At 47.1% G+C, this 57,671-nt stretch carries 44 protein-coding genes, 2 pseudogenes and 1 riboswitch (2 of these 47 cut by a window edge); of the genes and pseudogenes, 19 read left to right on the top strand and 27 right to left on the bottom strand.

The genetic code is table 11. The features are described from left to right. The 7 genes from FW758_RS04415 to FW758_RS04385 form a co-directional block, all read right to left on the bottom strand. Window positions 1–1,944 carry the 5' portion of a TonB-dependent receptor plug domain-containing protein gene (locus FW758_RS04415; RefSeq protein ID WP_446444742.1) on the bottom strand. The gene continues 618 nt to the left of window position 1, outside the view, so 1,944 of the gene's 2,562 nt are visible here — the first part of the coding sequence; its start codon is at window positions 1,942–1,944; its stop codon lies beyond the left edge, outside the window. Between the two features lie 1,005 nt (window positions 1,945–2,949). Further along, the gene (ruvB, locus tag FW758_RS04410) at window positions 2,950–3,954 is read right to left on the bottom strand and encodes a Holliday junction branch migration DNA helicase RuvB (RefSeq protein ID WP_006081741.1); all 1,005 of its coding nucleotides are present in this window, start codon (window positions 3,952–3,954) and stop codon (window positions 2,950–2,952) included. A 47-nt stretch (window positions 3,955–4,001) separates the two neighbouring features. Continuing rightward, window positions 4,002–4,619: a Holliday junction branch migration protein RuvA gene (gene ruvA / locus FW758_RS04405; protein ID WP_446444741.1), complete on the bottom strand. Its 618-nt coding sequence runs from the start codon at window positions 4,617–4,619 to the stop codon at window positions 4,002–4,004. Continuing rightward, a complete protein-coding gene (ruvC, locus tag FW758_RS04400; RefSeq protein ID WP_006081743.1) occupies window positions 4,616–5,137 on the bottom strand; it encodes a crossover junction endodeoxyribonuclease RuvC in 522 nt (173 codons plus the stop codon). Before ruvC ends, ruvA begins: the two co-directional genes overlap by 4 nt. A gap of 120 nt (window positions 5,138–5,257) precedes the next feature. Next, a complete protein-coding gene (locus tag FW758_RS04395; protein ID WP_446444740.1) occupies window positions 5,258–6,004 on the bottom strand; it encodes a YebC/PmpR family DNA-binding transcriptional regulator in 747 nt (248 codons plus the stop codon). 309 nt (window positions 6,005–6,313) lie between these two features. Continuing rightward, window positions 6,314–8,092 (bottom strand): aspartate--tRNA ligase, encoded by a 1,779-nt coding sequence (gene aspS, locus FW758_RS04390; RefSeq protein WP_446444739.1) that lies wholly within the window; start codon window positions 8,090–8,092, stop codon window positions 6,314–6,316. 184 nt (window positions 8,093–8,276) lie between these two features. Further along, window positions 8,277–11,087 (bottom strand): transporter substrate-binding domain-containing protein, encoded by a 2,811-nt coding sequence (locus tag FW758_RS04385; RefSeq protein ID WP_446444738.1) that lies wholly within the window; start codon window positions 11,085–11,087, stop codon window positions 8,277–8,279. Between the two features lie 150 nt (window positions 11,088–11,237). On the opposite strand from FW758_RS04385, the gene cmoA reads away from it, so the two are divergent. The 7 genes from cmoA to FW758_RS04350 all read left to right on the top strand — a co-directional run bounded on the left by cmoA (window position 11,238) and on the right by FW758_RS04350 (window position 19,500). After that, a complete protein-coding gene (cmoA, locus tag FW758_RS04380) occupies window positions 11,238–11,969 on the top strand; it encodes a carboxy-S-adenosyl-L-methionine synthase CmoA (protein WP_006081747.1) in 732 nt (243 codons plus the stop codon). After that, entirely contained in the window at window positions 11,966–12,961 is a 996-nt protein-coding gene (cmoB, locus tag FW758_RS04375; protein ID WP_446444737.1) for a tRNA 5-methoxyuridine(34)/uridine 5-oxyacetic acid(34) synthase CmoB, read from the top strand. The genes cmoA and cmoB overlap by 4 nt, the downstream gene beginning before the upstream one ends. 34 nt (window positions 12,962–12,995) lie before the next feature. Further along, complete coding sequence (locus FW758_RS04370; protein ID WP_446444736.1) at window positions 12,996–13,754, top strand: putative ATP-dependent zinc protease; 759 nt, start codon at window positions 12,996–12,998, stop codon at window positions 13,752–13,754. A gap of 327 nt (window positions 13,755–14,081) precedes the next feature. Beyond that, on the top strand, window positions 14,082–15,584 hold the full coding sequence (locus FW758_RS04365) for an inactive transglutaminase family protein (RefSeq protein ID WP_446444735.1): 1,503 nt from the start codon (window positions 14,082–14,084) through the stop codon (window positions 15,582–15,584). Between the two features lie 2 nt (window positions 15,585–15,586). Further along, window positions 15,587–16,531, top strand: coding sequence for an alpha-L-glutamate ligase-like protein (locus FW758_RS04360; protein WP_446444734.1), 945 nt, complete (start codon window positions 15,587–15,589; stop codon window positions 16,529–16,531). After that, on the top strand, window positions 16,506–18,449 hold the full coding sequence (locus FW758_RS04355) for a M3 family metallopeptidase (RefSeq protein WP_446444733.1): 1,944 nt from the start codon (window positions 16,506–16,508) through the stop codon (window positions 18,447–18,449). The genes FW758_RS04360 and FW758_RS04355 overlap by 26 nt, the downstream gene beginning before the upstream one ends. A 142-nt stretch (window positions 18,450–18,591) precedes the next feature. After that, a complete protein-coding gene (locus tag FW758_RS04350) occupies window positions 18,592–19,500 on the top strand; it encodes a LysR family transcriptional regulator (RefSeq protein WP_446444732.1) in 909 nt (302 codons plus the stop codon). 396 nt (window positions 19,501–19,896) lie between these two features. On the opposite strand, the pseudogene FW758_RS04345 reads toward FW758_RS04350, so the two are convergent. The 10 genes and pseudogenes from FW758_RS04345 to FW758_RS04300 form a co-directional block, all read right to left on the bottom strand. Beyond that, window positions 19,897–20,101: pseudogene (locus FW758_RS04345) on the bottom strand (hypothetical protein). Window positions 20,102–20,199: 98 nt separating this feature from the next. Then, entirely contained in the window at window positions 20,200–22,401 is a 2,202-nt protein-coding gene (locus tag FW758_RS04340) for a putative metalloprotease CJM1_0395 family protein (RefSeq protein ID WP_446444731.1), read from the bottom strand. 5 nt (window positions 22,402–22,406) lie between these two features. After that, window positions 22,407–22,670 carry a chemotaxis protein gene (locus FW758_RS04335; protein ID WP_446444730.1) on the bottom strand — a complete coding sequence of 88 codons (264 nt, stop codon included), beginning with the start codon at window positions 22,668–22,670 and terminating at the stop codon, window positions 22,407–22,409. A 102-nt stretch (window positions 22,671–22,772) separates the two neighbouring features. Then, a complete protein-coding gene (thiH, locus tag FW758_RS04330; protein WP_259589841.1) occupies window positions 22,773–23,888 on the bottom strand; it encodes a 2-iminoacetate synthase ThiH in 1,116 nt (371 codons plus the stop codon). Further along, complete coding sequence (locus FW758_RS04325) at window positions 23,885–24,649, bottom strand: thiazole synthase (RefSeq protein ID WP_006081757.1); 765 nt, start codon at window positions 24,647–24,649, stop codon at window positions 23,885–23,887. Before FW758_RS04325 ends, thiH begins: the two co-directional genes overlap by 4 nt. A gap of 1 nt (window position 24,650) precedes the next feature. Next, window positions 24,651–24,854 carry a sulfur carrier protein ThiS gene (thiS, locus tag FW758_RS04320; protein ID WP_006081758.1) on the bottom strand — a complete coding sequence of 68 codons (204 nt, stop codon included), beginning with the start codon at window positions 24,852–24,854 and terminating at the stop codon, window positions 24,651–24,653. Window positions 24,855–24,870: 16 nt separating this feature from the next. Beyond that, window positions 24,871–25,782 (bottom strand): HesA/MoeB/ThiF family protein, encoded by a 912-nt coding sequence (locus FW758_RS04315; RefSeq protein ID WP_446444729.1) that lies wholly within the window; start codon window positions 25,780–25,782, stop codon window positions 24,871–24,873. Further along, window positions 25,775–27,727, bottom strand: a complete 1,953-nt coding sequence (locus FW758_RS04310) for a bifunctional hydroxymethylpyrimidine kinase/phosphomethylpyrimidine kinase (RefSeq protein WP_446444728.1) — start codon at window positions 27,725–27,727, stop codon at window positions 25,775–25,777. The genes FW758_RS04315 and FW758_RS04310 overlap by 8 nt, the downstream gene beginning before the upstream one ends. 2 nt (window positions 27,728–27,729) lie before the next feature. Beyond that, window positions 27,730–29,856 (bottom strand): phosphomethylpyrimidine synthase ThiC, encoded by a 2,127-nt coding sequence (thiC, locus tag FW758_RS04305; RefSeq protein WP_446444727.1) that lies wholly within the window; start codon window positions 29,854–29,856, stop codon window positions 27,730–27,732. Between the two features lie 201 nt (window positions 29,857–30,057). After that, a riboswitch (TPP riboswitch) is annotated at window positions 30,058–30,156 on the bottom strand. A gap of 167 nt (window positions 30,157–30,323) precedes the next feature. Continuing rightward, complete coding sequence (locus FW758_RS04300; RefSeq protein ID WP_446444726.1) at window positions 30,324–31,496, bottom strand: hypothetical protein; 1,173 nt, start codon at window positions 31,494–31,496, stop codon at window positions 30,324–30,326. A gap of 506 nt (window positions 31,497–32,002) precedes the next feature. Here FW758_RS04300 and trhA point away from each other — a divergent pair. After that, window positions 32,003–32,686, top strand: coding sequence for a PAQR family membrane homeostasis protein TrhA (gene trhA, locus FW758_RS04295; protein ID WP_259565337.1), 684 nt, complete (start codon window positions 32,003–32,005; stop codon window positions 32,684–32,686). Window positions 32,687–32,803: 117 nt separating this feature from the next. Here trhA and FW758_RS04290 read toward each other — a convergent pair whose 3' ends face one another. The 3 genes from FW758_RS04290 to FW758_RS04280 all read right to left on the bottom strand — a co-directional run bounded on the left by FW758_RS04290 (window position 32,804) and on the right by FW758_RS04280 (window position 35,176). Continuing rightward, on the bottom strand, window positions 32,804–33,367 hold the full coding sequence (locus FW758_RS04290) for a tRNA-uridine aminocarboxypropyltransferase (RefSeq protein WP_446444725.1): 564 nt from the start codon (window positions 33,365–33,367) through the stop codon (window positions 32,804–32,806). Between the two features lie 193 nt (window positions 33,368–33,560). Beyond that, on the bottom strand, window positions 33,561–34,091 hold the full coding sequence (locus FW758_RS04285; protein WP_446444724.1) for an NUDIX hydrolase: 531 nt from the start codon (window positions 34,089–34,091) through the stop codon (window positions 33,561–33,563). Between the two features lie 266 nt (window positions 34,092–34,357). Beyond that, a complete protein-coding gene (locus FW758_RS04280; RefSeq protein WP_446444723.1) occupies window positions 34,358–35,176 on the bottom strand; it encodes a tRNA (adenine(22)-N(1))-methyltransferase TrmK in 819 nt (272 codons plus the stop codon). A gap of 267 nt (window positions 35,177–35,443) precedes the next feature. Between FW758_RS04280 and FW758_RS04275 the strand changes: the two genes are divergently transcribed. The 3 genes from FW758_RS04275 to FW758_RS04265 all read left to right on the top strand — a co-directional run bounded on the left by FW758_RS04275 (window position 35,444) and on the right by FW758_RS04265 (window position 39,357). Then, a complete protein-coding gene (locus FW758_RS04275) occupies window positions 35,444–37,576 on the top strand; it encodes a glycoside hydrolase family 97 protein (protein ID WP_446444722.1) in 2,133 nt (710 codons plus the stop codon). A gap of 373 nt (window positions 37,577–37,949) precedes the next feature. Then, window positions 37,950–38,870, top strand: coding sequence for a helix-turn-helix domain-containing protein (locus FW758_RS04270; protein ID WP_259579442.1), 921 nt, complete (start codon window positions 37,950–37,952; stop codon window positions 38,868–38,870). Between the two features lie 37 nt (window positions 38,871–38,907). After that, window positions 38,908–39,357 carry a carboxymuconolactone decarboxylase family protein gene (locus FW758_RS04265; RefSeq protein WP_107947705.1) on the top strand — a complete coding sequence of 150 codons (450 nt, stop codon included), beginning with the start codon at window positions 38,908–38,910 and terminating at the stop codon, window positions 39,355–39,357. 85 nt (window positions 39,358–39,442) lie between these two features. Here FW758_RS04265 and FW758_RS04260 read toward each other — a convergent pair whose 3' ends face one another. From FW758_RS04260 to FW758_RS04250, 3 genes are all read right to left on the bottom strand, one after another. Further along, complete coding sequence (locus FW758_RS04260; protein WP_446444721.1) at window positions 39,443–40,450, bottom strand: class I SAM-dependent rRNA methyltransferase; 1,008 nt, start codon at window positions 40,448–40,450, stop codon at window positions 39,443–39,445. 213 nt (window positions 40,451–40,663) lie between these two features. Next, a complete protein-coding gene (locus FW758_RS04255; RefSeq protein ID WP_446444720.1) occupies window positions 40,664–41,533 on the bottom strand; it encodes an alpha/beta fold hydrolase in 870 nt (289 codons plus the stop codon). Between the two features lie 135 nt (window positions 41,534–41,668). After that, complete coding sequence (locus FW758_RS04250; RefSeq protein ID WP_106650621.1) at window positions 41,669–41,962, bottom strand: YciI family protein; 294 nt, start codon at window positions 41,960–41,962, stop codon at window positions 41,669–41,671. A 537-nt stretch (window positions 41,963–42,499) separates the two neighbouring features. Here FW758_RS04250 and FW758_RS04245 point away from each other — a divergent pair. From FW758_RS04245 to FW758_RS04235, 3 genes are all read left to right on the top strand, one after another. After that, window positions 42,500–44,155: an MFS transporter gene (locus tag FW758_RS04245; protein WP_446444719.1), complete on the top strand. Its 1,656-nt coding sequence runs from the start codon at window positions 42,500–42,502 to the stop codon at window positions 44,153–44,155. Between the two features lie 158 nt (window positions 44,156–44,313). Then, entirely contained in the window at window positions 44,314–46,890 is a 2,577-nt protein-coding gene (locus FW758_RS04240) for a glycoside hydrolase family 15 protein (RefSeq protein WP_446444718.1), read from the top strand. 446 nt (window positions 46,891–47,336) lie between these two features. Further along, window positions 47,337–48,521, top strand: a complete 1,185-nt coding sequence (locus tag FW758_RS04235; RefSeq protein WP_006086808.1) for a hypothetical protein — start codon at window positions 47,337–47,339, stop codon at window positions 48,519–48,521. 44 nt (window positions 48,522–48,565) lie between these two features. Here FW758_RS04235 and FW758_RS04230 read toward each other — a convergent pair. Continuing rightward, window positions 48,566–49,407, bottom strand: a pseudogene (locus tag FW758_RS04230) (AraC family transcriptional regulator). A gap of 80 nt (window positions 49,408–49,487) precedes the next feature. Here FW758_RS04230 and FW758_RS04225 point away from each other — a divergent pair. The 3 genes from FW758_RS04225 to umuC all read left to right on the top strand — a co-directional run bounded on the left by FW758_RS04225 (window position 49,488) and on the right by umuC (window position 52,848). Continuing rightward, window positions 49,488–50,879, top strand: coding sequence for an SLC13 family permease (locus FW758_RS04225; RefSeq protein WP_446444717.1), 1,392 nt, complete (start codon window positions 49,488–49,490; stop codon window positions 50,877–50,879). A 278-nt stretch (window positions 50,880–51,157) separates the two neighbouring features. After that, a complete protein-coding gene (umuD, locus tag FW758_RS04220) occupies window positions 51,158–51,577 on the top strand; it encodes a translesion error-prone DNA polymerase V autoproteolytic subunit (protein ID WP_006081811.1) in 420 nt (139 codons plus the stop codon). Next, on the top strand, window positions 51,574–52,848 hold the full coding sequence (umuC, locus tag FW758_RS04215) for a translesion error-prone DNA polymerase V subunit UmuC (RefSeq protein WP_259529774.1): 1,275 nt from the start codon (window positions 51,574–51,576) through the stop codon (window positions 52,846–52,848). The genes umuD and umuC overlap by 4 nt, the downstream gene beginning before the upstream one ends. Window positions 52,849–53,019: 171 nt before the next feature. Here the strand turns inward: umuC and FW758_RS04210 are convergent, their stop codons facing one another. Then, window positions 53,020–54,177, bottom strand: a complete 1,158-nt coding sequence (locus FW758_RS04210) for a ribosomal protein uL16 3-hydroxylase (protein WP_011846918.1) — start codon at window positions 54,175–54,177, stop codon at window positions 53,020–53,022. A gap of 219 nt (window positions 54,178–54,396) precedes the next feature. Between FW758_RS04210 and FW758_RS04205 the strand changes: the two genes are divergently transcribed. Continuing rightward, window positions 54,397–55,023, top strand: coding sequence for a 3'-5' exonuclease (locus tag FW758_RS04205; protein ID WP_259544184.1), 627 nt, complete (start codon window positions 54,397–54,399; stop codon window positions 55,021–55,023). A gap of 122 nt (window positions 55,024–55,145) precedes the next feature. On the opposite strand, the gene FW758_RS04200 is transcribed toward FW758_RS04205, so the two are convergent. Continuing rightward, on the bottom strand, window positions 55,146–56,201 hold the full coding sequence (locus FW758_RS04200; protein ID WP_006081815.1) for a LacI family DNA-binding transcriptional regulator: 1,056 nt from the start codon (window positions 56,199–56,201) through the stop codon (window positions 55,146–55,148). A 105-nt stretch (window positions 56,202–56,306) separates the two neighbouring features. Then, on the bottom strand, window positions 56,307–57,035 hold the full coding sequence (locus FW758_RS04195; protein WP_446444716.1) for a DUF3334 family protein: 729 nt from the start codon (window positions 57,033–57,035) through the stop codon (window positions 56,307–56,309). A gap of 357 nt (window positions 57,036–57,392) precedes the next feature. Here FW758_RS04195 and FW758_RS04190 point away from each other — a divergent pair, with 357 nt between their 5' ends. Beyond that, window positions 57,393–57,671: the beginning of a methyl-accepting chemotaxis protein gene (locus FW758_RS04190; RefSeq protein ID WP_006081817.1), read on the top strand. Its footprint extends 1,359 nt past the window's final position; only the first 279 of its 1,638 coding nucleotides appear in the window; it begins with the start codon at window positions 57,393–57,395; the stop codon falls past the right edge of the window.

Raw genomic sequence — 57,671 nt, 5'->3', positions numbered from 1 at the left:
AATAGCATCAGTTACTTTGAAACGCCAGTAGTCTAAAGTCAGAGACATGCCATCGATATAGCTTGGTGAGTAAACTAAACCAGCAGTATATGATTCAGATTCTTCAGGTTTTAGATCTTTATCTGATGTGCGGTTAACTAGAATCTGTCCTGTTTGTTCATTCAGAGGTAACCAAGGGTTAGTTAAATAATCAAAGGAACCTGAATTACCACCATATAATTCAGCAACACTTGGCGCACGGAAGCCTGTAGCAGCAACGGTACGCAACATAAGTTCATCAGATGCTACATAAGTCAAACCAATTTTCCACGTTGTAGCTTTACCAAATGTTGAGTAATCATCTAAACGCAGTGCAAATTCACCGGTTAATTTCTCGGTAAAAGGCACACTCACTTCTTGGAAGATAGAGATAACGTTATAGTTACCACTTGTTGGATCTTGCTGAGCAGCAGTACTATCACCAGCGACAACTACTGGATCAGGATTAAAAAAACCACTCTCACGGCGGTATTCAGCGCCGATTGCAAAACCCACTGCGCCTGCACTTAAATCGAAAAGTTCACCATTCAAACCTGCAGACAAAGTTTGTTGTTCATTGCCGCCAGTTGATTTCTCGTCATAAGAAACGTCCTTCATCTCATTCGTCAGTGGAGAACCTTCAAACCACGCATATGGGTCTGCATAAATAGAAGCAGCCATTAATGTTGCGTTAATTGAGTTATCAACACCAGTTTTAGCCTCGTTCTTACCAAATGTGTAGTCCACATTCCAGTTCATACCAGTATGAACATCCAAAGAACCCGCTAATCCACCAGATAAACGCCAAGTATCAGTATCTTGGCTGTAAACACGAGGTCCAACATCATTCATACGTCTGTTATATTGCACTTGTCCGCGAGCGTCAGCTTTAATCCCTGCATCAACCATGCTTTGGTCAAGATTAAGGCAACCAGCAGTTGGATCTGTCACTCTTGGGTCGCCACAAACATTTAATTTGATTTGCGCAGGCTGTGCCGCAAGCTGTTGGTTTGAACGACGATTGGTATAGATAGCATCCGCGGTTAGTACCACATCATTACCTAACTCTTGTGTCATATTTGCAAATAAGCTACGGCGTTCGCTTGGCGTTTGGAAGTAAACGTCATTCGAATAATCATAACCTGTGGCTCTGTTAACCCAATTACCATTTGCATCAATAACCTTCTGGTTTAATGCACCAGTTGGAATAATTGAACTCGTATTATCGAGTGGGTCATACCAATCTCGATCACCTTGGATAACACCACGACGGTCAGCATAAGCAGCACCAAAGGTGTAGTTACCACCCTCTGTGTTGAAACCATATAATGTACTTACATCACCACTCTCACCGTCACCTTTATCAGTGCCACTGCCGTTAAAATCGAGCTGAAAACCTTCAAAGTCTTTCTTAGTGATAATGTTCACAACACCGGCAATGGCATCTGAACCATAAACCGCTGAAGCGCCATCTTTCAGAATTTCAACACGTGCGATCATAGCCACAGGGATTGAGTTCAAATCCACTGCACTATCAGCACCAGAACCTGAGTTCACCATACGGCGACCGTTCAGTAATACAAGCGTGCGCTGTGACCCCATGCCACGTAAATCAACTTGCGCGACGCCATCTGCACCGTTGTTAGTGCTTGAACCCACGGCTGCACCCGCCATAGATGTTTGTACTTGTAGCATTTGGTCAACAGAAGTAAAACCTTCCGCTTTAATCGCAGCAGCATCAATAACGGTCACAGGAGAAGCTGTTTCCATATCTTGGCGCTGAATGCGTGAACCCGTGACTTCAATACGTTCAACTTTTGCTTTTTCTTCCGCTGCAAATGCGCTTGACGTTACAAATGCACCAGAAGTGATAGATGCAACGATAGCTAAGTTAATAGCCGACGCTACTTTGGTTCTTTTGATCATGTATGAATGCTCCCTAGATCTTACTATTATTTTTATGCTTACAGCTTGTACAACTATTGATGTACTAGTGTTGCACTCGATACTGAGGATTCACTTTAACTCCGTCAACACTCAAAATATTAACCAATTAAAAATTAGTGTTAATAAATATGAGTTAACTTGTTTTATTTGATGGTTTTTATTTTCGATAAAACTTAAGTGGTATAATTTATCAGAAGTTAAGTCTTAATGATGACAATTAATAAGTGATTAGCACTGTTAATGAGTTACTTTTATGAAACATTCTTAGCGTGCAAAAGTGTGATAGAGATCACACTTAACATGTGCAACGAGAGCTTTTGGTTGGAATGAAACACTGATTAACCACCACTTAAACTGCATAAAAAAGGTTGTAAGTAACTAGTGAAAAGCCAGAATAATTAAGATAATCTCACTAAATCAGCATGTAACAACAGATACAATCAGCATCAATTGTGTTATTTATGCATAGTGAGTAAGGTCGCCAATAAAATTCCAACAATAACGTTACAAATTATTCAGCACGCTAAACCTAGCGAAGAGTAACTGTAGCGACTATTATTTTGAGGATTTAATGGCCTAAATCAAATTTGTTAAATTAAGTTAATCTCAGAGAAAAAAATCAATCTAAATAGTGAAAAACTCAGGATTACGCTCAATAAATACACTATATAGATATATTTGTTAATAAATATAGGCGAACACTAATTGGCTATAAATATATAGATTTCTATATAAAAGCTATTAACAATATCTAAATAGTGAGCTATAAAAGCCGTTAAACTTTTGAGTGTTGATACAACTTAATAATGAGGTGTGAGTAGCTATCAACTCATAAAAGCCCCTACATTTAACGCCAGATTAAACATCATTCGATTTGCTAAAGTGCGCTTTTACTTCACCCAAATTGTACGCAAAGGTAAATTTCACCCATAAAAAAGCGACCACTTAGGTCGCCTTTCATTATCGGTATTATCAAGCAGATGGCTATTCGGGTTTGATCAACTCAAAATGCTGGTATGCCCGTGCGGTTGCAATTCGGCCGCGGGGCGTACGTTGGATAAACCCTTGTTGGATCAAGAAAGGTTCTAACACATCTTCGATGGTTTCACGTTCTTCACCTATGGCCGCGGCTAAGTTATCCAGCCCAACGGGTCCGCCCATAAACTTGTCGATAATAGCCAGTAATAGCTTGCGGTCCATATAATCGAAACCTTCACTATCCACATCTAATAAGTCTAAAGCGTGTTCGGCCACAAACTTGGTGACTGCGCCATCATGCTTCACCTGCGCGTAATCCCGCACGCGGCGCAGCAATCGGTTGGCTATTCGCGGTGTGCCGCGTGAACGGCGCGCAATTTCAAATGCACCTTCGGCATCAATATCCAGTTCCATTACCTGCGCCGAACGCGTGACTATGGTGCTTAAATCTTTGATGTTATAGAACTCAAGCCGCAACGGGATCCCAAAACGCGCCCGCAGTGGTGAGGTTAACGCCCCTGCCCGTGTTGTAGCACCCACTAGAGTGAACGGCGGTAAATCAAGCTTGATAGAACGCGCCGCAGGTCCTTCACCTATCATGATATCCAGCTGATAATCTTCCATAGCAGGATACAAAATCTCTTCTACCACAGGGCTTAATCTGTGGATTTCATCGATGAATAACACATCACCGGATTCAAGATTGGTCAGAAGCGCGGCGAGATCCCCCGCTTTTTCAAGCACAGGGCCCGAGGTGGACTTAATGTTCACTCCCATCTCGTTTGCCACAATCATAGCCAAGGTGGTTTTACCCAATCCTGGCGGGCCGTAGATCAACATATGGTCTAAGGCTTCATTACGATTCTTCGCCGCTTGAATAAACACCTTAAGCTGCGCCCGCGTGTCATCTTGGCCCGTGTATTCATCGAGCATTTTAGGGCGCATTGCCCTGTCGATGGATTCATCTTGAGCTTGGATCTGCGGCTGGATGAGTCTGTCTGCCTCAATCATTGTTCTTCCTTCTCGCAGCTTTCATCTTAATTATCATCATTATTCAATTAAAGCATCGACTTAAGGGCAGCTTTGATCAGTGTCTCTGAATCCATGCCCTCTTTGTAGGCTGCAGAAACTGATTTACTCGCCTGCGGCGGTTTATAACCCAGCGAAATCAAAGCTGAAATGGCATCTTCTTCGGCGCTATTAACTGTCGGCGCGAGTGAGTAATTAGATTGCAGTACGAACTCGCGCTCTGAACCTGCGGAGGCTTCCATCAAGCTCTTGAGCTTATCGCGCATTTCTACCAGTAACCGCTCGGCGGTTTTCTTGCCAACACCCGGTAATTTCACTAAGGTCACTATGTCATCACGCTCAACACAACCGACAAACTCACCTGCAGTCATACCAGATAAAATGGTCAGTGCAAGCTTGGGACCTACACCATTGGTCTTGATCAGTAAGCGAAATAACGCCCTTTCCTGCTTAGTGATAAAACCATAGAGAAGCTGTGCATCTTCACGTACCACAAAGTGGGTGTAGACCATAGTTTCATGATTAACTTCAGGCAGCTCATAAAAGCTAGTAAGCGGCATCTGCAACTCGTAACCCACACCATTAACATCGATCAAAATTTCTGGTGCTTGTTTCTCAACGAGCACGCCCCGTAAACGACCTATCATCTGTACCGTCCGTATGTTCTTGCCGTTGCCCGGCCACTCAATGCAATTAAACTCTGGCTAGTGTGATAATGACACACAGCAACACCGAGTGCATCTGCGGCGTCAGCTTGTGGGGCTGCGGGTAATTTAAGTAGTTGTTGGATCATGTGCTGTACTTGGGCTTTCTGTGCTCGCCCCGTACCAACGACTGCACTTTTAATTTGAGTCGCACTGTATTCCGCCACAGGTAGATTGGCGACCGTGGCGGCGACAATGGCCGCGCCGCGTGCTTGGCCTAACTTGAGCGCAGAATCGGCATTTTTTGCCATAAACACCCGTTCAATCGCAAATTCGTCCGGTTGATACTGACGAATAATTTCAGTGATCCCATCAAAAATTTGCTTGAGCCTACCAGGAAGCTCTTCAGACGAAGTGCGAATACAGCCACTGCCGAGGTAAATCTGATGCCGTCCCTGACATTGGATCACCCCGTAGCCTGTGATCCGTGAACCTGGGTCAACACCTAAAATAATTGCCATTTAATGCCTTATATGGGATCTGAATGTTCGTCTCAGTTCCTGGATTAGCGAGTGTTCTAGGTTAGCGTGTGCGAGCTGAAATTGGTCAAGATTGACGCCCAAATCCAGCTCACAGTCAATCTAACCTAGGCTTGCCATCACGTCATCGGAGATTTCCGCATTATGATACACTTCTTGCACATCGTCATGATCTTCAAGGGTATCGATAAGGCGCATAAATTTTTCGGCGGTGTCTAGATCAAGCTCAGCTTTCGTCGAGGCTATCATAGCGATTTCAGCGTTATCTGCCACAAAACTCGCTTTATCGAGCGCATCTTTCACAATATAGAAATCAACGGGATCGGTGAAGACGTCCATCGCGCCATCATCATAGCTGACGATATCTTCCGCACCCGCTTCAAGCGCCGCTTCCATCAATGCATCTTCATCGGTTCCCGGCGCATAGGATAACACCCCACGCTTAGTGAACAGATAAGAAACCGACCCATCCGTGCCTAAGTTACCGCCCGATTTACTAAATGCATTGCGCACACCGCTCACAGTCCGATTACGATTGTCCGTCATGGTTTCGACCATCACAGCGGTGCCGCCTGGGCCATAACCTTCATAGAGAATGGTTTCGAGTTGCTGACCTTCCAACTCACCGGCGCCGCGTTTAATCGCGCGCTCAACCGTATCGCGGGTCATATTGCCGCCAAGTGCTTTATCAATGGCGACACGTAATCGTGGATTTGAATCGGGATCTGAACCGCCTTCACGGGCTGCGACGGTTAATTCGCGAATGAATTTAGTAAAGAGTTTACCGCGTTTAGCATCTTGAGCCGCTTTACGGTGCTTAATGTTGGCCCATTTACTGTGACCTGCCATGGGAAGTCTCCTTAACTGAGGTGTCATCGCATAGCTTATCAAGAGCCGAGGTGTAATGGATTGAATAACGGCTATTTAGAATTGAACTAACAGATATTGATAAGCAAAGAAATGACGGTTCACTAAAACAGACCGAGGCTTGCGCCTCGGTCTTCGGTACGACTAAAAATAACTGATAAGGACTAATGCTAATAGACTAACGCCAATCGACTAATGCCAATCGCCTTTCACAAAACGAGTTACACAACGTCGACTTGAATAAGGTCGATTTGCATAAGATCAATTTACAAAAGTCCTTCTTACGAAAGATCAGTCTTCCGTTTTAACGGCTTTCTCAACCACGGCAATGCCAAGTTCAGCTAACTGCTGTGGATTAGCAAATCCAGGTGCGTTAGTCAGCGGGCAAGCGGCAGTAGTCGTTTTCGGAAACGCCATCACATCGCGTATTGAGCTTGCGCCCGTCATCAGCATGATGATGCGGTCTAAACCAAACGCTAAACCTGCATGTGGCGGAGTACCGTAACGCAGCGCTTCTAACAGGAAGCCGAACTTCTCTTTAGCTTCTTCGTCGGTAATACCCAGAATACGGAATACCGCAGACTGCATTTCTTGGTTGTGGATACGCACTGAACCACCGCCTAATTCGCAGCCGTTTAATACCATATCGTAAGCATCAGAAACGCGATTGGCTGGGTTAGCTTCAAGTTCTGCTGCGGTTACGCCACGCGGTGCGGTAAATGGATGGTGAACCGCGTGGAAGCTGCCGTTGATCTTCTCAAACATCGGGAAGTCAACCACCCACAGTGGACGCCATTGACCTTCAAGTAAATCAAAGTCTTCGCCCGCTTTAAGACGCAGTGCGCCCATGGATTCGGCAACCACAGTCGCTTGATCAGCACCAAACAGGATAATGTCGCCAGTTTGTGCGCCAGTGCGGCTCACGATTTCATTGACTATGCTTTCGTTTAAGAATTTCAGCACAGGTGATTGAATGCCTTCTAAGCCAAGGCTTAGGTCATTAATCTTCATCCACGCTAAGCCTTTAGCGCCATATATGCTAACAAACTTAGTGTAATCATCGATTTGCTTACGAGACAGTGCAGCGCCGCCTGGAATACGCAGTGCGGCAACACGACCTTCTTCATCGTTAGCAGGGCCTGAGAATACCGCAAATTCCACTTCTTTGAGTAAATCGGCAATGTCCACCAGCTCTAAAGGGTTACGTAAATCGGGCTTATCGGAACCGAAACGACGCATCGCTTCGTTGTAGGTCATGCGTGGGAACTCGCCCAGATCGACGTTCAGCATTTCAAGGAACAGACCGCGCATCATCTCTTCGGTTTTCGCCATCACTTGCTCAGAGCTCATGAAAGACGTTTCGATATCGATTTGGGTAAATTCTGGCTGACGGTCGGCACGTAAATCTTCATCACGGAAGCATTTTACGATTTGATAGTAACGATCAAAGCCTGACATCATCAGCAACTGTTTAAACAGCTGTGGCGATTGTGGCAAGGCAAAGAACTGACCTTTATAAGTACGGCTTGGTACTAAATAATCGCGGGCACCTTCTGGGGTTGCCTTAGTCAGGATCGGTGTTTCTATGTCTAAGAAACCGTTTGAGTCGAGGAAACGACGCACAGAACTGGTCACTTTAGCGCGGAAAATTAATCGCTGCGCCATTTCTGGACGACGTAAATCTAAGTAACGATATTTAAGACGTTGCTCTTCGCTGTTGTTCTGGTAGTTATCCATGCTCAATGGCAGTGGATCGGCAGCGTTGATTATAGTCAAGGCTTGGCCTAAGACTTCAATTTCACCCGTCTTCATTTGACCATTGACTTGGCTGTCAGGACGGGCGCGAACTAGGCCTTTAACCTGAACGCAAAATTCGGCGCGCAGCGTGCTGGCGACATTGAACACCTCAGGTAAGTCTGGATCATAGACCACTTGGATCAGACCTTCTCTGTCTCTTAAATCTAAAAAGACAACGCCACCCAAATCACGGCTACGATTAACCCAACCTACCAAGGTAACTTCTTGCCCAACGTGAGACTTATTGACGTCTCCACAATAATGACTGCGCATCTAACTCTATCCTTTATCCGGAAACCGGTGCTTTGGAAATAATCAAAACGAGATAAAAGCGGCATTATAGTAAAATAATGCCGATTACCAAAGTACTTCACACTTAGGCGGTGAAGTATCAAACAGTTTTACGCCCTTGACTAGAGGCGAACGCACTATCTGAGCATGAGCGTTCAAAAAAACATCAAGCTGAGCGATAACAACGCCCGCCGCAACTTTTTGCTTGGTACATCAGTTGATCGGCTTTTTTCAATAAGCCTATCGCGGTATCACCATCGCGGGGGTAAATCACCACACCCATACTGACCGCTATGCTGACACTGACGCCTTGAATAAGCAAAGGGCTCGACAGTGCCTGTAGAATATTATCAGCAACTTGGGTTGCAGCATCGAGATCTTGCACACGATTTAGCAGGATAACAAACTCATCGCCGCCAAATCGCGCCACGGTATCTGAGCCACGGATAACTTTGGTTAACTTTTGGGCGACCTGTACCAGCAATTCATCGCCAATGGGATGACCGTGTTGATCATTGATTTGTTTAAACCCATCCAGATCGATAAATAGCAAGGCAAAATGCGCTTGCTCGCGCTGATGGGACAATAAAGCTTGGGCTAATCTGTCATCAAGCAAGGCGCGGTTCGGTAACTGAGTCAAAGCATCGTGGTTCGCCACATGCTGCAAACGTTTTTCAGCGACGAGTCGCTGGGTGATCTCACGATTTAAGCGGCGATTCACTAACAACACGGCCACCATCACTGAGCACAAGATTATCACGCCAAATACGATATAACGCAGCCATTGCAGATATTTAGCGCTCTCTGTCGCGACAGAAAATGACACCCAACGCGCATAAATTTGCTGCTGATGCTGAGCATCAATCAAGACTAAGGCTTTGTTAATCAGTGGCACCAGCGGCGCAAACTGAGGATAAACACCAATATGGCTATGCTGATCGGCAAGATCACTCAGCAGCGACATTTTCAGCGTCGGGTAGTGGCTGGTTTTAAGTTCGGAGGCCAACGTCACCACTTTATCGATAAACACATCCGCATTGCCATTCGTCACCGCCGCCAATCCCGCCTGCGTATTTGGCACTATCACTAACTTGAGCGAAGGTTCCAGACTCATCAATTGCGCCACCAAATGATAGCCCTCGACCACAGCTACCCTTTGTCCTGCGAGCTGGGCGATATTGAATACCGAGACTTGCTCCAATTGCGACACTAATGCCCACGGCGATGGCCAATATGCCTCACTAAACGCTAAACGCTGCTGGCGCTCTGCCGTTTGGGCGACACTGCCGGCTAAACTTACCTCACCCTTTTGCAGTGCGTCGATTAACGAATGCCAATCATCAAAGGCAACGGGCGTGAGCTTAAGTTTGAGCTGTTCCTTGAGTAATTTGACGATATCGCTGTTTATCCCCGCAAACTCGCCCTGCTCATCCATAAACTCCATCGGCGGCCACTGCTTTAAATAACCCACTTTAAGCTCACCTACACTTTCCACATAGGCCTGTTCTGCAGGGCTTAGGCTGACGTGGCGCTCAGCTTGGGTAAAAACATGATCTTTGGGATTAAGCATCCATTTATTTTCAATATCGGCAAACTCTTGATTGCTAATACTTTTAAATCCATTGGCGATCCGCTGCGTCAGACCAGGATCATCACTGCGAGTCAGCACATAAATGTTGGTGCTAAATTCGAGATCGGGGTACTGGCTAAAGTCAGACCAGCCTTTATTGAGCAGTAAATAATGGGATGTCCATGCACCCGAAGCCACAAAGCCGACAATCTCGCCCGATCTTGCGCCCGCGACCATGGCATCCATATTATCGTAATAGCGCAGTGCCACTTGGGGTAAGGCTTTACGTAACTCAACCAGATAAGGCGCCGTCGGCACCACACCAATACGTTTACCCTTTAAGCTGTCTAAATCGGTCAACTGCTGCTGAAAGAGAAACAAGCGGCTCTTAACCGTATATAAGTGCCAAGCCCGATTAAGCCCAGTTTTGACATCATCACTCTCTGGATAACCAATGTGCGCATCGGCAAGACCTCGGCGCACGTCATCCACACTGGAGTTCATATCGCCAGAAATAAAATCAACGGCGATACCGGTCTTCTCGGACCACAATTGCCACATGTCCACATACAAGCCATGGGGTAAACCATCAACACCTAAGTCCACAAAAGGCTCGGCGCCCAGTTGCATGGAAATAACAATCCCAGCTTGTTGACGTTGGTAGCCAAGCCATCGTCGCTCTGTTTGTTGGATAAAGTGCGGGTCGAGCGCGGTGAAACCTTTATTGATCCTGTCAACTAAATCAAGATTGCCCTTTTTCACTGCAGGAACAAATTGCATCGCCTTAATTTGGATTCGCGCCGTATTGGGATAATTCGCAGCAACCTCTTGGGATGAAGCGGGATCTTTCAAATAACCTTCTAGGCCCGCAAACACCATAATCTCACCAGCGGCGACCCCAGCGAGTAATTTCTCACGACTTTCGTAGCGTTTAAACACGAGTTGCGGTTCGATACGGTGCAATTCCGCCTCGTGGGATGAAGCCGCCACCACACCAATTTGAAAGGGAATGAGTTCTTTAATGGACTTTTTACCCTGCAGGGATTTATGCAGATACAAAAAGGTGCCGACATCGGCGATGGGCTCAGCAAAGTCGAACTCTTGCTCACGCTCTGGGGTTTTCCCCATGCCGATATGCACTTGCGCCTTACCTTGCCGCAGTTGATCAAGGGATTCGTGCCAGTGGCGCGCCACAAGAACCACTTGGGTATGGCTTTGTTTCGCCCACTCTTTCCATAAATCGACCAGTAGTCCGGTCGGCTCGCCGTCGTTGTCGACATATTGATAAGGAAAGCTATCTTCCCCCATCACCACAATTAATGGCTCGTCGGGCAATGGACTTGCCTGCCCTGTCATACTCAAAACACAGCTGCACAAGATCACAATTAAGTGGATCACAAACTTCAAGTTGAGCCCTTAGTACTTGATGTACATGTAACGATTTTGTTATCTATGGCGTATTAGACAAAAATTTATCGCAAATTACCAGTATGAGACTTGCTGCTAATCGCTCGGATTCGTTAAAATGCTGGGTTGAATTCCCATGAAAAATCTCAGATGAACGTTTCTCAAGACACTATCTACGCTCAAGCGAGCGAGCATATTAGCGATTTCCAGTTTGATAACCGTGTAGCAGGCGTGTTCAGTGACATGATCCGCCGCTCCGTGCCTGGATATACGCAAATTATCAATACCATAGGCGATTTTGCAGATCGTTTCGTCATGCCAAATACTCAAATTTACGATTTGGGTTGCTCACTCGGCGCCGCGACCTTAAGTATTCGTCGCCAAATCCAAGGCCGTCAATGCCGCATTATCGCCGTGGATAACAGTGAATCTATGGTTGCACGCTGCCAAGAGAACCTGAATGCCTATGTCAGCGATACGGACGTCGATCTGGTTTGCGGAGATATTCGCGATATCGATATTCAAAATGCCTCACTGGTGGTACTCAATTTTACCTTGCAATTTTTACCACCAGAAGACAGAGAAACCCTAATAGCCAAGATTTATCAAGGTCTAAACCCTGGCGGGATTTTAGTGCTATCTGAAAAAATTCGCTTCGAAGATGCCCCGATCCAAACCCTATTGGAAGAACAGCATTTAGACTTTAAACGCGCTAATGGTTACAGCGAACTTGAGATCAGCCAAAAACGCAGTGCGCTGGAAAATGTCATGAAGCCTGACACCTTAACCACGCATCAACAACGCCTAACCAGCCAAGGCTTCAGTCACTTTAGTCTCTGGTTTCAATGCTTTAATTTTGCTTCTATGGTGGCCATCAAGTGATCAGCTTTAGCTCGTTTTACCAACAAATCGCCGATTCAAATCTACAACACTGGCTCGAAACCCTGCCGAGCATTTTAGGCAAGTGGCAACGGGATCATAAACACGGCAACTTGCCAAAGTGGGAAAAAGTGCTCAACAAGCTGCACTATCCTGCACCCGACCAAGTGGATTTTGTCGATAGCGTGACCGTCGGTAGCGGCGAGCAACTTAGCTCTGGCGAAAAAGAGAAGCTAGAGAACCTACTGCGCCTGTTTATGCCATGGCGTAAAGGCCCCTTCCACATTCATGGCATCCATATCGATACCGAATGGCGCAGTGACTGGAAATGGGATCGCGTGAAGCAGCATATTTCACCACTGAAAAACCGTACTGTGCTCGATGTCGGTTGCGGCAGTGGTTATCACATGTGGCGCATGTTGGGCTCAGGTGCCAAACGTGTCGTCGGTATCGACCCTTCGCCGTTGTTTTTATGTCAATTTGAGGCGGTAAAACGGTTAGCGGGCACACATCACCCTGTGCACCTGTTGCCTCTTGGCATTGAAGAGTTGCCACCGCTTGATGCATTCGACACCGTTTTCTCCATGGGCGTTTTGTATCACAGACGTTCGCCTATCGATCACTTGTTACAACTGCGTGATCAGTTGCGCACCGGTGGTGAACTAGTGTTAGAAACATTAGTGATAGATGGCGACGAAAACGCCGTACTCGTGCCTCAAGATAGATATGGCAAAATGAATAATGTATGGTTCATTCCGTCCGTTGCCGCGCTGATGCTCTGGTTAAAGAAGTGTGATTTCACCGACATACGTTGTGTCGATACCGATGTCACTGCCCTTGCAGAGCAACGCCGTACCGATTGGATGCGCAACGAGTCACTGGTTGAGTACTTGGATCCTAACGACATCACCAAAACGGTTGAAGGTTATCCTGCGCCCAAACGCGCCACGATTATCGCGGTGAAGAACCAGCCTAATCAGGATTTAATCAGTTGATCTAATATAAGATTTACCGCTAACAGGAAGCACTATGCTTAAGCAGCTGCTCGCTATTGTCATTGCCACCACTCTTGGGGGATGTGCAATAACAGAACCGACCACCCATGCCACAGTTCCCGTAGATGCTGCCACATTCAATACCCGTTTAGCCCAGCAACAAGACTCGCTGATTGAGGTCATCAATCAGCGATGTCAACCTCAAGATACCGCGCCTCTCGTGCAACTGCACGAGCAAGTGCAGCGACTACAACAGCAAGTCGCGAGTCTAGAAACACCCAAAGCTAAAACCGTTGCCGTGCCCAAACAATGCGCCCGCACGCCCTTAGGTGACAAGTTTATCTTAGGTGAAGTCGAAAGCGTGTTTGTGGATGAACTCAACACTTATTTTGCCACCCGAATCGATACGGGCGCCGAGTCTTCCTCTCTCGATGCGCGCAATATCACCCTTTTTGAGCGCGATGGTAATCAATGGGTACGGTTTGAGGTATTCACTCAGGGGGCAAACACTCCGCCACAACAGTTTGAGGCCAAAGTCGTGCGCTTTGTCCGCATTAAACAAGATGCGAGCGAGAAAGAAGATCGCCGCCCTGTGATCCACGCGCATCTTAAAATTGGTCAATATGCTGCAGAAACCGATCTCAACCTCACCGACCGCAGCCACCTCGATTATCCGTTACTACTTGGACGCAAGTTTATGAAAGACATTGCCGTAGTCGATGTCAGTCAACGTTATGTCCACGGCAAAGTAACACACCAAGTGACCTCGCGCAGTGAGCACGCTTTGAACTAAATGGCCGAACTCAAGAGGCGTGAGAACCAACAGCGATGAATGTCAAAGCTAAGCGTCAGGCGTTGACTTTGTATCAGCTTTTTATCAGTCACGCCGCCGCTCAAATTCACCGTTCACAACAACAGCTTAAAAATATTAATATTCGGCAACTTAACACGCAAAAAAATAGCTCAGCCAACGCAGGCGTCGTGACTATCACACTAGTGACAATCACACTCGTAACAATCACATCTGTTTTTTAATAGACAATCCCGCGTTGACATAACACTGAGTAGACACAGCACTAGGTGGCCAAACACTAAGTTGTCCTAACAAGAAGGATCCATAATGCACTCACGCAACCCTTTCTATATCTTGGTGGCATTGCTCTTTATTGTCGGCATCGGCGCCAGCATTTACCGTGGCGTCGAACATAACGTGCCCTTTTTGCCTGGTAAGCAAGTTCAAAGCTGGGCCGTGGAGGCCAAAGTCAGTTTTCAAGGTACGGGTGAGCCTGCAAAAGTGTCTTTCTCTTTACCGCAAGATCCTGCCTACCAAGTGCTGGTCGAAAATGCCAGTTCACCGGGTTACGGTTTAACCATCAATCATAATGACAACGATCGCCGCGCGGTTTGGTCGATACGCCAAGCCCTAGGCACACAGGATCTATATTACAAAGTAACACTGGTGCCGACAGGCAGTACGCAGATACCAGCGACTCAAACTCCCACAGCGCCCGAAGCCTATTCATGGCCCGCGACTGAACAAGCCGCCGCTGAGCAAGTGATTGCAGATGTCTGGGCTCGCAGCGCGAGCAACCTCTCCTTCGCCCAACAATTGATGGCATCGATAACCGAGCCTAAACGCAGCCAGAATGTAGAGCTATTGCTCGCAAGCCAAACGCCGACCCAACTGTTTTTACACATGCTACACAATAAGGGCATTCCTGCGCACAAGGTCAGCGGTTTGTATTTAGAAGATCAACGCCGTCGACAGTCCTTATCACCTTTTGTTGAAGTCTTTCACGACGGTCAATGGATACTGTTCGATTTAGTCAAAGGCAAACAAGATCGCACCCAAAACCTGCTACTGTGGGAGCGTGCGGGCCACTCAGTGCTCGATGTCATGGGCGGCGTTAACTCGCAGGTGAACTTCGCTATGCTGCAGGACACCCGTTCCGCCCTTGCGACATCCATCGACATGATGAACAACAATGCACTCGATTTCTCCCTCTACCAATTACCCCTTGAGGAGCAAAGCCTTTTTAAAGGGATCTTGCTGATCCCCATCGGTGTGCTGATGGTGGTATTTTTGCGGGTGATGATTGGCATTAAAACCTCAGGGACTTTTATGCCAGTATTAATCGCACTGGCCTTTATTCAAACCAGCTTACTCACCGGATTAATTGGTTTTTTGCTTATCGTTTCCTGCGGACTCGTCATCCGCTCCTACCTGTCCCATTTAAATCTACTGCTAATCTCACGGATATCGGCGGTGATCATCGTGGTGATTGGGATCATCGGCGTATTTACACTGCTTTCCTACAAGTTTGGTTTAAGTGAAGGCTTAACCATTACTTTCTTCCCGATGATTATTCTGGCGTGGACCATAGAACGCATGTCGATTCTGTGGGAAGAAGAAGGTCCGAGGGAGGTCATGCTCCAAGGTGGCGGCAGTTTGATGGTGGCCACCTTGGCCTACCTCGCCATGAGCGCAAGCTGGGTGCAACATTGGGTGTTTAACTTCCTCGGGATTCACTTGGTGATCTTGGCCTTAGTGTTACTTATGGGGCAATACACAGGTTATCGCCTGCTCGAGCTCAAACGCTTTAAATCATTGGCGGGAACATAAACATGGGGTTAGCTTGGCCGTGGGAGCTACGCCAAAATGGCGTGCTTAATATGAACCAACGTAATATCGATTACATTGGCCGTTACAATCCGCGTAAATTTTATAAACGCGTCGATGATAAGTTGATCACTAAACAGCTGGCACTAGCAAATGATATTGCGGTTCCTGATCTGATTGCAGTTGTGCGCGAACAACACGAGATAGCGCATATCCCTGAACGCATCTCAAGCCGAAGTGGATTTGTCATCAAACCCGCCAAAGGCTCGGGCGGCAAAGGCATTATTGTGATCACTAAGGTCGATAATGGGCGCTACTTTAAACCCAGTGGCCACGAGATCAGCCTTTCTGAACTTAACCGCCATGTCTCCAATATTCTCAGTGGGTTATTTTCGCTCGGCGGTAAACCCGATGTTGCCATTATCGAAGGCCTAATCGAATTCGATCCTGTGTTTGAAGGCTACAGCCATGAAGGGGTACCCGATATACGCTTGATTGTTTTTAAGGGATTTCCCGTGATGGGCATGCTGCGTTTATCAACTGCGGCATCCGACGGTAAAGCCAACTTACATCAAGGCGCTGTGGGTGTAGGCGTTGACATTGCCACCGGAAAAGGGTTACATGCAGTGCAATTTGATAGACAAATTGAGTTTCATCCCGATACAGGTAAAAAACTCACCGACATCATAGTGCCCCATTGGGAAAGCTTGCTCCATACAGCTTCCAGCGCCTATGAAATGTGTGAAATGGGTTATCTCGGCACTGACATGGTGTTAGACCAAAGCAAAGGCCCTTTACTACTTGAACTCAATGCGCGCCCGGGACTGGCGATTCAGATTGCAAATGGAAAAGGTATTTTGCCTCGTCTTAAGCATGTTGAAGCCATGTCATCTCATTCTATGACAGTTGCAGAACGTGTTGCCTATGTTAAAACCCACTTTACTGGTTAGCCTGCTTGGCTTAAGCCTTTATGCTACGAATGCCGCCTATGCGGCGCCAAGTCCTGTTCCCCTTTTGGTTGAGCAATGTCTGCGTTTGCCAAACATTGAGCTCGCGTCAGCCTTCGCCAACGCGCGCTTAACGACGGCGCAATTAACCTTGGCCCAGCGCGCGCTTATTTTTGAGCAACAGACGATTGGGCTTAATAATATCAACGACAGGCTCAACTATTACCGTGGGTTTAACTTACCGAGTGTGGAACGCGAAGGTTTACTGCAATGCCAGTTACACCTCGCCGATACCCTGTCGCAACTTCTCAACCAAGCGGAATTTAGCCAACTGGCTTACGCCTTAGCCCAAGGTAATGCTGAACAAATACTGTTGAGCCAACAACTTAAACACTTGCTACAACAGCATTGGAGCGCCGAGGAAAAAGCGAAACTGCATACGGCGCAGGCCAGCATAGGCCAAGGGTTAGGCAGCCAACAATTTAGTCTTGCCTTCAATGACAGCCAATGCCAACCCGAAGCGACTCAGCAGCAACATCATCTGCATAAAGAAGAGGATAAAAGTGACGAGCCGAAGCGCAGTAGTGCAAAGCAAAGCGATTTTTCGGGCACTATCGTCAGCTACTTACTGACACAGGAAAACGCCATATGTCGCCAAAATGTATGGCAGGCATACCAAGCCAGAGCGAGTGAAACCAATCAAACGGCATTACAGCGAATTGCAGAGCAGCGCCAACAAGCCGCCACTGCGGCAGGCTTTACCGATTACAGCGCATTAGCGCTTAGTTCGCAGCAGTTATCATCCCCTGAGTTGGTCAAAGCATTTCTCGATAGCCAAACCCAAAATTTGCAAGTGGCTCCCTGGGATATTGGACGTACCCTGTCACAACAAGCATCAGCCAAGGGCCCCACATGGCTGACCCCAGACGTCTTGAGTCGCAGCTTTACTTATCTGCAAGTGTTTGGTTTGCAGTTTGAGACCATAGCAACCGCCAACGCCGAGAAAACACCAACCGATCCTAATCGGCCGCATATCGTCAGGGTTTACCACCAGCAAAGATTATTGGGTGAAATCTATGTGGCCTACAACCAAAATCCACAGCAAAGTAGTCAACAGCAGACATTGCGCCAAAGTGTACTCGGCCAGCAATTTGGACAACAGGCGTTGGATCTTAAGCCGCAGCTGAGTAACTACAAAGACATTGAACAGTTAACCGAATCCATCGCAGAAGCAGTGACTTCCCTTGCTAAAGCGAGCCATTTCTACCTCAACAATGCCATGGGGCAGAGTCAGGATAGCCATTTTGTGGCGAGTCTCTGGTTAGCTGAAGTGCTGCGCCATCAACTCTTTCCGCAATTTGAACAAAGCTATTTACAAGAGCGTGAAACACTGGCTAAAGCTTATTCGAAACAGTTCAAAGTCTTTCGCGCTAAGGTTGCAGTCAACTTTTATCAAGACGCAAATTCACAAATCTATCCGGATATCGGTGCAGAGTTTAGTGCTAGCTTTGGTCAAGACTGGCTGCAAACCAAGGATTATCCCTATAGTTTCAATGCTATCGCCAACGAAGGGCCGCTATACTACCAATCGCTCTGGCAAGCATCGTTAGCCCAGCTGATTGATCAAGCAACATTAGGCTGCCAAGACAAACTTCAATTATTCAATTTGTTAGTCGTAAATGAAGACGCTTTAAACGTAAGTGAACAATTGAATGCCATCATTGGTGCACCCGTTGATAGCGCAGCGCTGATCCAAAGGATCTCCAATCGCACCGCTTCGAAACATGCTGGTAATTCTGACAATCAAGCTTTCGACGCCACAGGTTCTTTTTCGACGCCACAGGTTCTTGTGCGTTTTAAGAGTGAATGCATAAGCTGTGTTTGTGACTCGCTCGGGCACAGACATAGCAAATCGTCATGATTCGCCTCTCGAACACCTCAATCACTTAGCGCGACATAGCTAGCAGTATGTCGTGAGAATGACTGACTCTATGATATTTAATTGAAAAAGTCGTAAGAAGTGGCCACTATAAGCCTCAATCTATCGTTTTTTTGATATTATAATGACTCGAGCTAAATCTACCTTAGAACAATGGCGTATTTTGCAAGCGGTGGTCGATTTTGGCGGCTATGCCCAAGCGGCTGAAAAACTCAACAAGAGTCAATCGTCGCTCAACCATGCGGTTGCCAAATTACAGCATCAATTAGGTATTGAACTACTCGAAGTCAAAGGCCGTAAAGCCTATCTCACCCAGCAAGGCGAAGTACTGCTGCGCCGCTCACGGCATGTCACCCAAGCTGTCAACGAGTTAGAACAGCTCGCGAGTAATCTCGAACAAGGATGGGAGCCGACACTCACGATTGCCCGTGAAATTATCTATCCGATGGAAAGCTTAGTGTGTGCCCTCAATGCGTTTCTGCCCCACAGCCGTGGCACTCGCATCATCATGCTGGACTCTGTGATCACCGGTACCCAAGAGCTCATTCTGGAGAGCAAAGTTGATATTGCTATCTGTGCAGGGGTGCCGCCTAAAGGGTATTTATCCGAACCTTTATGTGAACAAAAACTCTACCTCGTCTGTCATCCAAGTCACCCACTCGCTGACTTAGGTTCGATTGAAGACGATAAGCTACTGGCACAGTATTTACAGTTAGTGATCAAAGATACCGGCGTGCAATCCAATATCGACATAGGCTGGCTCAAAGCTGAGCAGCGCTGGACCGTTTCTAACTTCCACGAGGCAAAAGTCATTTTAAACCAAGGTATTGGTTTCTGTTGGATCCCATCTTTTTTAGTCCAAGAGGAATTGGCATCTGGCAATTTAGTGCGTTTACATCTTGATGGCAGTCAAAAACGCCGCATCATATTAAGCCTAGTGATCCCGAATAGAGATCAACAAGGACCTGCATCCAAACTGCTTGCCTCTTTGATTTTAAAACAGCATGGAATTGAACCGACAAATAACAATTAATAGCATGATAACCAAACGGTTCTCAATTTGAGTGAGCAAGACGCTAAGAGCCTAGTGCTGACGCTGGCTTAGTGCTTAGTGCTTAGTGCTTAGTGCTTAGTGCTTAGTGCGAAAGAATAAATACAGAAAGGTAGCATCAAAAAAGATAATGAACAGCAGAATGGGCATAGTTAAGCCTGATCTTACACACTAAAGTCAACATAGCGCGCTGGTTGCTGACCCAAGTATTGCGGCTGAATAAATCCTGCTTCTTGCGATGCATTATCTTCAACACTTGACTCACTCTGCAGTGACGTACTGCGCTTCCCACTCGCACTGATGCTTGAGGTCGACTCGTTTATCTCGTTGGTATCTTTTGCTGCAAGAGTTGGCAGAACAGTGGCGGATTGCGCATTATTAGGTAGGCAGCTCGTTTACAGGGGCGAGATTAGAAGGCTGAATATTAACTTGCGGTGTTATACCAATCGTATTAAATATCTGTTCATTCAGCGGGAGTTCAAGGCGCTTTAGACAAGGCGAAGACTTGAAGGGCATAGTGGTGCTCTGTCGAAAGTCTTAAACGCAGTATAAAGCGCGTTGAAACCCGCCCTTCGGGAGCCACACAGGCACCCCATTCCCGTGTTGCATTGACTTAAAAGGGAATAACCATTTCTGCGTCAATGCGCCTTGGATTGAGAGACCTGTGAGGCTCTGAACTGATTAGATATTTAATGTGATTGGTATTACGTCAGCACGGACTGAAGGTCCAATACTGGCTTGTGCAACAGCGGTATAATAACGACTTGCGGTACTATCGGGTCTTGGAATAAAACGGGTCGCTAAATCAGCAGCAGTTGATGCTTCTCCAAATGCTAAGGTTGCAGTCGGTGGCTCAATGGTTTCCACTGTCGTTGGGGTATTAACTGAGCCGCTGGTACTCGAGGTATTGGACTGAGTTTCCGAACTAATACCAGAGCTAGTATCAGTCGTCGCTGCGGTTTTAGCCGTCTGCGCTTCAACCCTTTGAATGAGCTTATCGACTGCATCTGATACTGGTGTTGAGACGGCATTTTGGGGCTGAGCGATATTCCCTGACTCGTCGACTTTTCCCGTAACTACGGGTGTATGTTCTTGCAACGGCGGTAGCTCTTTAATCTGCGCATCGGCGCCCACTAAGGTTTGGGTTGTTTGCAAGTCTACAATCTGTTGTTGCCGCTCTTCAGCAAGCTTCACCTTTGCTTCATTCATTTTTTGCAAAGCTTCAGCGGCAACGCGAATATCCGCAGATGAAGGATCAACTGGAGCCATTGCCGCCGCGTACACTTGCTTCATTTTGTTTATCGTTGCGAGTGGATCGCCCCCGACAGCAGAAACATCGATCTGCACTTCACCATCGGTTGCATAACGTTGGCCATCGGCGCCCTTCTCATACTTAAAACTCGGACTCTGAGCGTACTGCCCGCCGACGGTGGCATGAGCATGTTCATGGGCTTTAACCTCAGAATCTCTCGCCTTAAGTGAATCAACCTGTTGTTGCTGTTGCGCCTGCGCTTTTTCTTGGGCTTGTTTTGCTTGCTCCTGAGCCTGCTGTGCCTGTGATTGCGCTTGTGATTGTTGCTGCTTTGCTTGTTCCGCTGCAGCTTGTTGATTCTGCGACGCCTCTTCCTGTGCTTGCTTTTCAAGCTGATTATCGTTTTTAGTAAAGACATCGGCTAAGACTTGCTGACGATCATCGGGGTTAGACGCTATAGCAGGATCTTCTACCTGACTAACTTGAGCCTTAGCGTCACCGAAAACCTGGGTAAATTGTTCCAGCACTGTCGGTTGAGCAACTTCATTGCGAGCGGATTGATCTGCTGTTTGTGCAGAGTTTGACTGCTCAACAATCCCTGCACTCGCTGCTGAACTATTACTACTTATACTTCCAGAATTTCCAGAACTGTTATTTACAGAGCTATTACCTGCTGAGTTAGAGGTGGAGGAGTCAACTAACGCTGCGTCATTAAAAACAGTTTGTGGCCCAAACACTGCGGCTAAATCAGGCGTTACTGGAGAAACACTGCCCGTACTCGATGGATTAAAAGCGGGAAGATCTGTGCTACTCGTGCCAATTGAAGAACTCGGAGGCGTAAAAATATTAGCTGGAATACTGCTCGTGACACTAAGACTCGGACTTGTTGTAGATAAGGCGTTTGCGCCAAGGCTAGTTCCTATAGTACTCGTGATTGATGAAAATGCCGAAGTCGACACAGGTGCGGCAATTTGTCCCCCACGCACACCAGAAATGGATCTTGGCCCAGTTAATAAGCTAAAACTGGCATCGGCATGTAAACTCGCCCGATCTTTTAACCCATTGACTTGAGGAAGAGTAACCTGCGGCCTTGATTCAGCAAAAGGACTGGCCTTTAGTGATTGGCTTGCGCCATTAAACGCTGGTAGTACAGGCGTAGCATCAGCAATTGCAAGCGGCGCTTTTGCAGCATCAATGCCAGCAATATTTGAACTGATAGGTGTCGCGGTATTTGTCCCGTTGAATAAAGGCGCTGATGATATAGCGGCAGGCGTAACAGAAAATGTTTGAGTGCTCGAGGGCAATGAACTAGCAGCCGAAGAACTCGCGTTAAAAGATACATTCGGTGATGAGTGGAGAGATTGGGAAACGTGAGTTGCTAATGAAGCAATAGGCGCAGCTTGAACCGGAGCGGTTGAGGTTCCAGTAAAATGTGATTCATAGGCACCACTCGCTTCAAATTTTGCGGAGCCTGCAGTGTGAGCGCTGGCTCCTTGATAAGTGCTATTAGCTTGACTCTGGATTAGGCTCTGGCTTTGAGCCTGGCTTAGATTCGAGCTTAGCGTCTTATCATGTGCCGAAAATGAAGAGGATGGCGCTCCAACCTTAGGTGATAGCGCCACAACAGACATGATATTTACACCTTAATATTAATGATCGAACCTATCGTTTCTGAGTCAGTTTCAATCACTTCTGTTAAAGCTTCACCTTGTCTTAATGACTCATTAGCTGCCAGTAATGCCGAGGTTTTATCGGGCTGGGCAACATCTCTGGCAGGCTCAGCCGGAGTCGCACTTTGCGTCTGTGTAGGTTTAGCCACATCTATCGTTGCTTGAGTGAGCCCAGATTGAGCACTTTGCAAGCCTTGCAGACCGGATGAATAAGCGGATTGGATTTGCATAACGGTATTCCTGCACGCTGTGATTAATGGGTCAATTATTGACCAGTAACGTGAAAAAGTACAGATTTTATCCGCATTCTCAGCATTTATTTACGGCCAGATTTATCCTGTGATCCAATTAGCTTCCCAATCCTTAAATACGGGATTAAAACCCTGCCGTTGCATCTGTTCGATAACTTGCTCGACACTGCGATCATCGCTTATCTCAAATTGATCGAGTTGACTGTCAGGCGCTTGATAGCCGCCCGGTTGTGTCGAACTGCCCGCACTGATTTGAGTGATCCCAAGTGGCAAAAGATTATCCCTCAGCTCAGGGCTTTCCCTTGTCGACATGCTGATGTCAAGCTGTTGATTAAAAAGTCTAAATGCACAAATCATTTGCACTAAACCTAGATCCGATAGCATGACTTTTGGGGTGATCCCGCCAGTACAAGGTCGTAACCTTGGTAGCGAAATACTAAAGCGGGTGCGCCAATAGCGTCGCTCTAAATAGTCGAGATGATATCCCATCATTAACGCATCTAAACGCCAATCATCCAGCCCGAGTAATACCCCAAGACCAATTTTATCAACGCCCGCCGCCGCAACTCTGTCAGGTGTTGCTAAACGATAGGCAAAATCCATTTTTTTACCTCGAGAATGGTGACGAGCATAAGTTTCGGGCTGATAGGTCTCCTGATAAATCATCACAGCATCTAAACCTAGCGCGACTAACTGGCGATAATGGTCCTCACTCATGGGCTGGACCTCCATCGCCAAATGGCTAAATTGCTGCTTTACCAGCGGCAACATTTGCTTGAAATAATCGATGCCGACCTTAGTTTCATGCTCACCCGACACCAGTAAAACAGAATCGAAGCCCCTATCTTTGATAATGGCCATTTCGGCCATCAACTCCAGCTCATTCAAGGTCTTGCGTTTGAGTTTGTTACTCATGCTAAAGCCACAGTAATCACAATCATTAGCGCACAGATTCGAGACGTATAGCGGTAAATACATACCCAGATTCGCGCCAAATCGCTGCCGCGTAAGCGCCGCTGAACGTTGTGCCATGGTTTCTATATAAGGTTCAGCCGCAGGTGATAACAAGGCCAGTAAGCTACGTAAATCCCCTGCTGGACTCACTAACGCCCGCTCAACATCCTGGGCAGTGCAAGAATACAAATCGAGTAACAGTTTATCCCGTGGGATCTTGGCAAATTCCGCTACAAAACTCATTGGTTTAAAAATCCCGTCAGAGGACTGGTATGTACCGCGCCCGTTTGTACTCGGCCAAGCCCAGCTTCAAAGGCCCGTCTACCGCATTGCACCGCCTCTTTAAAGCACTCGGCCATCACTATCGGCGACGCACTGCTAGCGATGGCGGTGTTCACGAGCACCGCATCGGCGCCCAGCTCCATTGCCCGCGCAGCCTGCGAAGGTGCGCCAATGCCGGCATCGATCACCACAGGCACCCGCGCCTGCTCTATGATGATTTTTAAAAAGCTTTCAGTGACTAAACCTTGATTACTGCCAATCGGACTCGCCAGTGGCATAACCGCAGCGCAGCCTACCTCTTCCAAGCGGCGACAGAGCACAGGATCGGCATGCACGTAGGGCATCACGATAAAGCCTTTCTCACAGAGGATTCTAGCCGCCTCTAAGGTTTCTATCGCATCGGGCATTAGGTACTTAGGATCCGGGTGGATTTCGAGCTTAATCCAATGAGTTCCCAGCATTTCACGGGCAAGCTCAGCCGCAAACACCGCTTCCTTGGCGTTTCTCGCCCCCGAAGTGTTAGGCAATAGCCGGACACCCGCTTGGCGTAACGGCGTGAGTAAATCATCAAGCCCCATTTTAAAATCAATTCTTTTCATCGCAACTGTCACTAACTGCGATTTTGAAGCCGTTATCGCCTCAAGCATCACTTGGCTATTGCTGAATTTTCCCGTTCCGGTAAATAACCGTGATTCAAACTCCACATCGGCAATCGTTAACATACTAGCCTCCCGCTACAGCTGAAAAAAGTTCTAATTTATCTTCATGTTGGCAGAGAATCGATTGCCAGCGATTACGCGGAACCACCTCTGCATTCAACACGATAGCGACCGAATCGAGGGCTATATCTTGCGCGAGGATCACAGCCGCGAGTGAAGTCGGTTCCGTTAATGGCTGCGGGACATTATTTATGTGAATTAAAATCATATCAAACCTCCATACTTTATATTTTGCTGGGCTTATCGGATGATGAACAAACCTCTTTTGGACCACATACGTCACAATGGGGATCCCGCGTTAATGTCGCCGCTGTCCATGAAAGTGATTTAGCGTCGAAGCGCCAAAAACGCCCAAACAAGGCACTTTTAGGTTCATCACAACTATCCATACTCAGCAAGAGTTGCATGGCCATCAAAGATTGCATTGACGCCATCACGCCCACGCTCGGCCCGAGTACGCCTTGGGTACTACAGCTCTGCGACACTCTCGTCTGCGCGGGGAAAATACAGTGATAACAACCACCAGAGGGGAACTGCATTTGGTCGACCGCGAACAATTGGCCGCTAAATGCCGCGATTGACGCGCTGACTAAAGGTAAAGCCGCTTCGATACAGCTGCGATTAATGGCTTGGCGAGTCGCAAAGTTATCGGTGCAGTCAAGTACAAGTACTCTTTTACCTTGTTGTTTTATTTGTAAAATATCCGCCAAATGATGAGCCGATGTCGCAGGATTAAATGCTGTTTCATAGGCAGTAACAGTGCAATGCGGTGCTATGCCATTGAGCTTTTGCTTGGCAACTCGCGCCTTATTGAGTCCAATATCGGCATCGTTGAATAACAATTGTCTTGGCAGATTTGATACTTCAACCTTATCCCTATCGATTAAGGTCAAGCGACCAATACCTGCACAAGCCAGATACTGCGCCGCCAATTGCCCTAAGCCGCCAAGACCGATAATAGCGACACCGGCGTCGGCCAGTTGTAATTGCCCGGCCTCTCCGACTTCAGGCAATAAGACTTGCCGAGAATAACGCATAAAATCGGCATCGCTGAGCGTATGGCCGCAGTGTTCATTGTCGCTGTGTATATGACCGCAAAGAACCTCTGCGTGAGCAAGCGGTTGGTTTTTACTCATGCTTTGCATCCAACTCATGCTTTACAGCCAGTTCTTCAGACAAGCTACATTGCTCCCAAGCTTGGCTCAACTCTGCAAAGGCGGCTAACGGATCCTTAGCTTTCGTTATTGCGCGCACCACAGCAATATTGCTCACTCCCGAGGCTTTCACCTTTGCCAGATTATCTAAATCAATACCGCCAATGGCGACCAAGGGATAATGGTCTTGGAGTAACGCCACATAGTGTTTAAGTTTTGCAAGCCCTTGAGGCGCCGAAGGCATTTGCTTGGTTGTGGTAGGGAATATATGCCCAAGCGCTATGTAGGATGGCGAGTATTGGTGCGCCAATAGCAACTCGAAATAACTGTGGCTCGATATGCCTAGCGCGAGCCCCGCGGCTTGAATGGCCGCTAAGTCAGTAACGGCGAGATCTTCTTGGCCTAAATGTACCCCGAAGGCATGGTATTTTATCGCTAACTGCCAGTGATCATTAATAAAAAGCTGTGCATTAAAATGCTTGCCTAAGGCAATGGCTGTTTGAATTTGTGCTTCTAATTCGGAGCCAATTAACTCAGGTTCGCCTGACTTAGATTTGCCTGACTCACATCTACCTAGCGCAGACTCATCTAAATCAAATTCGACTGGCGCTGAACTAGTTAACTCGCTGATGTCGGTTTTTATCCGTAACTGCACAGTTTTAACGCCTGCCGCTAATAAACTTTCCAGCATGGTTAAGTCACTCACAACGGGATAAACACCAAGCTCGGCATCGAGCACTTTAAAACCGTGGGATAAAATATTTTGAGGTTGCGTCGAGGCTATTCTTACCTGAGCGGTTGCCTGATCTGTTGCGGATAAAACTGTTGCAACTAAATCATTACCAACATCAAGGTGTTGGTTGAGTTGATGACTAATAAAATTGCTATCACACAGATTTATCTTGGCATAGCGGGACACATCATTAGGCCAACCCGTACGGGCCAACGGCCCTGGACCTTGCCCTAAACCAATCGCCGCGCTTAAGCCTTGACTCACATAGGCTTTGGCAACCACCACCGCATCTTGCAATACAAAACCTTGCGCTAACACGGCGGCAATGGCTGATGACAAAGTGCAGCCGCTACCATGATTATGGCGGGTATTAACCCGCTGGCTGGCTAACCAGAAACGCCCATTTTGATGCAGTTTAGAGCTCGCGCGCACTTGACGACAAACTAGATAATCCTCGGCAAGCTCAAGGTCCCAGCCGTTGCTATCAAGAGCGATAACATGAACGTTTGCCTGAGTTTGAGCATAAGTATTATCGTGAGTTTTAGCATGAGTATTTTCAAGAATGTCAGTGCTGCCAAAGCTTACATCGCCCCCTTTGGCGAGCACACTGCAATCAAGACTCTGGGATAAAGCCAGTGCAGCAGCAGCGAATTGCGCTTTCGTTGAAACATCACTGTGAGTTAATCGCCCAAGTTCAAGCACATTGGGCGTGATAAGTTCGATTAAACCTTTGAAAGGCCTAAAATCTAAGGCTGATTTGGCCGCACTTTTTATATCCTGACAGTTATCTACTGCTAATGCATCGCCACAACTGGCGACCATCACAGGATCGACAATCACAGGCACAGATGGATAGTGGATTTTAAAACTCGCGATCCAATCTGCCAGCAATGCCACTTGAGTTTGATCTGCCAGTAAGCCGATTTTAATTGCTTTGGGTGGTAAGTCGGAAAGTAAAGTCGTCAGCTGAGCCATTAACATCGCCACTGATACGGGCTCGACTAAAGTGACCGCCACAGAGCTTTGCGCCGTCACTGTGGTGATCACGCTGCAACCGTGACAGCCCAAATCTTGAATTGTCGCTAAGTCCGCCTGAATACCGGCACCGCCGCCACTGTCTGAACCAGCTATGGTCCAAACAAACGCGGGACGCTCGGTATTCATGGGCGCATTATCCTCATGAATACCCAACATAATTAGGCTTCCTCAGCTTCGACGACAAGCTTGTCTTTCACGTGATAGATCTCGGCGCCCGAAGCAGCAAACTCTGCCGATTTTAGCGCCATTGCCGCTTCCAACTCCTGCGGCGTCTTGACTGTGACTTGCATGGCTTGGTCAGCAGCTTCAACTTGCTCCGCCTCTAAGCCAGCGGCATAGGCGCGCACATCTTGGGTGATTTTCATCGAACAAAATTTAGGGCCGCACATAGAGCAAAAATGCGCGACTTTAGCGGATTCCTGCGGTAAAGATTCATCGTGATAAGCACGTGCGGTTTCAGGATCGAGTCCTAAGTTATATTGATCTTCCCAGCGGAATTCAAACCGCGCCTTTGCCAGCGCATTATCACGAATTTGCGCACTCGGATGACCTTTCGCCACATCGGCGGCGTGGGCGGCAATCTTATAAGCAATCAAACCTTGCTTAACATCTTGTTTATTCGGTAATCCTAAGTGTTCTTTTGGCGTGACATAACACAACATGGCGCAGCCGTACCAAGCGATCATGGCCGCGCCTATGCCGGAGGTGAAATGATCATACCCAGGGGCGATATCGGTGATTTGCGGGCCAAGCGTGTAAAACGGCGCTTCATCGCAGTGAGCTAACTGCTTGTCCATGTTCTCTTTAATGAGTTGCATCGGGATATGTCCCGGCCCTTCGATAATGGTTTGTACGTCGTATTCCCATGCGATTTTGACTAGCTCACCTAAGGTTTCAAGCTCTGCAAACTGGGCGGCATCATTGGCGTCAGCAATTGAGCCTGGACGCATACCATCACCTAAAGACAGGGATACATCGTAGGCGACGCAAAGCTCACAGATCTCACGAAAATGGCTGTAGAGGAAGTTTTCCTTATGGTGGCTCAGGCACCATTTGGCCATGATTGAACCGCCGCGGGAAACGATCCCAGTGACGCGTTTAGCCGTCATCGGCACATAACGCAGCAGCACACCAGCATGAATAGTAAAGTAATCAACACCTTGCTCAGCTTGTTCAATCAAGGTATCGCGGAACACTTCCCAGGTTAAATCCTCTGCCACGCCGTTCACTTTCTCCAGCGCTTGATAAATCGGCACTGTGCCGATGGGCACTGGCGAGTTGCGGATGATCCACTCGCGGGTCTCGTGGATATAACGCCCCGTGGATAAATCCATGACAGTATCCGCGCCCCAACGGGTTGACCAGACGAGCTTTTCCACTTCTTCCTCGATGGAAGACGTCACCGCAGAGTTACCGATATTGGCGTTCACTTTCACCAGAAAGTTACGCCCGATGATCATAGGTTCGGCTTCGGGATGGTTAATATTCAGCGGAATAATCGCGCGGCCACGGGCGACTTCAGCGCGGACAAATTCGGCGGTAATCGGTTCGCCGACTAAGGCACCAAAAGCTTCGCCCTTGGCTTTACGATTGAGGATTTCATCCTGTACTTCGGCAAGTGCCATGTTCTCGCGGATCGCCACATATTCCATTTCGGGAGTGATAATCCCTTGACGGGCATAGTGTAATTGGCTGACTCGTTTCCCCTGCAGCGCTCTGCGTGGACGGACAATTGCACTCGAGCCCGCCTCAAAACGCAGATGGTCTAAACCATCATCGGCGAGTCTTTGTTGGGTAAAGTCTGAGGTCGCGCAGGGTAATTGCTCTGTATCGTTGCGGGCTAGGATCCAGTTTTGTCTTAATTTACCAAGGCCTAGACGCACATTGATGTCGGCCTCAGGATCGGAATAAGGTCCAGCGCAATCATACACGCGGATTGGCGGATTTTTTTCCATGATTGGCGCATCATCTGTACCGCCGACAAGCGTGTCAGTCTGCAGAATGTGTCGCATGCCAACGCGAATATCGGCACTTGAACCTTCGAGGTAAATCTTTTGTGAATTAGGATGTTGCAGCGGCGCTAACGTATCGATAAAGGCTTGGGCCTGCGCGCGGGTTTCGCGGCGACTCGGCGCCTTAGGCACAATTGATTGACTAGACTCAGCCGATTTATTAGGCACTGTCGATTTATTAGGGGCTGTTGATTTATTAGTGATTATGGATTCTGGCGCTGGGATTTCTATTGCATTGGCAGCTACAGCTGGGTTTTGGTTTGAACTGGACATAAGCAATCTCACGTTAAAAAATGGAGTTGCTTGTCTGGAGAATTGAGTTGTTGATAGCTGGGCATGGCAATCAATTTTTGTGGCCAACACTGGCTTCAAAAATTGAGTTACCCTGCTCAATAACAATTAAATCTAAACATTAAGGCTTAAAACACTGCTGAGTTAACAGGTATTCAAGCCGTCTATTTTGGCGATTTAATGTGTGTTATTACGCTTGTTTCCTTCGCAGGTTTTAACCTGATCAGGTTCAACGGATCCCGAATAAACGGTCTCAGCCAAGAGGCACTCCGACAAGATGAGTGCGCAGTATAGACAGAAGCGGCAGCAACAAACAAGGAAAAAAGTAATTAAAAACCTTAAATACCAATCCAAAATAAAGATTCATAATTCATTGTTTTTAAATAATTAAATAAAATTAAACTAAAAAAGTTATAATTAGCATGAAAATAGATCATAAAAGAAAGTCACTATTTATGGGGTTTGAGCATCATTTTATTTAATCGAGATTGAATGGCATCATCAATAGCTTGATTGATTTTTTTGCCACTGCAGTCAAATGGGAAGCCTAAATTTTCGGCGTAAGGATTGACTTGAGTCCCCAATTGTACCACGCGATAACAAGTATCCCCTTTACGCACAATACGATTTGGATCTAAGGGTAAATCTAGACTCGTTGTGCCACCGAAATCATCGGCGTTAGGGACAAATAACACTTCCATCTCAGGGCTCATTTCACTCATATTCGATTTCCGGGTGAATTTATCGGCCTGTTCAATGACGAGATCATCGAGCGCTTGCTCGCGCTGACGTTCAAAATAGTGCTGGGTGAATAAACTCATACTTGAGCTTGTTGCTATTGAGCTCTCACCTTCTGCTGCAGGCGAACTCTGAGCGCCAAGCTGCGTCTTAATTTCTGTGGCATCAAACATATTTGTTGGCTTTTTTGCCGTCGCTTCCGCGGGCTGTACTTCACTTTGGGCACTTGATTGAGATTGGCTCAATTGAGTGATATCGGGTTTAACCGTATCTGGGTTCACTTTTTCCTGCTCTACTTTTTCAGGCACGACCTTTTCAAATATTGGCAGAGGCTTAACTTGAGTTGTAGGCGTAACAGAACTTTCCGCTTCAGTCTTATCCTCGGCCTTGCTCTCTGTTTCTAGTGCAGCGCTTTCAGCCTTCTCTACCGCGGGAGCATAAATAAAGTAAGCTTTAAGCGCCGCCACTTTAGGGCCCCGGCTTTCTGTTTCTGTTAATCCAAAGGGATTTAACTGTGGGCGCCACAAAATGCAGATAAGTAAAAATAAACACACATGTACTAAGAACACAAAAAATAACAGACTTAATCCTTTGAAATACTGCTGACGAGCACGCAAAACGGATCCCGCCCCCAATGCCTGAGCATGGGTTTGTAACGTACAAGACAGTTCAAATTGGGATTCTAATTTAGACTCAGATGCCAAAGCATCACCCTGATCACTGAGGTGATCATCAAATGCAATAAAAGTCTCGCATTCTGGCGATGTGACCGATGACGATGTGACCGAAATAGGCAAATCACTATCAGCATCATCTTCAATCGCAATTGCTGTAGGAGATACTGTCAATAAAGGCGCGGCTTTGGGTTGACGTTGAAAAGGCAAAATCCATCCTTAGGTTTTGTGTAGTCTCAATTGATTTCGATGATGCTAAACGTGGAACCATTGCACTCTAATTCAATATCAATCCAATATCGGGTTGCTGAATATTGAAAGCAAATTATCCAATGATTGTATTTACTTGCGAGTGCTCAACGCTGATTAGAGGAGGCAAACAGGGTAAAGTTCAACGCGAAAGCAACACGTTACAAGCGCAGTGCTAACGCCAATGCTTAATTAGACACTTGTCGGTTTAGGCAAATAAGGCTGTGAATTGGGATCACAATCGCGCTAAATTGAAGGGCAAATGCTTGTTAACTCTTACGTCTTTAAGCGGATAACATCATCAATGCGATACGCTGACGGGAATACAAGACGGCTTTAAAAAGATAAAAGGTGAATACAATAGAAGCCAGCCACCAATTTAAGCTTACAAGCGTACGCTTAAATATGGTGATTTATTTTCCTAACTGATAGACTCAGTCATTATCGTTTGCGAGTGTGTATCTACCATGTCGAGTCAAAGTGTTATCGAACAACAAAACCCAGCTAACATCCCTGCTAAGTCTGGGCCGTATAGTATTAAAGAAGAAATCGCTAATAGCGTATCCCATGGCTTAGGCGTCATCGCAGGCATAGTGGCATTGGTACTGATGTTACTCAAAGGGCAAGATCATCTAACGCCAATTCAACTAACAGGCGTTGCCATTTATGGTGCGAGCATCATAGTGCTTTTTCTATGCTCGACCTTATACCACAGCGTTAGCCATTCAGGCTGGAAACATAAACTTAAGATCGCCGATCACTGCGCAATTTACTGCTTGATTGCAGGAACTTACACACCTTTGATGCTGATAAGCCTACAGGGGACGCAATCGATAGTGATTTTAACAGCGATTTGGTCGCTTGCGATTGGTGGGATCCTATTTAAGACGCTATTTATTCACAAATTCAAAAAGTTAAGCTTAGTCTTGTATCTCGCCATGGGTTGGCTATGTGTCACTGTGATGGGCGATTTAACGGCGGCAATGTCGGAACTGGGGTTTAATCTATTGATCTTAGGTGGGTTATTTTACACCTTAGGCGTTGTATTTTATGTTGGAAAACGTATTCCATTTAACCATGCCATTTGGCATTTGTTTGTGCTTGGCGGTGCCATGAGTCACTTTCTGTGTATTTATCTGACTGTTATTTAAATGGCTATAATTTAAATGACTATGACTTAACAGATGGTGATTTATCTGTGAGTCAAAGCTAAAAGTCGTTAATTATCTATTCAAGCACTTCCTTGAACTCTCTCTCGAACATCGCAATCAAGCACGGCTATTCAATTCAGTAAACAGCGACGCTAATAGCGTCGCTTGTTCTGCTCTGCCACACTGGCGCCAAAGCGCAATAATGCACTCTGCAGTGCACAAGCCTCCTTCTTGCTGATTACGCCGCAATATAAAGGCGGATTCAGGCATAAGTGGCGGCAAACTGACTCGTGCAGCCGTTTTAAGATAGGGGCTCTGGCGGAGCATCTTACGCGCCTCCTGCCAGGTTGCATCTAAAATCACTACTTGGTTAGGCATTCGCTGTGCTGCTATGACTGTAGATTGCGCTGCCGCTAACAACATTTGTGCATTCGAGAGCACTGGCTCAGCTAAATCCGTATCTAAGGCATTATGATCAATGGGCTCAGCGGGCTCAGTATCACTTGCTGGAAACAACAGTTTAGCCTGCTGGGATGCGAGCATTGCCACTAAATCTTTATCAGGTGCCGTTCTCGACCAGACGATGCTTTTCACCTCTTCAGGGAATGCGGCTAACGCAAGTTGGCCAGTATTTGTTTTGCGGGTTAACTCGCGTTCGTGGGTCAATAAAATAATCTGCATTGCCTTCCTTGCTGCGGCAAAAGAATGAGAAATAACATTAAACATCTAGCGATGTTAGGAACAGGCTCGAAGCTGTATCAGCTTGAAAGAGCACGTTGAAATAACGACGTTCAGTCGCCAACCAAACCCTGCTTACTCAGTTATGTGTGAAATAAAATCATATATTAAATACTTGATTTTAAAGTAATAAAACTTACAAACATTCCAACGCTATCTTTTTTAGCAGAAAAGTTTCACGCTCTATTGATTGGCCTTTATGGGGATGATTGCGCTGAATATCTTCATTATGGGCGATAGCTTGATGAATATTGAGCCATTCAGGCCGCATCCCATTTTTTATCTCATGGGCTTCTAATCGAGTCTCACTTAAACCACGCTCGCCCAGTGCGGTGTCAATACGGCACACATAACAGAATGACTCCATGTGCACTACGTTCGCCCCTTCACGGTACCAAGGCCGAAACTCTTCGTAACGACCAAAGGGGGCTAACACTTGAATGTCTAGAGCGCCGGTTTCTTCCTGTAGCTCGCGGATCAGCCCATCTTCGAGGCTCTCGCCGTCGTCAATTCCGCCGCCGGGTAAGCTGTAGTCGCGGTATTTTTGAGTATACAGCAGCAAAATGTCTTCACCCGATAACACAATCGCGCGGGCAGCTCTGCGATAAAAAACGCGTGCCGTCTGTAGGTTAACCGCTGGATCTTGGGTGGTTCTCAATAAACGCATAGTCGTAGCCATTTGCCGAAAAGGAGTCGCAGCATAAACGAAAATGTGCCAAATGCAGATCAAAAACTGTAGCAGAGGCAATAATCACACTCATCCCGTACGAGTGATTAATAGATTTTAGCGATTAGACTCTTGATTATTAACGGCTTAAGCTAAAATCGATTTGCCCATGATATTAACGTTATCTCTTTCGCCTGATTCTCATCTTAGCTGTTCTTCTTAGGTTCTCAGCGTAATTCCCAAGCAGTAAAAAGACTCAAACTCACTTATGCTCCCCCATGTTCACTCAAGAGCAGGGCCAATTGCTGCTGATAGGCATCAATAATCTCTGGTATTTGCTTATGCGTGGGCATGCGTTGGTAATGACCAATCACCTGCGACAGATAACGCTGCGCTCGCGGCAAACTTGTTTCATCTAACGTCTGCCACATTAACGAACCCGTAGCAGTGATAGGCAGACCATTTGGAGCCGCGATTGTACTGACATGGAGGATTTCGTAGAAACGTTGATTCTCTTCCAATAAGTGTTCCGACTTCAGCCCTAACCCTAAGGCAGTGAGTGATTGCCTGACATAATAATTATGATGCACGGGACACAAAATAAATTCGAGGTGCCGCTGTGGGTGTTGAACTAAGATTGCCCGCACTAAGTCCACCAGCAATTCACCACCCACACCAGCGATAATAATCAACTGTTTATCTTGGACACTGGTTTGCCCGAGCGGTAAAGCCGCGACATCGAGACAATGCACTTGCCACTGAGTATGACGATATAAGTTTGAGTTTGGTTCTGGGTTTGACTGTAGGTCTATGTCTGGGTCTATGTCTGGGTTTAAGTCTGGATCTGAGTGTGGCGCCATATTGGGATTAAGGCCTGATATCTCTGCGGGAAAGAAACGCTGCAACCGCAGTTCAAGCGCCTGCATCAGCGAAGGGACACAATCGACAAAGTGCACTTGGTGGGCAGCGCTTCTTTCTAACAACAGCATACCGAGCAAACCATGATCGCAGCAGCAATCCCAAATATGATCGTAATGACCACTGATCATGCTGTTTATCTGTTGTAAACGTTGGCTAATTTTCACGGTTTGACCTTACTGCTGCGGCTCAAAATACTATAAATCCCACTGTAAATCCCACGCTAAATTGCATTTTTAAGCAAAAAGAAAGCGCGCATATTACCCGAGTCAAAAGCAAACCACATCTTTTGTTCGTGCCCTCGCAATACTTCTCGTCACTTCTGTTACGTCACGCCTTAATGTGGTGAATACGTATGCAGGCCGTTGCGGTTAAAAAGCCATCGCCACTAGTATGCTGTGAGTCACATTCATTATAAAAACAAGGATCAAGGAATGTTCATCAAGACCAACCCTATTCAGTTTACTGGCCGTCACTTAACAAAGAGTCACGCTCGCCAGAGCTCATCGCGCCAAAAGCGATCGCAAGCGCTATTGTGCCCTACACTTATCGCTCTTGCGGTTACGAGTCTCTTTAGTGCCAACGTATTTGCCAAAACCGTTACCGTCAGCTCACCCAACCAACACATTCAAATCAGCTTGAGTGACGATACTGGCCGCCCCGAATATAAAATCGATTTTCACGGCAAGACAGTCATAGAACCGAGCCGCTTAGGCTTAGTTTTTCAATCCCTTGGTGAACTCGGTCAAGGATTGCAGATTAACAGCAGCGAGAAAAAAAGTGCCGATGACAAGTGGCAACAACCTTGGGGCGAGCAGGAATGGATCCGCGATCAGCACAATCAACTGACCGCAGTATTAAGCAACGGCAAGGTGCAACTCGAAGTCGAGTTTAAAGCCTTTGACGATGGTATTGGCCTTCGCTATCACTTAGCCGATCAAGCCGCTCTTCCCGCTAATTCTCCGCTCTCAATCACAGACGAGTTAACCGAGTTCAATGTCGGCCAAGCCGATAAAGCCACCGCTTGGTGGATCCCTGCCCGCGGTTGGAATCGCTACGAATATTTGTATCGCACCACAGCGCTGAATGAAGTCGATAGAGTCCACACGCCCTTCACCTTTAAACTCGCGAACGTTACGCACTTAAGTATTCACGAGGCCGCTTTGGTGGACTTTGCCGCCATGACCTTAGATCAGCAGCGCGATGGCAAGCTTAAGGCCGATCTCACGCCTTGGTCCGATGGCATTCGCGTCAAAACTCAAGTAGGCTTTTATACGCCGTGGCGCACCATTCAAATTGCCGACAACGCGACTGGTTTGCTCAACTCACACCTTATCCTGAACCTCAATGAGCCCAATAAACTCGGCGATGTTACTTGGGTAAAACCCGGGAAATACGTCGGTATTTGGTGGGGAATGCACTTAAATGAAAATACTTGGGGTTCGGGCCCAACCCACGGCGCCACCACCAGCGAAACCGAACGCTATATGGATTTCGCCGCTAAATATCAGTTTGATGGTGTATTGGTAGAAGGTTGGAATGAAGGTTGGGACGGCGATTGGTTCCATAATGGCGATCAATTTAGCTTTACTAAGGCCTATGCCGATTTCGATCTGCCCGCCATCACAGCCTACGGGGCGAAAAAAGGGGTGCGTTTAATCGGCCACCACGAGACAGCAGGATCAGTCACCCATTATCGCGATCAAATGGCTGATGCCTTTGCCCTGTATGAGAAGCACGGTGTGACCCAAGTCAAGACGGGCTATGTCGCTGATGGTGGCCAAATCAAGCGTATCGATGACAAAGGCATTACCCGTCACGAGTGGCACGACGGCCAGTTTATGGTGGGCGAGTATCTGCACAGCGTCACAGAGGCTGCGAAACACCATATCAGCATCAATAGCCACGAGCCAATCAAAGACACGGGTCTGCGCCGAACCTATCCAAACTGGATCTCCCGCGAAGGTGCCCGCGGCCAAGAGTACAATGCCTGGGGTAGCCCACCAAATAGCCCTGAACATACGGCCATGTTACCGTTCACCCGTATGCTCGCTGGCCCAATGGACTTTACCCCGGGGATTTTTGACTTAGCACCTAAGGGGTTGGATGCACAAAACCGTGTGCAAACCACCTTGACCAAACAGCTCGCCTTGTACGTTGTGCTCTATAGCCCAATCCAAATGGCAGCGGATCTGCCGCGCAATTATGAAAAGCACTTAGATGCCTTCCAATTTATCCGCGATGTGCCCACAGATTGGTATCAGAGTGTCGCGCTTGCCGGTGAAGTCGGCGACTATGTGGTCTTTGCCCGCCAAGCGAAGGATCAAGGTGATTGGTACTTAGGTGCACTCACGGATGAAACCGCGCGCAAGGTCACGGTCAAACTGGATTTCCTCGATCCCAAGAAACGTTATCAAGCGCAGATTTACCGCGATGGCGCAAACGCCGATTGGAAAACCAATCCCTATGATTATGTGATTGAGACTAAAGAAGTGAGCGCTAAAGATAGCCTCAACCTCGTACTTGCCAGCAGTGGCGGTACGGCAATACGCTTTAAAGCACTTTAGATTTCATCGTGTTCAGTTCAGCGCGCTAACTTAATTGCTTAAGCGAGTGTGAAAATACAGAGTAAAAAACAGAAAGTCACCAAGGATGTACCTTGTCCTTGGTGACTTTTTATTGCCAGATAGCACCTGTTTATCCCAATACAAAACGTAAAAGTTAATCCTCCTCGAAGCGTCTTAGCTGATGTTGGCGTAGATTTCAGTTGGTGCCCAATAGGCCGACAAATCGGTATGAACCGAATACACAGGCTTTAAATCCCCCCGCAAACTAGCCAACACCACAGACTGTTCAATTCAGCCCAAGGCAAATGCGTACAATCAACACAGGTGCAAAAATGCCTCAGTTAGATTAATCTGACATTCTTTTCCTTGCCTCATGGTGCTTATCTTGCGGTACACGGCCGACTTATTAGAAATGCGCAGCTTTAAGCGTTTTGAGACGGAACTCGCACACTTAGGCTTTACGCATTTTAAACCCTTAGCGCCACTTCGCCCTTGGGTGCAGCGCTACTTTCATTTGCGCGTAGCGACCGATTTACCGCAGGGCATTGAGCAGACATTTTATCCGGACGGCGGCACTAGCCTGCATTTCTATTTCCCAACGCCAACACAATCGCTAACTCAAACGATAAGCAGCGATGAACCCAAAGTGTTGTTTCATTGCGGTCAAAGCCGACATTCCCACGCCTTTTTGCCAGGAATCGAGCTGCTGATAGTTCGCTTTCACCCCGGCGGCGCGTTTCATTTACTCGGCATTGAACTGCAAGATATTAAGTCTACGACATCAGTGACAGCTATTGATGTGACGCAATTGCAGCTAACAGGATTGGATCACCTGCTATCACAACTGGCGCAAACCAATCAACCAGCCCGACGCATCGCCCTACTTGAGCATTGGCTATTGCAACTCAACCAGCGCCAATTTGATGTGGCCTTATCTCGACATAAAAGCACTATGGTTGGCTTAGTGCAGGCGAGTTTGCTAAAGCTTATTCAAACTCAAGCCAGTTTAGAGGATTTCTACGGACAACTGCCCCTAAGTCGCCGCCAGTTTGAACGAAGATTTAAACAAGAAACCGGATTGTCGCCAGCGCAGTTACTGCAGTTGAACAGAGTCAAAGTCGCCCGCAATCTACTCAGCCAATCACCTAACCTCAGCCTAGTGCAGGTTGCATTCGATTGCGGATTTTACGATCAAGCCCATCTACATCAACACTTTGTGCGGGTGACACAGCAAACTCCTGGGCAATATAAAAAGCGTAAAATGTCGCAAATCTCCAATCCTACGTCGCGCTAACCGCTTAGATTGAAGCCTCAGCTTATAGGAGGCTTTTATGTCAGAACGTATACCACGCCAGCAAATTTATCAGCTACAACCCGCACTCGCCAACGCACTGTTAAGCTTAGACAAAGCAGCCGGCGACTCCCACTTTTCGCCATTACTGGTGCATTTAGTCAAGCTCAGAGCATCGCAACTCAATGGCTGCGCGTTTTGTCAGCGAATGCACGCAGAAGAAGCCAGAAGCGACGGTGAAGAACAGCTGCGTTTAGATTTACTTGCCGCTTGGCAGGAGGTCGATGGACTCTTTAATGAACGGGAACGTGCAGCGCTGCTCTGGACAGAAATCTTAACCCAAGTTGCCACTGCGCCCGTGCATGACAGTCAGTATGCGGCGCTTGCAGAGCATTATTCCGAGAAAGAAATTGTCGACCTCACCAGCTTAATCATTGCCATTAATGGCTGGAACCGCGTCGCAATTGCCTTCCACCTGCAACCCATCTAGCGGCACATAAATGGACAAATAAACAGGGCACCACATCGGGTGCCCTGTTTGTTGGTATCACTATACCGTTCATATCGCTATGTCGTTAACTTAAGGTCAGCGCGACAATTTTAAGTGGATGATTGTCATCGAACGAAGGGAAATCTTCATGGGGATCGAGCCAAGTGTGCGCTGTGACTGTGCGGCCTTGTTTTTCAACGCAGCGTACTAAACTGTCAAACCAAGCTTGGCGATCAACTTTCGCCACATTGTTGCAGCAAACGATAGTGCCGCCGACTTTGGTCGCCATTAATGCGGGCTTGAACAAACCTTGATAATCATTGATCAAATCGACAATACCGAAAGCACTCTTGGCATAACGCGGTGGATCGAGGAACACGAGATCAAACTGGGTTTGCGGCAATTTGGGGTAGCTCGGTAATTTTTGATTACGGCGCCCTCCCACACTTAAACCAGCCAATTGGCGCAATGCCGGAAACGCATCACTCTGCACAAACTCACACACATTGGACACCTGATTTAACGCCGCATTCGCCTTGCCCGTGGCTAAAGCAAAGGAAGAAAAATCGACGTTCATCACCCGAGTCGCGCCGCCGATGGCGGCCGCTGTACCAATGCCGCAGGTGTAAGAAAATAAATTCAGCACGGTTTTATCTTGGCTGTTTGCCCGCACATATTCGCGGCCAATGCGCATATCGAGGAATAACAGCGGATCTTGTCCTTCGTGACGCAGTTTAGTGCTGAACTTGATGCCATTTTCCTGCATGACTCGCTCAGAACTCGCGATCTCTGTCAGTGCCGGTGATAACGCATTCAATACGCGGGAATTGCCTAATGAACGGTCGTTATACACAATCGGCAAATCGGTCTGTTGCAGCAAAACGGCGCTAATATCGCTCAACTCTTCATCGGTTAAGGTCTGATGAAAACTCTGCACTAGCCAAGTATCGCCGTAACGGTCGACATTCAAGCCACTCACGCCTTCGACTGTGCCATGGAACACCCGAAAACAATCGGTTTGATCCTGTTCTGCTTGTTGTAAAAAATCATGGCGTTTCGCCAGAGCCGTCGATAACAGCGTTTGAATAGACATAAAAAGCGGGACTCGCGCAGCGGAAACCTGCGTAAGGTTTCAATAAGGAAAACGGCATGATAGCAAACTAGCACTCAGAATATCGGATAAATTCACCCTGCCAGTGCGAAAAACAGGCTTTAAAAAGTGCATACTAGGACAACGACCTAGCTTGATTGGGTTCATTCACTTTTTAGCTTTAGTCGTTACGGCTCAATGCATGCTCAAACTCACCTATGCCTCCCGTTTGCGATTCAATTCACTGAGTCCTTGATGGATAAGGCTTAAGCAGGCAGAGGGATCTTCTAACGGCAACAGATGCCCATATCGCTGATCTTCTAAAAACACTGTGTTTGGCGTGAGTTGTTGCCAACGCTGCCAAGTCGCTTCAGAAAAGAACACTGACGGTTTCCCTCGGATAGCGACGCAGGGAAGCTTTATCTGCCGCAATATCGATAATACATTCGGCGGCTGGGTGTAATTATGCGCTTCCCACCGTTTAGGAAACTTCAACGTGAATTGGCCATCATTGTGTTGATAAACCCCGAATTGGGCTAAGGCGGCAAACGCCTCATCATCAAAGCGTTTGTATAACTTACTCATTTTGCAATATTCAAGGAAATGCTCACGACTTTCCCACGCATCGCGCTTCTTTAAGGTGTTTTTGGCGGGCGCGGTCAAATTCATTAATGATTTAGGCATTAACTTGGCAAACCAAGCGATAGGGCGCGACACCATTGCAGGTTCAATAAGTATCAGGGCTTTAAACAAATCGGGTCTTTTGTTAGCGGCAAGAATGGTACTGGTTGCTCCCATCGAATGACCCATTCCGACAATTGGCGCACTGCAATGCCGCTCAATATGCAAGATCAAATCATCGGTATAGAGCTGCCAATCTCGGCGCTTTGGCGGCAAACCAGCATCGGGCCATGTCGGCCTTAACTCGAGTGCATTAAGGCTAAACGCTTGCTGCAACTTGGCCAATAAGGGCGCATAAACACCTAATGCAAAACCATTGGCATGGTAGAAATGTACGCTTTCACCAGTATCAGAAAAGGTTTTAAAAACCTTGGCCTGTTGTAATTCAGTCCAAATTTGAACCATTAAATCCTACTTATCGCGTCCCAATTTTCTAGTTCAACGGATTCAATCGCACCAATCTCAGCCACTAAGCACCTTACGCTCAAGCTACGAAATCTAGCTGTCGATATCAGTCTCTACAACGACCTGAAAAAGTCATTAAATCACTTCAATTAACGACTCTAATCCGGGCGCGGTTTTAGTTGGCACAAACTCTATCACCTCAAACTCGGCAACATCGGCAATGCAGAACGGATCTTGCTGCAAAATAGCCTCTAGCGCCGCACGACTATCAGCCTTAGCGAGGATAACGCCGCCGGTTCGAGGCACCTTGCGACCCGAGGCAATAAAAGTCCCTGTAGCATAATTCTCATCAAGGTAGGCAATGTGCGCGGCTAAATGTAACTCCACTTCGGCAATCGTTTTTTTATAGGTGAGCGAAACAACAAACATAGGTATCCTCTTATTCACAAGTTTGGGGCATAGGGTTCGCCCCCTGCTGACTATATAGTGCGGTCCTAAAGTGTCAAATGAACTTAGCCTCCAGCAAAGTTAAAACAGTCAACAGCAGGTTGCACCTCTGTTTACGTGTGGTTATCAACCCATGATGAATACGTATGTAAGCGGTTGTACCTAAAACCAAGGCAAGGCTACTATAAATCCGCTCGTTTCGCCCTCTGCTTGTGGGGTTTGAGATGTGTGAGGTCGTTTCTGATAGGGTTATATACAAGGATTGCTATCAGGCTTAAGTTCTTTCTGCTGACTGGCTTTGAGCCATTCTTTTGGACTGACTCGTTTTAATTAAGCTGTTAAGTCCAAATGTGAAATGAATTTATCGGCGAATATGCTTCTGAGGGAGAGGTATATTCGCCATTTTTTCACAGAGCAGACGCATTCATAGCAAGCGCGAAACCATCCATTGCTCGGCAAAACAATTAAAACAATAAGCACTCAAGGCAGACATACTGCCGGCAACAGAAAGGAAGTTCAATGTCTTCGAATCATCAACAGGCGAATCAACAAGATAGCCATCAAGCTGTCGTGCCTCAGGCGCCGCATTCATTCAAGCAACAACCTGAGCTGAATTTCTGGCAAATTTTTAATATGTGCTTCGGCTTTTTAGGCATTCAATTTGGTTTTGCCCTGCAAAATGCCAACGTTAGCCGCATTTTTCAAACCTTAGGCGCCTCTATCGATGAAATCCCCATTCTGTGGATTGCCGCGCCGCTAACGGGTTTGTTGGTTCAACCTATTATTGGTTATTTGAGTGATAAGACCTGGGGACGCCTTGGCCGCCGCCGCCCTTATTTTTTGATTGGTGCGATTTTTACTACCCTCGCCATTTTTATCATGCCGCACTCGCCTACCCTGTGGATTGCCGCGGGCATGTTGTGGATCATGGATGCTTCGATCAATATCGCCATGGAGCCGTTTCGCGCCTTCGTCGGTGATAATTTACCGAAAAGCCAGCGTACCCAAGGCTATGCTATGCAAAGCTTTTTCATCGGCATTGGCGCTGTGGTAGCGTCAGCTTTACCCTATATTTTGACTCACTTTTTTAATGTCGCTAATACCGCACCAGCGGGTGAGATTGCCGACTCAGTGCGTTATGCCTTCTATTTCGGTGGCACAGTGTTATTGCTCGCGGTCACTTGGACTGTCGTATCGACAAGGGAATATTCTCCCGAAGAATTAGCCGCCTTTAATGCTAAACAAATCGATGCTGAGGATGAAACCTTATCCCGTATCCGCAGCGCAAAAAAATATCAATTTGCGTCCTTCGTGTGGATGGGGCTCGGTGCCCTGCTCACCTTCGCTATTTGGGCGCAGGATTTAGACAAGCAACTGTATATCTTAAGCTTAGGGATTTTCGCCTTTGGTCCATTGCAACTGTATTGCGCGCTGCGTTTAGGCAATTCGCAACCCGCTGAACGCCATAAGCTCGGCATGGTATTTAGCGTGGTCGATGACTTATTCCATATGCCCAAAGCCATGCATCAACTGGCGATTGTGCAGTTTTTCTCTTGGTTCGCGCTGTTTGCCATGTGGATTTACACCACGTCTGCCGTGACGTCCTACCATTTTGGCAGCAGCGATGTGTTGTCTAAGGCCTACAACGACGGCGCAGATTGGGTCGGCGTGCTGTTCGCCTCCTACAATGGCTTTGCCGCCATTGCCGCGATTTTTATTCCTATGCTGGCTAAGCGTATCGGCATCAAGCTAACCCACACAGTCAATATGTTCTGTGGCGGTATAGGCTTGATTAGTTTCTTTTTTATTAAAGACCCAAGCCTGTTATGGCTGCCGATGATAGGTGTCGGTATTGCGTGGGCGTCCATTTTATCTGTGCCCTACGCCATGTTGTCGGGCATGTTACCCCCGCAGAAAATGGGCGTTTACATGGGGATTTTTAACTTCTTCATCGTGATCCCGCAGCTTCTTGCCGCCAGTGTGCTGGGTTTAATACTCAATGGTTTGTTCGATGGTCAACCTATTTATGCACTGATCACGGGAGGCGTCTTGATGATGTGCGCTGGTATTGCCGTGCTTTTTGTTGAGCAAGAAATTGTGGTTCAAAATGAGCAAAGTGCTGGCCTGAATGGCAACACGCCCTTAAGCGCAAAAGCCGTAAACAAAGTTAATTGATAAACATCACTAAGCACAAAATGTGGCCAACAGTTAGCTGATATACATCCAATATGTGAAGCGCGGTGAACTCGCCCCATTGGCGATTCACCGCAGCATGAAGCCTTTTTATCAATCCAATCACTATAAAAATATAACCATTATTTGGGGAGAACGAGATGGAATCGAGTCCTACGCCGCAGCAGGATCTGCACACCAACCAAACCCGTCACACACAAGCGTTAACAAGACGCAGCCGCCTAGCGCTTGCCGTCGCCGCAAGTCTATTAGGGACAATAGGATTCACAGCCTGTTCACCCACATCGGATTCAGCAACACCGAGCACAAGTGTCAACGCCGCATCACATGTGCAGCAGGTTGCCCCTGGCGCACCGGGTAAAGCGCCGACTTGGGCATTTTCGGGTAAAACCGGTATTGGGACGTCTTACGAGCCTTACACCCAAGGTCAATACCAAGATGCCAAGCACAATCCCATTAGCCGCGTCTGGTTCTCCCTCGCCCAAGGTATTTTAACCGAAACCATGTATGGCCTGATTCACAATGCGCAGCTCAAAGAACTGCAATTTGTGATCACGGGCAATGGCTTTGTCGATACCGAAAAAGATAACACCATCAGCAGCATAGAATATTTAGATACAGATGCTAACGGTCGCCCACAATCCCTTGCCTATAAAATTATCAACAAAGATGTTGAAGGTAAGTATCAGATTGAAAAGCATATCTTTACCGATCCCGACCGCGACACCCTAATGATGCGCGTCACTTTTACCGCCTTTGAAGACGGCATTACGCCGCATTTGTATGTCAATCCGCATATCGATAACGCGGGCGCCAATGATATCGGCCGCATCGACACTCATGCAGACAATCATGCCAACACTCATGCTAATAATCAGGCGCTAGTGGCCTATACCGCAGCCAAAGACAGCAGCGTGATGACGGTAAAATCCGATCTGAATTTTGTGCAAGCCACCACTGGCTTTGTCGGCGTCTCCGATGGCCTAGCCGATTTGGCCGATAACGGCACACTCGATACGCCCTATCAAACGACCAGTGCGCAAGATAAATCGACCGTCGGCAATATCGCCTTTACCGCGAGTTACCCTACGCTCATCAAAGCCAAACCCGTCACCTTTAATCTCGCCATCGGTTTTGGTAAAGATGAAGCCCAGAGTTTAGCCAATGCCGATGCCACTTTGGCCGCAGGTTATGATGCAGTGCTCAGCGCCTACAAAGGCGATGCCACCCATATCGGCTGGCATGATTACTTAAGCTCACTGCCCGCCATCGCTAACATGGCCAACAACACGACCGATAACGGCAAACTGCTGTATACCAGTGCTATGGTCTTGAAAGCGCAGGAAGATAAAACCTATGCGGGCGCACTTATCGCTTCACTTTCTAACCCTTGGGGCGATACGGTTTCGGCAGCCGTGCCGAGCACTGGCTATAAAGCGGTATGGCCGCGCGACTTTTATCAATGTGCCATGGCCTTCCTCGCCATGGGTGACACGCAAACGCCCAAGGTGGCCTTCGAATACCTGAAAAAAGTGCAAGTGACCGAAAAGACGCCCGGCTTTACGGGTACGCCCGGTTGGTTCCTACAAAAGACCCATGTGGATGGCCAAATTGAATGGGTTGGCGTGCAGCTCGATCAAACCGCCATGCCGATTATGCTCGGCTGGAAACTTTGGCAAGCGGGCGTGCTCAGCCCTGATGAGATCAGTCACTGGTATCAAGAGATGCTCAAAGGTGCAGCGGACTTTTTGATCAGCGGCGGTGAGGTCAATCTGGATTGGAATCACACCCAAATTACCCCGCCCAAAACCCAGCAAGAACGTTGGGAAGAACAAGCGGGTTACTCACCCTCGACCACGGCCGCAGTGATCGCAGGTCTTGTTGCCGCGAGTGAAATAGCCAAAGAAGCCAAGGATCCCGACTCCAGCAGCCGTTATCTTGCAGCCGCCAAAGACTTAAGTAATAGTTTAGAAAAACACTTAGTCACCACCCAAGGACTACTAAAAAACAGCGCAGGCGTCAGCGCGCCTTACTATTTACGTTTAAGCCCGAATGGCGAGCCAAACACCGCCGATACACTGGCGGCGAATAACGGTAAGCAAGGTTTAGATCAGCGTCAGATCCTCGATGGCGGATTTTTAGAACTAGTACGTTATGGCGTGCGCGGTGCAACTGATAAGCTGATCAATCAAAGCCTTCAATTGATTGATAACACTGAACTTGACTCTAATTTGCGCCTTAAATATGAGTTTACCGCTAAAGATGGCAGCAAAATCCCAGGCTTTAGACGTTATGGCAACGATGGCTACGGTGAGGATACGGTTTCTGGCAAGAACTATGCGGAATCGGGCAGCAACAGCGCCGATCAACGTGGCCGCGTCTGGCCCTTCTTCACCGGTGAGCGCGGTCATTTTGAATTAGCACTCGCCCAAGAAAAAGGCGAGCTAACAGGCAATAACTCGCAGCAAACCAAGCAGCAGTTGATCAACACCTATGTGCAAGGCATGGAAACGTTTGCGAATGCGGGCATGATGTTACCCGAGCAAGCGTGGGACGGTGTCGGCGATGCCACCCGCTACCATTACCAACTCGGACAAGGCACTAACTCAGCCACGCCGCTAGCCTGGACCCATGCCGAATACATTAAACTGGTGCGCTCAATGACCGACGGCCAAGTCTGGGATAACTACCCTATCGTCCCAGCGACATTGAAATAACGAGTTGAAGTGGCTTTTTGAAATAGTGTATTGAAATAGCGCATTGAAAAAATGTGCTGAAATAACACACTAAAACAGCGCATGAGCTTAACGATGCTTTAGCTTTAATAAATTAAGGGCTAGAACAACTCACAAATGTTGTTCTAGCCTTTTTTATATCTGGCTGTGACCTGTCAGACTCATTTTATAGAATTAATGCCCTTTTCATACTGAATTAAAGATGCATATCACCGAGTTCATTCACAACCAGTATACAGTGCGCAAAAAACAGACGAAGAATAGCCCTGTTATGCTAACAACATCCATCAAACCTGATGAAAGTTGCGGTGATCTTTTACATATATTTTTTTAACATTCAAATCCCTTCACAGGCTGACTTTCCCAAGCAACCAAATCGTGTTACATTATGTAATTAATGGCGGTTTAATTTGTTAACAGGATTTTTAATGCGACGTTTTTTGCGGGTAATGAAATGGATTTTAATCTCTCTATTATGTATTCCTGTCAGTTTATATTTCATTCTTCTGCTTATAAATTTTCGAGACAGTCCACCTTCTGAACTGGCACAAAACTACTTAGCCGACATCGCGGAAAATGATAATGCACTATCAAATCACCTTAACGATAATGCTTATGTATTTGTACTCGGTTTTGATGTCAGCAATACTGCTTCGCCAATGGATGTTGGACTAGAACGCCTCAAGAAGTTACAACACCTCGGGGTTATGGATAAACCTCAAGATAACCAACAAATCCGTTTTGAAAAGCCCCAATTACCGCTTGAACAATGCATCAAAGAAGATGATTTTCTCTCCAGCTGTAATGTAATGCTTAAACAAGAGAACAATCTTAACGCCTTACTCGATGAATATAATTGGTTAATCGTCCGCTACCAGCAGCTGCTTAATATCGGTACTTGGCAGGATGGCAGCCAATTTAATGTTTTTACAGATAGTATGCCCTTTACCCATCTGTTAGCAGCACAAAAACTCTATCTGTTTAATGTACTGACCGATGCCAGCACTATGGATCCCCTACAAGTCGCCGAGGCAATCAACCAAGATATGCTATTTTGGCAACGGCTATCAGCAAGCACTCATATGCTTATCGGTAAGATGATGAGTAATGCTGGAATGGAAGCGAATATGAAACTTGGAGAGTTGGTAATGAGTCAATTGCCGCATTCACAACTAATCGAGGCGTTACCACCAAGCTGGAAGCATGCACTGTCACCAGAAGTACTTTCGTTTGACAATGTAAAAAGGGGCGAATGGTATTACTTTACCCAGATAACCAGAGCGACACAGGTCACTAGTGATACTGACATAAATACAAAGCTAATAGAGTGGTTACTGCTACCATTGATGCAACACCAAGATACCGCCAATCGTTATGCCGCGATCCTAAACGACACGGCTCCCCTGAATGAATGTCCTAGCAATTTATCAATCGAAACTTTCAGCCAATACATCTATAACCCCGTAGGGAAATTCATACTCTGCTCTGGCATTATTTCATTAACCCCTTATCAGGAAAGGTTTAACAGACTTGAGCATCAACGAGCGGAGCTTGTTACTCGACTCCCACAAGATAGCACGAATATTAACTCCACTCTGACTGGCCAATTATAAGAATCGATATACAAAACATAGATATTTGTTATGGCTGACTCAGTTTATTCTTGCGCGGGAGTAAACTGATTTTTCCTGTTTTTCATCAGCTTATGCTGCGGATAATCTTGCGGCGTGCAACCAAATTGCATTTTAAAAGCCGCACTGAAACTGCTGACGCTCAGATAACCTAGACTATGTGCCACCCTAGTCGTGCTCTCTCCTTGGCTTAAGCTTTCAAGCGAATTTAACAAACGAAACCTTTGCCGCCATTGTCGATAAGTGAGCCCAGTTTCAGCTTTGAATAGTCGTTCAATCGTTCTCACACTCGCGCCGCCCATTTCGGCTAACTCGGTCAGGGTGTAATTCACTGTTGGGTGCCGGATCAACTTTTGGATCAAGCGGCTGAGTCTTGGATCTGAGCCTGCGGGTAAATGAGCATCTAGGCTGTCCAGAGTTTCGAGCTCATCAATGGCAACCAAACCCAGCCGATGCAGTTGTCCACTGCCTAAAAGGTGTGAACTCTCACAGAGTTTGAGCACCAGTTCGCGCATCAGCGCTGTCATCGTCACCATCACCACTTTTGTATCCTGTGGCCTAACATCATAGCTAGGATCAATATAGATATTGCGAGTGTGGGCGTGGGTTTCGCTGTTCACTTGATGGGGCAAATTGCAGGGGATCCACACCGCATGGGTTGAAGGTACCACCCAGACGGCATTGTCGCTGCGGACACGTAACAAGCCTTTCGCGGCCCAAAGTAGCTGCCCCGCGGATGAGAATGAGGCTCGATGCCCGCTTCCGCCGCCATATTGCGAGTATGGGTTAGCACAGGTCGATTGGCATCTGTGATAAACGCCACGTCACTGGGCGTTAATAATGTCGCTTTAGGAACAGGTTTTGACATATTACCCTCTTAAAACGCCAAACTAAGTCAGCTATCTTAGTTGGCATCTTTTACGTATTCAACCCAATAGGTCGGTAAACATGAAACGTTTTATTGACGTTAAACCGCTAGCGTTTTTCAGTGCACTGTTGATCGCTACTTTACTTGCACTTTTTCCGCTGAGTCAGCATCCCGCGGTGTTTTCCTATAGCGGTGGCGTAGTATTAGTGACCTTAATGTTTTGGAGTACAGGTTTTTTCCCGCCCTTTATGGCGGGATTAATATTTTTTGCCCTTGCCACCATTTTCAAACTCATTGAGCCGAGTGTACTTTTTTCAGGATTCGGCTCGACTGCGGTGTGGTTAATCATTTCAGGGTTTGTGATTGGCAGTGCCATCACTCAGTCTGGTTTAAGTCGCAGAATGGCCAGTTTGATTGCCCCCATACTGACCACAAGTTATCCACGCTTGATTGCGGGTTTGGTCTTTAGTGCCGTGCTGCTTGGCTTTGTGATGCCCTCATCCGTTGGCCGTGCGGTGGTCATGGTGCCAATTGGTATGGCGTTAGCTGAGCAAGTCGGTTTTGCTCGTGGTAGTCATGGGCGGATAGGCATTGCGACCGCCTTGGCACTGGCGTGTAACATGCCCAGTTTTGCCGTGTTGCCCGCGAATATTCCCAATATGATATTGGCGGGTTCCAGCGAGAATCTATTCAATATCCACTTTGGTTATACCGAGTATCTCTTGCTGCATTTTCCGATCCTTGGTTTGCTCAAATCGATATTGATTGTGGCGCTAGTCGTCTTCCTATTTCCTGCAAAAATTGATGAAAACCAGCCTGAACGCATTATTGAAACAGAAGCTTATAACCTTGGTATGCAAAAGAAAGTCACAGTATTACTTGCGATCACTTTACTGTTTTGGGTGACAGACTCACTGCACGGGGTCAATCCGGCGTGGGTTGGACTGACCACCGCTATCTTGTTATTGCTCCCCAAATGGGGAGTGCTTGAGCCTAAGAGTTTTAATAGTTCGGTGGATTTTGCGACCGTCATTTTTGTCGCGGCGGCCTTAGGTCTGGGAGCATTGGTCAATCAATCTGGACTTGGCACTGCGCTAGGCCAACTGTTCAGTGAATGGCTACCATTGCAGCAAGGGGCATCGTTTCTGAATTTCATGTCGTTATCGCTGATGGGGACGCTGACGGGATTGGTAGCAACGGTTCCAGGTGTGCCGACAGTGTTGTCCCCCATGGCGGCAGATTTTGCCAATGCAACTGGCTTCTCCACTCCTGCAGTATTAATGACGCAGGTGATCGGTTTCTCAACCGTGATTTTTCCTTATCAGGTTGCCCCGTTGATTTTGGCGATGCAATTATCCCAAGAGCCCTTAAGCAAACTACTTAACATCACCTTACCGCTGGCGGCAATCACTCTAATTGCACTTATCCCACTGGATTATCTGTGGTGGCTATGGCTCGGTTGGATTAACTAAATTGCGTTAACTAAAGCGGGCTAACTAAAATGCGTTAACTAAATTAAATTGACGAAACGCTCACCCTTGGCGGTATTGACGCCGCCAAGGGTGCTTTAGAGCAGCCATCATCAATTGCCCAGCACTCGACACTCTACAGCGCATACGATCAGCACACAGCTTACAACAAGTGCATCTTTGCGCTTGGGTCGATAACACAACTGTCCCCACATAAATTCTTTCGATAAGTTTCATTGTTAGACTATACTGTTCATACGTACAGTATACTGTGATTTATTATGATGATCCTAGGCCGCTTCGCCAAACATACCCAATATCGGCTCTCGCTATTTAGCTCCTTGATTGCCGCAGGATTTCCGTCACCAGCCCAAGACTATGTAGAACAAACATTAGATCTCAATGAGTTATGCATCAAGCATCCCGCCGCCACGTTTTTTGTCAAAGTCCAAGGGGATTCGATGATCGAAGCGGGGATTTTCTCCGGTGATATTTTGGTGGTGGATCGCTCATTACAGCCGGCCCACGGGGATACCGTTGTCGCAGCGGTGAACGGTGAGTTTACCGTAAAGCAATTACAACTGCGCCCTGTGGTGCAATTGCTGCCACGTAATGCCTTATTCTCCCCGATTGCCATCAATGATGAGTCTGAGTTAAACATCTTTGGGGTGGTGACCAACGTGGTGAAAAAGCTCAAATGACGCCCTCACTATTCGCCCTCGTCGATTGCAATAATTTTTATGCATCCTGTGAGCGGATGTTTAGGCCAGATTTAGCTGGCAGGCCGATTGTAGTGTTATCCAATAACGATGGCTGCGTCGTCGCCCGCTCGGCAGAGGCAAAACAACTTGGCATCAAGATGGCGGTGCCTGTGTATCAAATCGCAAACCAACTCCGCCAGCATCACGTCGCGGTATTCTCCTCCAACTATGCACTCTATGCCGACATATCAAATAGAGTCATGACCACCTTAGAGCAAATGGTACCGAAAGTAGAAGTGTATAGTATTGATGAAGCGTTTTTAGACCTTTCTCGTCTCGATAAATGCATTGATATTCATCAGCTTGCCTTAGATATTTATCAACGGATACCGCAGTGGATTGGGATCAGTGTTTGCGTCGGCATTGGACCGACAAAAACCCTCGCTAAACTGGCAAACCATGCCGCGAAACGTTATCCCGCAACGCGGGGCGTGGTTGACTTGCGCGACCGTGAACGCCAACGACGGCTGATGGCGCTTATCCCTGTCGACGAAGTCTGGGGAATAGGCCGTAGGCTTACAAAACGCTTGAACATCATGGGTATAAATACCGCGTTGCAATTGGCGGATGCGCATCCAAAGCTTATCCGCGACACCTTTTCTGTCACCGTCGAGCGCACGGTACGCGAACTTAACGGCATTGCCTGTGATGACATACAAGAGGTCGCCGCCACTAAGCAACAAATTATCAGCTCCCGATCCTTTGGCAGCCGTATTGATAATTTAGAAGCGATGCAACAGGCAATCAATGAATACACTTTTAGGGCCTGTGAAAAACTGCGCTCCGAGCGCCAGTACGCTAAAGCAATGTCGGTATTTGTCCGTACTAGCCCTTTTAGCGATGCAACTCCCCAGTACAGCAAATCACTGTCGGGCTGTTTAGTTCGCCCCAGCAATGATACGCGTGATTTTGTCACCCTTGGCCAAAGCCTACTGCAACGCATTTGGCGTGAAGGTCATGCCTATGCAAAGGCCGGTGTCATGTTAGGGGATTTTTTTGGTGCAGGCGTGTTTCAGCTCGGATTATTCGATGACGTCACGCCTAGACCTAAAAGCAAGGAGTTGATGCAATTACTCGATAAAGTGAACCACAGCGGTCATGGAAAAATTTGGTTTGCAGGACAAGGTATTGACCCGACTTGGGGAATGAAGCGTGAGCAGCTTTCCCCTCGTTACACCACCCAATGGGCACAATTACCCATAGTGAAATAATCAACAAATCCAGTGGCTAAATGACCGCCTGCGAATTACAGACCCCACCTAACGCTAAAATCCATATAACACTAAAACCCATCTAGATCTAAAAAACATATACCGCTAAGCCCCGTTGGGTGTTAACGCTAAAGCGGCATTAACACCCATCAAGCTTTGGCTCATTCCGCCTTAACACTCTTCATCGCTGAGATCTTCAAAGTACCAGTAGCCTAGATTCACCCACTCGGTAAGTTGCGTGAGCAAATCAGCATGGGCTAACCAAGGGGCTAAGGCAGCTTTATCCAACTGATTACTATCACATAGTAATGGGATCACTGCGGCCAATTCGGCTGAAAGCTGATACTTATCACCATTAATATAGACAACGCCCTGTGCCACATTAATATCAAAATACAAACAGCGCAGCCCGCCGAGGCGAATAAGCGGCTGCTCATCGAGCCAAGCGAGCACTTCGTCTTGCGTGATGTCCAATGGCTCATCGGGTAAATCTAAGGCGCATTTTGACTGAGTTAAATAGCGGCCCGAAAACTCGCTCACCAGTTCATCGGTCAGCATATTGGTCAGTTGGGTGCGTAACCGCGCTAAATCGCCATTATCGACACAACCACTGCGGGTGGTCAGCTCGCGGTCTGGATCTGAAATCTGCTGTGCGCCTAAATCCTGTTCAGACAAATGATCGGCCAAAGCACTTATCATATCTTTGGCAGAGGCGGTGCGATAACCCACAGAGAAACTCAAAGACTGCTCTAAGGTTATGCCGTCATGGGGGAATCCAGGGGGAATATAAAGGATGTCGCCAGGCAACAACTCAGTATCGATAATCGGGTCAAAGGCTTCGGTGTGCAGCAAAGCGGGATGGGCGGCAAACTCTTTGTGCGGCCCCAGATCGCCCACACGCCAACGGCGACGTCCTGAACCTTGGCAAATAAACACATCATACAGATCGATATGCGGCCCCACGCCACCGCCTGGCGTCGCGAAGCTCACCATCACATCATCTAAACGCCAGCGCGGAATAAAATCAAAGCATTGGATCAAGGCCTCCGCATCGGGCACCCAGTTATTCAAAGCTTGGACGATCAGAGTCCAATCCCGTTCACCGAGATGATCGTAGGAATCAAAGGGACCAAATTCCGCCTGCCATTGGCCAGCTTGTTGGTACACCCGCCGAGATTCCACCAGCTCATCCATGGCTAAGCCAGCTAATTCTTCGGGCGAAACTAAATCTTGAAAATGCTTGAATCCTTGGCGGATCACCAAGGGTTTTTTCTGCCAATACTCTGCTAGAAATTGCGCGGGCGTTAAGCCGTTAATATCGAGTTGCATGGGTTGCTCACAAACCAAACTGTTATTCATAGCAGCAAATGCTAACAGGAAGCGAAACCAAGAAAGCTCGACCGGATCAACAAAGCATTAAGTCTTTTGTCAGCATCAATGTGATAGTGAATTTACTAACGTATTGAATTACAATCGGCTTATCAAAAAGCATTTCGCCACAAACAGCGCTAATGCTGACACATCATTTATTGAGTCCATGTAAGATCTATGCCTACATCAGCTGCTAACACTTTGGTCGTGCTCGACTTTGAAACCACGGGGCTGTCGCCCAATCAAGGGGATCGCGCGATTGAAATCGGGGCTGTGCTGATTGAAGACGGCGTGATCACCCAAAGATTTTCTGAATTAATGAACCCAGGATTTAGAATAAGTCGCTTTATTGAGGACTACACAGGGATCAGCAATCAAATGCTCAGAGACGCGGCGCCCTGCAATGAAGTGATGGCGCGTTTTGCGGACTTTATCGCCGATCACAATTTAGTTGCCCACAATGCGGCGTTCGATCAGCGCTTTTTAGATGCGGAGTTTGCCCAAATTCGCCATCGTTATCTTGGGCAATTTGGCTGTTCCTTGCTGGTGGCGAGACGTTTGTATCAAGCGGCACCCAATCATCAGTTAGGGACTTTAGTGCGCTATAAACAGTTGCCAACCGATGGCACCTTTCACCGTGCCTTAGCCGATGCCGAAATGACCGGCCATTTGTGGCTAGCTATGCTGGCAGACCTTCAACAAGAGTTTGGACTCTGCTCACCAACCTTTGAATTACTGCAAAAATTAGCGAAGAAAACCAAAGCAGATGTGCCAAAATTTTTGCGTCAATACGCAGGCAAGTGATCAAAAAACAACGCCGCTAAATGATAGTAAAAAGCCGATATATCCTAGGATTATCGGCTTTGTTCCATCAGCTTAGTTTCAACAGGTAAAATTAACGATTCAATCGGTTGCCGACAAAAACATTATGCTAGCGGTAACGGCTTAAGCGGCGCGCTATCAATGCCGCAGGAGCTGCGAACCACTAAGGTTGTCGGAATAAGCTGCGCACTCACCTCTTGTCCGCGGATAAGTTTGAGTACACTGTCGACTAAGATCTCACCGGCTAATTGGGTATTCTGCTTAATGGTCGTTAATGGCGGATTGGCAAAACTCGCCACCGGAATATCGTCATATCCCACAACTGCCACTTGCTCAGGGACTGAAATGCCCTTTTCTTTCAACGCCCGAATCGCGCCGATGGCAATCAAATCGCTGGCCGCAAATATCGCATCAAACTTAGCGCCTTGGGCAATCAACACCATAGCGGCATCGTAGCCTGAACTTTCTGTGCTGATGGCCGACACTTGCTTAGTGCGATCCACGGGAATATTCGCCGTTTGTAGCGCCTTCACATGGCCTAAATATCTGTCCCTAAACTCAGGGCTGTGGCTCGAAGCATCGCCTAAAAAGGCAAAAGCGTTACGGCCAAGGGAAATCAAATGCTCTGTCGCAATCAAGCCGCCTTGATGATTATCACAGCCAATCGACAACACAGACTTATTATTATGCTCGGCGCCCCAAATCACAAAATGGGTATTCTGCGCTAACAGTCGCTCCAGCTTTTGCTCGTAATCCATATAGTCGCCATAACCGAGCAGAATAATGCCATCGGCTTTATTGCTGTCTTCATAATCGGCGTGCCAATCGCTGGATAATTGCTGAAAAGAAACAAGTAAATCATAACCCTGCTGCGCAGTTGCTCGGGTAATTGAACCTAGCATAGACAGAAAAAAGGGATTGATTAACGAGTCATCATTGGTGGGGTCTTCACACAATAACAGCGCTAAGGTATGGCTATTTTGGGTGCGAAGATTACTGGCGTTTTTATCAACCTTGTAATTCAGCTCTTTAGCAATGGCTTGAATACGTTGACGGGTCTCTAAATTGACTAACGGACTGTTTCTAAGGGCACGGGAAACCGTAGACTGGGATACGCCAGCACGATAAGCAATATCAATCGAGGTCGCTTTCGATGCCATAGAGAGGAGGTGACCTTAGTGATTATTTTGCGTCGATACTAAAACAGTTCCGCTAACTTGTATAGACGAATGCATTAACATCCGTCTTACACTTAGATTTTCTGCTTAAATGCCAAGCTGATCGAGCAAATCATCGGCGTCAGTATCAATGGCGCGAGTCGCAATGGCGGGTTTGTCGGCCATCTTCACCCAAGGCGAAACATTCGAGGTTGAGTCCTTATTACCGCCTATCGTACTGTGCTGCTCTAACAGGCTGTCGGGGTCGAATTCTTCATCGTAAACAAATTCATTTAAACGAATGAACTCAGTTTTATCCATGGCAAATTCGAGGTAGAAAATATGATTGTTTTCAGTTCTAAACGACACTCTACGGGCGACCGCATCATCTAAGTTAGCATCGATTGAAATAGTTAACTCTTTATTAATCGTCAACATTTTTGGCTGACTTTGGCTGATTGACGTTTGCAATTCTTTTGAAATTTTATTAATAAAATCCCCTAAGATTTGGTTCATCAACTCACCCATCACGTTACTCACTTCATCTGACGTATGCGAAAACGCCAACTCAGATTCAGGCATGCCCATGTTCAGCATGTAGCGACGGTAGATTTCAATCGCCGCCGAAGATGAAAAGTTAATGACGACTAGGCCCGAAAAACCACCATCAAAAATCGAGAAACAACCAAGATCGGGTTTTAGACGCGTGCGCGCGATACTTTGTACCATACCTGCGTGGGTAACATTACTGGCACTGGTGCTAGAGAGTACGTGGGCGACTGAGTGACATAACTTCAGTAAAATATCATCCGACGTTACGATAGTATTTGTGGTCATAATCGATTCTCAAACTGAATAATGCATTAATCTTGCGCGTAAAAGCGTAAAAAATCAAAATTAAAACAATCGATTAGCCTAATTTAGCAAGGCCGTAAAGTTAACATAACGCTAACTTATTGATATTTAATAGGTCAGATAAAACCTGCAACGTGCAACGACTTAAAAAACTGCATAACTTAATAAGAACATGCCCCATAATGCAACAGATTAAAATTCCCTATCATCATTTCCTGCTTTAGATCAAAGAAACTTATATTTTATAACGGCTTTTACTGAATTTATGTCACAGATGATTCAATTGAGATTGATTCGCAGGTATATTAAGCAACAATTATTAGCCTTTGAGAAACCCCAATGATCACGTTTTTGCGCCGATTTACTATCTTGCAACGCTTAATGATGATGCTTCTTATGGCCGCGATAGGGACTGTGTGTTTTGCCAGTTTTTCGATTAAGGAGCAGTACAGCAATTTAATTGAGCAGAAATGGCTACAGATAGACGGTCAACTCGCAAGCATGTTAAGCGTGATAGATGTACATCGTCAGGATGCGCTCAAAGGTAAATACAGCGAAGAAGACGCCAAGAAAGCTGCCGCTGAGTTAATCAATCAGACTCGCTATTCTGGCTCAGGC

Source organism: Shewanella sp. 1180_01 (assembly GCF_052850535.1).
Note: the sequence above shows the minus strand (reverse complement) of the source record. Positions and strands in the feature narration are given on the sequence as shown.

Coding starts and splice junctions, on each gene's coding strand:
- FW758_RS04350 (WP_446444732.1), top strand. CDS start 18,592: ATGACTCGAGCTAAATCTACCTTAGAACAATGGCGTATTTTGCAAGCG.
- aspS (WP_446444739.1), bottom strand. CDS start 8,092: ATGCGCAGTCATTATTGTGGAGACGTCAATAAGTCTCACGTTGGGCAA.
- ruvC (WP_006081743.1), bottom strand. CDS start 5,137: ATGGCAATTATTTTAGGTGTTGACCCAGGTTCACGGATCACAGGCTAC.
- thiH (WP_259589841.1), bottom strand. CDS start 23,888: ATGAGTTTTGTAGCGGAATTTGCCAAGATCCCACGGGATAAACTGTTA.
- FW758_RS04195 (WP_446444716.1), bottom strand. CDS start 57,035: ATGACCACAAATACTATCGTAACGTCGGATGATATTTTACTGAAGTTA.
- thiC (WP_446444727.1), bottom strand. CDS start 29,856: ATGTCCAGTTCAAACCAAAACCCAGCTGTAGCTGCCAATGCAATAGAA.
- umuC (WP_259529774.1), top strand. CDS start 51,574: ATGACGCCCTCACTATTCGCCCTCGTCGATTGCAATAATTTTTATGCA.
- FW758_RS04200 (WP_006081815.1), bottom strand. CDS start 56,201: ATGGCATCGAAAGCGACCTCGATTGATATTGCTTATCGTGCTGGCGTA.
- ruvA (WP_446444741.1), bottom strand. CDS start 4,619: ATGATAGGTCGTTTACGGGGCGTGCTCGTTGAGAAACAAGCACCAGAA.
- FW758_RS04370 (WP_446444736.1), top strand. CDS start 12,996: ATGCTTAAGCAGCTGCTCGCTATTGTCATTGCCACCACTCTTGGGGGA.
- FW758_RS04210 (WP_011846918.1), bottom strand. CDS start 54,177: ATGCAACTCGATATTAACGGCTTAACGCCCGCGCAATTTCTAGCAGAG.
- FW758_RS04240 (WP_446444718.1), top strand. CDS start 44,314: ATGGAATCGAGTCCTACGCCGCAGCAGGATCTGCACACCAACCAAACC.
- FW758_RS04365 (WP_446444735.1), top strand. CDS start 14,082: ATGCACTCACGCAACCCTTTCTATATCTTGGTGGCATTGCTCTTTATT.
- FW758_RS04325 (WP_006081757.1), bottom strand. CDS start 24,649: ATGTTAACGATTGCCGATGTGGAGTTTGAATCACGGTTATTTACCGGA.
- cmoA (WP_006081747.1), top strand. CDS start 11,238: ATGAACGTTTCTCAAGACACTATCTACGCTCAAGCGAGCGAGCATATT.
- FW758_RS04275 (WP_446444722.1), top strand. CDS start 35,444: ATGTTCATCAAGACCAACCCTATTCAGTTTACTGGCCGTCACTTAACA.
- FW758_RS04310 (WP_446444728.1), bottom strand. CDS start 27,727: ATGTTGGGTATTCATGAGGATAATGCGCCCATGAATACCGAGCGTCCC.
- FW758_RS04360 (WP_446444734.1), top strand. CDS start 15,587: ATGGGGTTAGCTTGGCCGTGGGAGCTACGCCAAAATGGCGTGCTTAAT.
- FW758_RS04260 (WP_446444721.1), bottom strand. CDS start 40,450: ATGTCTATTCAAACGCTGTTATCGACGGCTCTGGCGAAACGCCATGAT.
- ruvB (WP_006081741.1), bottom strand. CDS start 3,954: ATGATTGAGGCAGACAGACTCATCCAGCCGCAGATCCAAGCTCAAGAT.
- FW758_RS04250 (WP_106650621.1), bottom strand. CDS start 41,962: ATGTTTGTTGTTTCGCTCACCTATAAAAAAACGATTGCCGAAGTGGAG.
- FW758_RS04315 (WP_446444729.1), bottom strand. CDS start 25,782: ATGAGTAAAAACCAACCGCTTGCTCACGCAGAGGTTCTTTGCGGTCAT.
- FW758_RS04205 (WP_259544184.1), top strand. CDS start 54,397: ATGCCTACATCAGCTGCTAACACTTTGGTCGTGCTCGACTTTGAAACC.
- trhA (WP_259565337.1), top strand. CDS start 32,003: ATGTCGAGTCAAAGTGTTATCGAACAACAAAACCCAGCTAACATCCCT.
- FW758_RS04355 (WP_446444733.1), top strand. CDS start 16,506: ATGTTAAAACCCACTTTACTGGTTAGCCTGCTTGGCTTAAGCCTTTAT.
- FW758_RS04245 (WP_446444719.1), top strand. CDS start 42,500: ATGTCTTCGAATCATCAACAGGCGAATCAACAAGATAGCCATCAAGCT.
- FW758_RS04225 (WP_446444717.1), top strand. CDS start 49,488: ATGAAACGTTTTATTGACGTTAAACCGCTAGCGTTTTTCAGTGCACTG.
- FW758_RS04255 (WP_446444720.1), bottom strand. CDS start 41,533: ATGGTTCAAATTTGGACTGAATTACAACAGGCCAAGGTTTTTAAAACC.
- thiS (WP_006081758.1), bottom strand. CDS start 24,854: ATGATTTTAATTCACATAAATAATGTCCCGCAGCCATTAACGGAACCG.
- FW758_RS04290 (WP_446444725.1), bottom strand. CDS start 33,367: ATGCAGATTATTTTATTGACCCACGAACGCGAGTTAACCCGCAAAACA.
- FW758_RS04340 (WP_446444731.1), bottom strand. CDS start 22,401: ATGTCTGTTGTGGCGCTATCACCTAAGGTTGGAGCGCCATCCTCTTCA.
- FW758_RS04335 (WP_446444730.1), bottom strand. CDS start 22,670: ATGCAAATCCAATCCGCTTATTCATCCGGTCTGCAAGGCTTGCAAAGT.
- umuD (WP_006081811.1), top strand. CDS start 51,158: ATGATGATCCTAGGCCGCTTCGCCAAACATACCCAATATCGGCTCTCG.
- FW758_RS04270 (WP_259579442.1), top strand. CDS start 37,950: ATGGTGCTTATCTTGCGGTACACGGCCGACTTATTAGAAATGCGCAGC.
- FW758_RS04235 (WP_006086808.1), top strand. CDS start 47,337: ATGCGACGTTTTTTGCGGGTAATGAAATGGATTTTAATCTCTCTATTA.
- FW758_RS04285 (WP_446444724.1), bottom strand. CDS start 34,091: ATGCGTTTATTGAGAACCACCCAAGATCCAGCGGTTAACCTACAGACG.
- FW758_RS04265 (WP_107947705.1), top strand. CDS start 38,908: ATGTCAGAACGTATACCACGCCAGCAAATTTATCAGCTACAACCCGCA.
- FW758_RS04395 (WP_446444740.1), bottom strand. CDS start 6,004: ATGGCAGGTCACAGTAAATGGGCCAACATTAAGCACCGTAAAGCGGCT.